At 42.3% G+C, this 57,671-nt stretch carries 49 protein-coding genes and 1 pseudogene (1 of these 50 running past the window's edge); 21 read left to right on the top strand and 29 right to left on the bottom strand.

Annotation, left to right across the window (positions count from 1 at the left end; all coding sequences use genetic code 11):
- From H8B19_RS12810 to H8B19_RS12785, 6 genes are all read left to right on the top strand, one after another.
- Positions 1-581: the 3' portion of a DUF4402 domain-containing protein gene (locus tag H8B19_RS12810; protein ID WP_186507289.1), read on the top strand. Its footprint begins 55 nt before the window's first position; 581 of the gene's 636 nt are visible here — the last part of the coding sequence; the start codon falls outside the window, past its left edge; its stop codon occupies positions 579-581.
- A gap of 56 nt (positions 582-637) precedes the next feature.
- Positions 638-1,309 carry a hypothetical protein gene (locus H8B19_RS12805; RefSeq protein WP_186507288.1) on the top strand — a complete coding sequence of 224 codons (672 nt, stop codon included), beginning with the start codon at positions 638-640 and terminating at the stop codon, positions 1,307-1,309.
- Positions 1,310-1,378: 69 nt separating this feature from the next.
- A complete protein-coding gene (locus H8B19_RS12800) occupies positions 1,379-2,143 on the top strand; it encodes a fimbrial biogenesis chaperone (RefSeq protein ID WP_186507287.1) in 765 nt (254 codons plus the stop codon).
- Positions 2,144-2,242: 99 nt separating this feature from the next.
- On the top strand, positions 2,243-5,818 hold the full coding sequence (locus tag H8B19_RS12795; RefSeq protein WP_186507286.1) for an SPOR domain-containing protein: 3,576 nt from the start codon (positions 2,243-2,245) through the stop codon (positions 5,816-5,818).
- Positions 5,819-5,825: 7 nt separating this feature from the next.
- On the top strand, positions 5,826-6,317 hold the full coding sequence (locus tag H8B19_RS12790) for a hypothetical protein (RefSeq protein WP_186507285.1): 492 nt from the start codon (positions 5,826-5,828) through the stop codon (positions 6,315-6,317).
- Between the two features lie 100 nt (positions 6,318-6,417).
- Complete coding sequence (locus H8B19_RS12785) at positions 6,418-7,584, top strand: hypothetical protein (protein ID WP_186507284.1); 1,167 nt, start codon at positions 6,418-6,420, stop codon at positions 7,582-7,584.
- Here the strand turns inward: H8B19_RS12785 and H8B19_RS12780 are convergent.
- Positions 7,568-8,176, bottom strand: coding sequence for a FlgO family outer membrane protein (locus H8B19_RS12780; protein WP_241737605.1), 609 nt, complete (start codon positions 8,174-8,176; stop codon positions 7,568-7,570). The two genes, H8B19_RS12785 and H8B19_RS12780, sit on opposite strands and share 17 nt — an antisense overlap.
- A 66-nt stretch (positions 8,177-8,242) precedes the next feature.
- Complete coding sequence (locus tag H8B19_RS12775; RefSeq protein WP_186507283.1) at positions 8,243-8,881, bottom strand: FlgO family outer membrane protein; 639 nt, start codon at positions 8,879-8,881, stop codon at positions 8,243-8,245.
- 201 nt (positions 8,882-9,082) lie between these two features.
- Between H8B19_RS12775 and truA the strand changes: the two genes are divergently transcribed.
- The 6 genes from truA to purF all read left to right on the top strand — a co-directional run bounded on the left by truA (position 9,083) and on the right by purF (position 14,855).
- On the top strand, positions 9,083-9,877 hold the full coding sequence (gene truA / locus H8B19_RS12770; RefSeq protein WP_186507282.1) for a tRNA pseudouridine(38-40) synthase TruA: 795 nt from the start codon (positions 9,083-9,085) through the stop codon (positions 9,875-9,877).
- Positions 9,878-10,000: 123 nt separating this feature from the next.
- A complete protein-coding gene (accD, locus tag H8B19_RS12765) occupies positions 10,001-10,852 on the top strand; it encodes an acetyl-CoA carboxylase, carboxyltransferase subunit beta (protein ID WP_186507281.1) in 852 nt (283 codons plus the stop codon).
- Positions 10,852-12,111: a bifunctional tetrahydrofolate synthase/dihydrofolate synthase gene (gene folC / locus H8B19_RS12760; protein ID WP_186507280.1), complete on the top strand. Its 1,260-nt coding sequence runs from the start codon at positions 10,852-10,854 to the stop codon at positions 12,109-12,111. Before accD ends, folC begins: the two co-directional genes overlap by 1 nt.
- A gap of 2 nt (positions 12,112-12,113) precedes the next feature.
- On the top strand, positions 12,114-12,713 hold the full coding sequence (locus H8B19_RS12755) for an SPOR domain-containing protein (protein ID WP_186507279.1): 600 nt from the start codon (positions 12,114-12,116) through the stop codon (positions 12,711-12,713).
- A 115-nt stretch (positions 12,714-12,828) separates the two neighbouring features.
- Positions 12,829-13,317, top strand: a complete 489-nt coding sequence (locus H8B19_RS12750) for a CvpA family protein (RefSeq protein WP_186507278.1) — start codon at positions 12,829-12,831, stop codon at positions 13,315-13,317.
- Between the two features lie 17 nt (positions 13,318-13,334).
- Positions 13,335-14,855 carry an amidophosphoribosyltransferase gene (gene purF / locus H8B19_RS12745; protein ID WP_186507277.1) on the top strand — a complete coding sequence of 507 codons (1,521 nt, stop codon included), beginning with the start codon at positions 13,335-13,337 and terminating at the stop codon, positions 14,853-14,855.
- A 68-nt stretch (positions 14,856-14,923) separates the two neighbouring features.
- On the opposite strand, the gene H8B19_RS12740 is transcribed toward purF, so the two are convergent.
- Complete coding sequence (locus tag H8B19_RS12740) at positions 14,924-15,520, bottom strand: Yip1 family protein (protein ID WP_186507276.1); 597 nt, start codon at positions 15,518-15,520, stop codon at positions 14,924-14,926.
- A 367-nt stretch (positions 15,521-15,887) separates the two neighbouring features.
- Here H8B19_RS12740 and miaE point away from each other — a divergent pair, with 367 nt between their 5' ends.
- On the top strand, positions 15,888-16,667 hold the full coding sequence (miaE, locus tag H8B19_RS12735; protein WP_186507275.1) for a tRNA isopentenyl-2-thiomethyl-A-37 hydroxylase MiaE: 780 nt from the start codon (positions 15,888-15,890) through the stop codon (positions 16,665-16,667).
- A 46-nt stretch (positions 16,668-16,713) separates the two neighbouring features.
- Here the strand turns inward: miaE and H8B19_RS12730 are convergent, their stop codons facing one another.
- The 4 genes from H8B19_RS12730 to H8B19_RS12715 form a co-directional block, all read right to left on the bottom strand.
- Positions 16,714-18,390: a hypothetical protein gene (locus tag H8B19_RS12730; RefSeq protein WP_186507274.1), complete on the bottom strand. Its 1,677-nt coding sequence runs from the start codon at positions 18,388-18,390 to the stop codon at positions 16,714-16,716.
- Between the two features lie 74 nt (positions 18,391-18,464).
- The gene (locus tag H8B19_RS12725) at positions 18,465-20,426 is read right to left on the bottom strand and encodes a PhoX family protein (protein WP_206683188.1); all 1,962 of its coding nucleotides are present in this window, start codon (positions 20,424-20,426) and stop codon (positions 18,465-18,467) included.
- Between the two features lie 240 nt (positions 20,427-20,666).
- Positions 20,667-21,401, bottom strand: coding sequence for a UDP-2,3-diacylglucosamine diphosphatase (gene lpxH, locus H8B19_RS12720; RefSeq protein WP_186507273.1), 735 nt, complete (start codon positions 21,399-21,401; stop codon positions 20,667-20,669).
- A 6-nt stretch (positions 21,402-21,407) separates the two neighbouring features.
- On the bottom strand, positions 21,408-21,902 hold the full coding sequence (locus tag H8B19_RS12715) for a peptidylprolyl isomerase (protein ID WP_186507272.1): 495 nt from the start codon (positions 21,900-21,902) through the stop codon (positions 21,408-21,410).
- A gap of 156 nt (positions 21,903-22,058) precedes the next feature.
- On the opposite strand from H8B19_RS12715, the gene cysS reads away from it, so the two are divergent.
- Entirely contained in the window at positions 22,059-23,441 is a 1,383-nt protein-coding gene (gene cysS, locus H8B19_RS12710; RefSeq protein WP_186507271.1) for a cysteine--tRNA ligase, read from the top strand.
- 69 nt (positions 23,442-23,510) lie between these two features.
- On the opposite strand, the gene H8B19_RS12705 is transcribed toward cysS, so the two are convergent.
- The 6 genes from H8B19_RS12705 to H8B19_RS12680 all read right to left on the bottom strand — a co-directional run bounded on the left by H8B19_RS12705 (position 23,511) and on the right by H8B19_RS12680 (position 30,287).
- A complete protein-coding gene (locus H8B19_RS12705) occupies positions 23,511-25,241 on the bottom strand; it encodes an SLC13 family permease (protein WP_186507270.1) in 1,731 nt (576 codons plus the stop codon).
- Positions 25,242-25,255: 14 nt separating this feature from the next.
- Complete coding sequence (gene cysN, locus H8B19_RS12700) at positions 25,256-26,665, bottom strand: sulfate adenylyltransferase subunit CysN (protein ID WP_186507269.1); 1,410 nt, start codon at positions 26,663-26,665, stop codon at positions 25,256-25,258.
- The gene (gene cysQ, locus H8B19_RS12695; RefSeq protein WP_186507268.1) at positions 26,665-27,432 is read right to left on the bottom strand and encodes a 3'(2'),5'-bisphosphate nucleotidase CysQ; all 768 of its coding nucleotides are present in this window, start codon (positions 27,430-27,432) and stop codon (positions 26,665-26,667) included. The genes cysN and cysQ overlap by 1 nt, the downstream gene beginning before the upstream one ends.
- Positions 27,432-28,025, bottom strand: a complete 594-nt coding sequence (cysC, locus tag H8B19_RS12690; RefSeq protein ID WP_186507267.1) for an adenylyl-sulfate kinase — start codon at positions 28,023-28,025, stop codon at positions 27,432-27,434. Before cysC ends, cysQ begins: the two co-directional genes overlap by 1 nt.
- A complete protein-coding gene (cysD, locus tag H8B19_RS12685) occupies positions 28,025-28,936 on the bottom strand; it encodes a sulfate adenylyltransferase subunit CysD (protein WP_186507266.1) in 912 nt (303 codons plus the stop codon). Before cysD ends, cysC begins: the two co-directional genes overlap by 1 nt.
- Before the next feature lie 130 nt (positions 28,937-29,066).
- Positions 29,067-30,287 carry an EAL and HDOD domain-containing protein gene (locus H8B19_RS12680; RefSeq protein ID WP_186507265.1) on the bottom strand — a complete coding sequence of 407 codons (1,221 nt, stop codon included), beginning with the start codon at positions 30,285-30,287 and terminating at the stop codon, positions 29,067-29,069.
- Positions 30,288-30,617: 330 nt separating this feature from the next.
- On the opposite strand from H8B19_RS12680, the gene H8B19_RS12675 reads away from it, so the two are divergent.
- Positions 30,618-31,067 (top strand): GNAT family N-acetyltransferase, encoded by a 450-nt coding sequence (locus H8B19_RS12675; RefSeq protein ID WP_186507264.1) that lies wholly within the window; start codon positions 30,618-30,620, stop codon positions 31,065-31,067.
- Between the two features lie 18 nt (positions 31,068-31,085).
- On the opposite strand, the gene H8B19_RS12670 is transcribed toward H8B19_RS12675, so the two are convergent.
- The 8 genes from H8B19_RS12670 to H8B19_RS12635 form a co-directional block, all read right to left on the bottom strand.
- Positions 31,086-31,793 carry a DUF3379 family protein gene (locus tag H8B19_RS12670; RefSeq protein ID WP_186507263.1) on the bottom strand — a complete coding sequence of 236 codons (708 nt, stop codon included), beginning with the start codon at positions 31,791-31,793 and terminating at the stop codon, positions 31,086-31,088.
- Complete coding sequence (locus H8B19_RS12665) at positions 31,786-32,301, bottom strand: sigma-70 family RNA polymerase sigma factor (RefSeq protein ID WP_194362722.1); 516 nt, start codon at positions 32,299-32,301, stop codon at positions 31,786-31,788. Before H8B19_RS12665 ends, H8B19_RS12670 begins: the two co-directional genes overlap by 8 nt.
- 124 nt (positions 32,302-32,425) lie before the next feature.
- The gene (locus H8B19_RS12660) at positions 32,426-34,162 is read right to left on the bottom strand and encodes a BatD family protein (RefSeq protein WP_241737604.1); all 1,737 of its coding nucleotides are present in this window, start codon (positions 34,160-34,162) and stop codon (positions 32,426-32,428) included.
- Entirely contained in the window at positions 34,162-35,967 is a 1,806-nt protein-coding gene (locus H8B19_RS12655; protein WP_186507261.1) for a vWA domain-containing protein, read from the bottom strand. The genes H8B19_RS12660 and H8B19_RS12655 overlap by 1 nt, the downstream gene beginning before the upstream one ends.
- Complete coding sequence (locus tag H8B19_RS12650) at positions 35,964-36,965, bottom strand: vWA domain-containing protein (protein ID WP_186507260.1); 1,002 nt, start codon at positions 36,963-36,965, stop codon at positions 35,964-35,966. Before H8B19_RS12650 ends, H8B19_RS12655 begins: the two co-directional genes overlap by 4 nt.
- On the bottom strand, positions 36,958-37,464 hold the full coding sequence (locus tag H8B19_RS12645) for a DUF4381 family protein (protein ID WP_186507259.1): 507 nt from the start codon (positions 37,462-37,464) through the stop codon (positions 36,958-36,960). Before H8B19_RS12645 ends, H8B19_RS12650 begins: the two co-directional genes overlap by 8 nt.
- Complete coding sequence (locus tag H8B19_RS12640) at positions 37,461-38,396, bottom strand: DUF58 domain-containing protein (protein ID WP_186507258.1); 936 nt, start codon at positions 38,394-38,396, stop codon at positions 37,461-37,463. Before H8B19_RS12640 ends, H8B19_RS12645 begins: the two co-directional genes overlap by 4 nt.
- Before the next feature lie 15 nt (positions 38,397-38,411).
- Positions 38,412-39,368 carry an AAA family ATPase gene (locus tag H8B19_RS12635; protein WP_186507257.1) on the bottom strand — a complete coding sequence of 319 codons (957 nt, stop codon included), beginning with the start codon at positions 39,366-39,368 and terminating at the stop codon, positions 38,412-38,414.
- A 209-nt stretch (positions 39,369-39,577) separates the two neighbouring features.
- On the opposite strand from H8B19_RS12635, the gene fadI reads away from it, so the two are divergent.
- The 3 genes from fadI to H8B19_RS12620 all read left to right on the top strand — a co-directional run bounded on the left by fadI (position 39,578) and on the right by H8B19_RS12620 (position 43,356).
- On the top strand, positions 39,578-40,903 hold the full coding sequence (fadI, locus tag H8B19_RS12630; RefSeq protein ID WP_186507256.1) for an acetyl-CoA C-acyltransferase FadI: 1,326 nt from the start codon (positions 39,578-39,580) through the stop codon (positions 40,901-40,903).
- Positions 40,904-40,914: 11 nt separating this feature from the next.
- The gene (fadJ, locus tag H8B19_RS12625; RefSeq protein ID WP_186507255.1) at positions 40,915-43,038 is read left to right on the top strand and encodes a fatty acid oxidation complex subunit alpha FadJ; all 2,124 of its coding nucleotides are present in this window, start codon (positions 40,915-40,917) and stop codon (positions 43,036-43,038) included.
- Positions 43,039-43,158: 120 nt separating this feature from the next.
- Positions 43,159-43,356, top strand: coding sequence for a hypothetical protein (locus H8B19_RS12620; RefSeq protein WP_186507254.1), 198 nt, complete (start codon positions 43,159-43,161; stop codon positions 43,354-43,356).
- Positions 43,357-43,420: 64 nt separating this feature from the next.
- On the opposite strand, the gene H8B19_RS12615 is transcribed toward H8B19_RS12620, so the two are convergent.
- From H8B19_RS12615 to H8B19_RS12605, 3 genes are all read right to left on the bottom strand, one after another.
- Entirely contained in the window at positions 43,421-43,627 is a 207-nt protein-coding gene (locus H8B19_RS12615) for a hypothetical protein (RefSeq protein ID WP_186507253.1), read from the bottom strand.
- A 216-nt stretch (positions 43,628-43,843) separates the two neighbouring features.
- The gene (locus H8B19_RS12610) at positions 43,844-48,331 is read right to left on the bottom strand and encodes an EAL domain-containing protein (RefSeq protein ID WP_338401526.1); all 4,488 of its coding nucleotides are present in this window, start codon (positions 48,329-48,331) and stop codon (positions 43,844-43,846) included.
- Between the two features lie 154 nt (positions 48,332-48,485).
- The gene (locus H8B19_RS12605) at positions 48,486-51,248 is read right to left on the bottom strand and encodes an insulinase family protein (protein ID WP_186507252.1); all 2,763 of its coding nucleotides are present in this window, start codon (positions 51,246-51,248) and stop codon (positions 48,486-48,488) included.
- A gap of 116 nt (positions 51,249-51,364) precedes the next feature.
- Here H8B19_RS12605 and sixA point away from each other — a divergent pair, with 116 nt between their 5' ends.
- Positions 51,365-51,835 (top strand): phosphohistidine phosphatase SixA, encoded by a 471-nt coding sequence (sixA, locus tag H8B19_RS12600; RefSeq protein WP_186507251.1) that lies wholly within the window; start codon positions 51,365-51,367, stop codon positions 51,833-51,835.
- Positions 51,836-51,894: 59 nt separating this feature from the next.
- The gene (locus H8B19_RS12595; RefSeq protein ID WP_186507250.1) at positions 51,895-52,074 is read left to right on the top strand and encodes a hypothetical protein; all 180 of its coding nucleotides are present in this window, start codon (positions 51,895-51,897) and stop codon (positions 52,072-52,074) included.
- Positions 52,075-52,087: 13 nt separating this feature from the next.
- Here H8B19_RS12595 and H8B19_RS12590 read toward each other — a convergent pair whose 3' ends face one another.
- Together H8B19_RS12590 and H8B19_RS12585 are read right to left on the bottom strand one after the other, a co-directional pair.
- Entirely contained in the window at positions 52,088-53,371 is a 1,284-nt protein-coding gene (locus tag H8B19_RS12590; protein ID WP_186507249.1) for an HlyC/CorC family transporter, read from the bottom strand.
- 85 nt (positions 53,372-53,456) lie between these two features.
- The gene (locus tag H8B19_RS12585) at positions 53,457-54,251 is read right to left on the bottom strand and encodes a cytochrome C assembly family protein (RefSeq protein ID WP_186507248.1); all 795 of its coding nucleotides are present in this window, start codon (positions 54,249-54,251) and stop codon (positions 53,457-53,459) included.
- A gap of 152 nt (positions 54,252-54,403) precedes the next feature.
- Here H8B19_RS12585 and ffh point away from each other — a divergent pair, with 152 nt between their 5' ends.
- The gene (gene ffh / locus H8B19_RS12580; RefSeq protein ID WP_186507247.1) at positions 54,404-55,789 is read left to right on the top strand and encodes a signal recognition particle protein; all 1,386 of its coding nucleotides are present in this window, start codon (positions 54,404-54,406) and stop codon (positions 55,787-55,789) included.
- 65 nt (positions 55,790-55,854) lie between these two features.
- Here ffh and H8B19_RS12575 read toward each other — a convergent pair whose 3' ends face one another.
- From H8B19_RS12575 to H8B19_RS12565, 3 genes and pseudogenes are all read right to left on the bottom strand, one after another.
- Positions 55,855-56,880 carry a hypothetical protein gene (locus H8B19_RS12575; RefSeq protein ID WP_186507246.1) on the bottom strand — a complete coding sequence of 342 codons (1,026 nt, stop codon included), beginning with the start codon at positions 56,878-56,880 and terminating at the stop codon, positions 55,855-55,857.
- A 226-nt stretch (positions 56,881-57,106) separates the two neighbouring features.
- Positions 57,107-57,529, bottom strand: a complete 423-nt coding sequence (locus H8B19_RS12570) for an alpha/beta hydrolase-fold protein (protein WP_186507245.1) — start codon at positions 57,527-57,529, stop codon at positions 57,107-57,109.
- A 46-nt stretch (positions 57,530-57,575) separates the two neighbouring features.
- Positions 57,576-57,671 (bottom strand): annotated as a pseudogene (locus H8B19_RS12565) (IS200/IS605 family transposase); the annotation flags it as partial.

Below are 57,671 nucleotides of genomic sequence, written 5' to 3'. Positions count from 1 at the left end.
CCAGCACAGGAGTGGTTAATGCTACATCCTATCCATTGCCGGTAACCATTACCGCTGTTAGTGATGTTTCTATTAGTGAAGATCAACCGCTTGATTTTGGTTCAATTATGTACACCGCAGCAGGTGGGACTTGTTCTATCGATGCTAACGCACCAGCTGATGCTGATGTATTGACAGATGGTCTAACTGTGGGTGGTACTTACGGTGATATTACCGGAACTGGGTGTATCAACTCGACTGGCGCAACAACTAAAGTAGGTAAATTTAGTTTAAATGGTATTGATGCTCAGACGGTATTAATCTCAATTACCGGTGTTGCAGCTGGGGGGGATTTTAGTTTTGTTCCAGCTGGCTGCTTGGCTAATTATGATGGTGGGGCGGCAAGTGATACTTGTACTACCTACAGTGGTGATATTACGAGTATTCCTAAACCGTTAGCTGCAACTGCTGATGTGGGTGGCTCAGCTCTTGTTGGCCAATTGGGTTTTACCGTGGGCGGTACTGTTACTATTGGGGCTACAGATCTTAATCCAAATACGGATTATTCTGCCAAGTTTACGGTGGATGTGATTTATCAGTAATTGATTTTGAATCACTGATAAACATATTGCGAATTACGAATAGAAGGAGCGTTGCAATGCAACCTACAAAACTAATTAAACTAATCCGTACCATCAGTATGGTAACACTGTTTGCCGGTATCAGCGGTAGCGCGATGGCGAACACTCAACAATATGACGTTAAGTTTAAAACCGTACCTGATGTTGGTCTGACACCGTTAACGGCGATTGACTTTGGTTCAGGTATGAAACTTAACTCTGGCTCAGTTTGTACTATGCAAGTCGCTAATGCTACAGGTGCTTTCTATCCAGGTAACAGCCGCCTTAAGATCGCATCAGGTGCAGCTGACGCTGAAGGTGCAACTTATGGAGAGCTGGCTGGTACTGGCTGCAGCTATACTACGCTAACTGGTACACCAGGTGTTTATCAGATTACAGGTGTACCTGGCTCTACCGTTAAAATTACATTGCAATCAGTTAGCGGAACCAGTTTTGATTTTGCTCCCGCTGGTTGTGCGAGTAACTATGATGGTTCATCTGATGGTGATTCATGTACTGCCTTGTTAACGGATACTCAGGCTTCTGTTGTGTTAGCCACCTCTGGTGATACTGTAGGTAACTCAGCAGGCTCAGGTACTATTACATCAGGCTCTTCCATCATTGTTGTAGGTGGTGATGTTACTTCAAACATCAACTTTACTACTAGTCAGTTATATACTGAGACCTATACAATCGATGTAACTTACTAAGTTGGCATGTATTTTGATTGAAGCCATAGTCTTTGTGAGAAGACTATGGCTTTATTAATTGAGGTGAACATGAATTTAGTAAAAAAGAAAATTTATATATTTATATCTATTGTATGTGCTGTTTTTAGCGCGTATTCCAATGCAATAGGAATGTCGGCATTTCGTATTTATCTTGATCAAGATAACCCTCAAACCGATTTCATAATCTATAACCACAACACTTTACCGCAGGAGTGTCAGTTAAAATTACGACACTACGCATTTGATGATGCCGGTAAAATGACAGAGTATAAGGGAGAAGAACCCTTAGCCAATAGCGCAGAAAGTTGGGTCAGGTTTTCGCCACGAAAATTCACCCTTACGCCGCAAAACAATCAAACTGTGAAATTTGTTATGCGTCGGAAAGCCCGTTCGGAAGCGGCAGAGTACCGTTCGTACGTATCTGTTGACTGTGGGGTTGAGATTAAATCAGACGATGATAGTAAAAAGGAAATGATATCAATTGCACCCAAGTTAGTGCATAACCTGCCAATCATTGTTCGCACTGGCAAACTTGAAGCCACCTTGAATATTTCCAATGTCAATATTAAAGACGGTAACGTTTATTTTCGTTTAAATCGCACTGGTAACCGATCTGTTTACGGTGACGTTCAATTAATTGAAAAATCAACTGGTGATGTAATCAGTGAACAAAAGACGTTGTCTTTGTATACAGAAACTTCTCATTCCGATTTTCACTTAAATCTTCGAAATAAAAATCCTGCCGACCTTATATTACGTTTCACTGAAAACAAAGCTTTTGGTGGTACGTTAATTGCAGAAAAAGACCTGTAATTCTACTTGTCAAATTAATGTAAGTTGGGAGTTCGCTTAGGTAAGCGAACTCTTCTTTTCAGCTTTTTCTGTTGTCAGGTAGTACGGCCGTAATTTTGGTTGAATAGAGTTAATGTTTTGAAGATATCTGCGTCGTTAAAAGTAGTCGCTATTACAGTGCTTTTATGCCAATTGTACTCATTTAATGCTAGAGCTACCGAACTGCGTAAAGTTACATTAAATGAAGACGATTATCTTATTCTGTCTGTACGGTTAAACGATAATAATACTGGGATCAGTGTTGACGCCTATCCAGCAAACAGTAAGTTATTGTTTGCTGTGTCACCGTTATTTGATGGATTAGGAATTCGATACAAATTAAATCGATCTCAGATAGAAATCTGGCGAGATGAAACGGCCTTTAATTATTCATTCAATTTTAGCGATATAAATTCGACTCTATACTGGAGTGAAAATTACGGTGAATATTTCATAGACAGTCAAATTGTTGAAGAAATATTTAACGCTAAGGTTATTTTTGATCCTTACACGCAAAGACTAGATATCAAAACTGCAGATGCAGTATTTCCAATTCAAATTTTGGATGAACAAGAACGAACAAGACGTGCAGAGCGGTTGAGTCAAAATAAGTCGAGTGGTCGAAATACAGTACCCACCATAACCATTCCGGATCAATACCGGCTTTATACTTTTCCTACAGGATACTTAAATGCAGCTGCTGATTTTGATAAAGAGGATAATCAGTACAATTTAACCTTGCAGCTCACCTCTGATTTTCTGTATCACTCGACTGAATTAACCATGTCGGATACCGGGAATGGCGAAACACAGGCTCGACTTGCTTTTTCTCGATACAAACAAACACCTGATGAGCCTGTATTAGGTTTCTTTGATCACTATACGTTTGGAGACGTGACATCCTCAACTTCGTCTTTGACGTCAAATAGTCAAAGTGGTGTCGGTGTTAATTTCGTTTCTCGTCCAGAATTTTTACGTACGCAAAATCAGTCTGTGACGTTTAAAGAAACCGCTCCCCCCGGATGGGAAGCTGAAGTGTTTTTGAATGGACGTTTTTTACAAAGCACAGTTGTACCAGATGATGGTTACTTGATTCTTAATGATTTAGAAACCCAATATGGTGCAAATAACTTTGAAATTAAGTTGTACGGTCCTTATGGTGAAGAACGTGTCATCACTAAATACTTAGATTTAACAAAAAATGCATTGGCTGAAGGTGAGACATCATCACAATTTTATGCGTTGAGCGGTGGACATCGCCTTATCAATGATCGTAGTAACGATAATTATAATATTACCGACTTTGGTGGAAATTTTGATTACGGCTTATCTGATTCCTGGCAGATTGGACTCCGTTATAGTAGCTCAGAAATTGGAGGCGAAACCAAGCAAAGTATCAGCCTAAAGAACGCGTTTGCATTTCCTGGACTATTACTTGAAAACGATATTTCTGTTGATAGTAACGGCGGCTATGCCCAATTATCAACGTTAAATGCGAATGGTTTTGGTCGTGATGTAATGGCATTCAGCTATTTAACAGCTAAGGATTTTAAGAGCAATAGAATAAATGCCGAGCGTGGTTCTATTCAGAATATAATGGCGAGTTACACGGGGCGTTTACCTTGGTTCGATTATAATTTTGCTTTTGAATCACAAGATAACGCTAACTATAAAAGTCGTTCGTATTCGAACCGTATTTCCAGCTATTTTTCTTCTGTGTCGATCAATAATGAATTGCGATATAACCAAAACTGGGATCATTTGAATGAAGATGATTTGTCTGAGTTTTGGACGGGGCGTTTAACTGTTGGTGGACGCCTAAGTGATAATATTCGTGTCAACGGTAATCTGGTGTACGATCCGGAGAAAATGTCGTTGAAAGAATCATCAACGGTAGGATTGACCTGGAAATTAACCGATCCCTGGGATCTTACACATTATATTACCGGGCGTTATTATTTTATTGGTGAGCAAAAACAATGGAGTATTAGTGAAAACTTAGCTAAAGAAACTCCTTCTGCTCTTTACACACTCTCAGCCAGTTATAACAGTGAAAGTAGTTGGTCGATTCAGGCTGGAGTGAGATTCTTTTTTAATTATGATTATTACAATAACAGAGCCATATTTAACAGCAGGTTGGGAAGTGCCAATGCCGTATTAAGCGCTCATACTTATTTGGATCGTCAATTAAATGGCATACCAGATCCTCTCGATTATGATTTGGAAGGTGTTTCGTTTACTGGAAACCCCTCGTGGCAAAATATAACCAGTGGTAAAACCGGTCGCGCTATATTGCCGGGCATCAGTACACGTGGAGTCTTCCAATTTGGAGCGAACTGGCAAAATGGTACACAAATTTATAATAATGACTATGTAGTTTATGCCCATCCGGGAGCTTATGTTGAAGCGAATATGCCTTTTTACATGTCTTCGGATTTTATCGGCTATGTATATCGCGATAGCAGTGACTCGCAAGTAGGCATTACCAATGTGCCAATATTTCTTAAAAATGCAGACGACGAAGTCGTCAAAGAAATTAAAACAGATTTGGATGGATATTTTGAACTAAATGAGCTTAAACCAGGCCAATACATTATTGAGATGTCGCCTGAGTATGTCAGTCAACAGGGGTATACATCCGACACCATTGGATATCGTATTAGTACTCCACGCTCAGGTGGGTTAATTGAATTAAGGCCATTAGTACTTGAACGTGTAGAAGAAAATGGACAATTGAAAGAGCAGGCAATAAGAGATTATAAATACACTGAAAACGACGTTGAGTCTCTCATTTGGAGTGAGGACGAACTACAAAGAAGAAATCTGTTTTTGTTACCAACTAAGTCTTTCCCTGATGCTCCTCATTCTTTGGGTAACGAGATGATGGATTCTGCAAAAACAACTCAAGAGCAAAGGAATTCTTTGCAATTAAAATCTGATGTTAAAGTTACATTTCCACACTTAAATAAAAATGCAAATGGATTAGCTGTGGCTGAAGTTCAAAGAGGTACTGCTACACAACGGCCAACGCAGAACCAAACTGTAATAGTTTCTGCAGTAAATCAAAATAATGCGTTACAGACACCAACCGTTGGAACTAATGACCTTGTTCAGATGAAGCAAGGTAACAAATATTCAATCCAGGTTGGCGCTTATTCTACCAAAGTAATGGCAGAGCAGATGTTAGCATCTTACCTTCAGAATAAGGGGAGCGAAGGCGATGTTGAAGCTGTTATGGGCAACAGTGGAACTCTATATAAAGTTTATATTGGTAAATTTAACACGCCAGAGGAAGCACGGTTATTTGCAGATGCAAACTGGCCACAACAAGATACTTTTGTTATTAAAAGAGAAAGTAAAAATGCAGTGCAGCTATCCTCAGATGATGTAAATACAATACCCAGTAAAGGTTGGGTTCTACAATTTATGGCAACTGCAACAATGGAATCATTGCGTTCTTCTTTAACCGATGTGACAGTAAATGAATTCTATATTGCTGAGAAAAATGTTGCAGGAACCCATTATTACTGTGTCATTAGTAAAGACTTTTTATCAAAAGCACTGGCGATGGAATATAAAAATAAAAACGGTTTAAACGCATGGCCGATAGAAACTAAACAGTTTCAGGACATCAGAAAGCTAAGTAATGGTGAGTGAGGAACGGATGAAAAAATATCTGTCATCAATTTTATTATTAGCCGGTCTGGCATTGCCGCAAGCTCATGCACAGGACGTATTTAGCGTAATTGATGATATAGATTTTGGTACTATTTTTTTCAAGCAAGGTATTTGTGATATGGATCCTGCAACAGGGGCTTTGACCAATGTTACGGGGATAAACACATGTGAAGAATCATCCAAAGGTACAGTTGGAAGTTATGTTATAACAACCTCGCCGAATGTTACTGTTACAGTTAAATTACTACAACGAAATAACGCTGGTGACGGGCTTATATTTGAACCAACCGGAAAAATGAGAAATATTTCTCAGGAAGTTGACGTACCAGCAGGTATTGACGTTCAAATATCAAGTGGGTCGACAGGAGTTGTAAGGTTATTTGTTGGGGGGCGGTTGCGTTTGGCACAAGATATGCTGCCTGCTAACAATTATACATTTTCTCAACCTGTTGGAATTGAATGGTCGATAACTCCTTAATTTCTATGCTTTTTAATACCAATTCAATTAAACATTCTTATAACAAATGAAATCATTCGTATCACGCCATTTGATTATTCTTGACCATTTTTGGGAACAGATGAAATTTGTAAAATATCATTTCTTCTTTTTAGTCAGCCCTATTTTGACTGTTTTCGTTGTTAGCGGCTGTTCCACCCAATTAAAGATTGCCGGAGAGCAGCATCATAATGCGGCAGAAAAATGGTACGCCTTGTCACAATACACTGCTAGCTGGATGCCAAAATACGGTTTTACAGTAACCGCGCAGCTGAGTTTCCGGACAGAAGGGAATGAAGTTTTGCCATACCTGTCCTCGATTACACTTTCCCGAAAAGCCGGTATCAGTAATATTGATTTGTTGATCCCAGAATTTGAAAATAAATTTATCTGCATAAAACAATGCATGCAATTAACTGAATTGCAACTAATGCAAGGTAGTTATGGTAATACTTTACTTAGTCAATACCTTAAGGCTTACGAGTTTGCACTGTTTGATTTCTATGCAGAGATGTTCTTATTGAATGATAAACTAGCGTTAATACAAACAATTAATGCTAGTAAGTTAAGCAACTATTTGAACTATTTATCAAATATTCATGAAGAATTTAAAACATTAAAATCGCTAACCGATTGGTTAGGTGAGCAAATAACACCTGCTAAATTCAAGGATTTTTTGAATGATCCCACACTAGAATATAAAGCCACGGTTAATGCATATTTCAAAGATCAAAACGTTAATTTATTAGCTTCGGAGCCTGACTCTGCATGGCAAATTGATGATCAACAGAGGTATTTGTCGGAAGATAAAATGGAAAAAGGTGAAGTGGAAAAGGATGCCATGGATCCAACACAATCGTGGATTGTGGGTGAATTAGTTCATTCGCCCGATCAGTATTGGCAAAGCGCAAATGATGTTCCGCAAGAGAGCATTAATTGGTTAAGCTTGAAAGAAGTTTACTTTGATACAAAAATTTGGGAAGAGGCAAAACAAGCCGGCGTTGTTGTTGGTGATACAGTATGTAGTTATCAGGATAATTATTTTGGTGTGGTGAGTGAAAGTAATGATCGTGAGATAAGTGTTTTTGTACAAGGACAAGGAAGAACAATACGCGATGGGCTAATAATTATGTTACCTCGGGGAGCGTTGTTTACCCCTGAAAGTACGCTGACATTTTTACCCATCGCTACGAAAATGAATTTTGCAATTGATGATATTGCAATTTGTACAATTAATTTAGGGCAATAGTTGCCGCTGGCTTTTGTTCTGGGGAAATTAAAATATTTTTACAAACTTGTTGTGGTAAAAGTATTTGCCCAGTACCCACTACCGCTTTAGATTCTATCCCTACAATTCTCGCATTCACTAAATAGCCATTTTGTTGTTTTACCATGGTGCCGCCCATCACATAACGGATAGGCATATCTCCACTGAGTTCAGTGTAGTCACGGCTGAAAATAAAATCGCCTTGCTCAGTCACGCGGATTGCCCCTGTGGTTTTAAAATCAATAACAGGGATACCAAGTTTGTGCATTTCGTGCATAACGCTTTCAGCTAACTGATTACCAAGAATGTTGGTTTTGGTGTAATCGCTATCGAGCAAAGTAAAACTTCCTACTGCTACCGGTGTTGTGTTGTTCACATATTGGAGGTTGCTCACCAAGTCTTGCATTAAAGCACGAACATAAAAATTAATGTCCTTCTCGCTTTGATTTTTTTGATGATGTTGTAGGGATGTTGACCCCATGATGGGGCGAAACTGCTGTTGGAAACCCACACTATTTTGAAGTGATTGGCTACCGGAAACATCAGGTCTTTTAACTTGCTGGCTATCTGGCATTAGGCTGCAAGCGCTACATATCATCGATAGGGTGGTAACAAAGAGAGTTCTTTTCATATTCAAATCCTAATAACTACCGCGACTTAGCCGGTTATTGGTTTGTTGTATTTTTCCTGCATGCCATATCGCGTCAGCCGGTATTAGATCAGTTGCTGCTGCAAGTATTTGTTTTGTGTCAGTATCTATAATTCTGGCATTGATCATCATACCATCCTGCTGCTGAGAGAATGTTCCTGTAAGGAAGTAACCAATATTTAACGATTCATCTAACTCTTCAACAGTGCGGGATAGCATACGATCCTGGTAATCTGACAGATGGATTTGCTGAGTCGTTTTTATCTCAACAACACGTAAACCAGCTTGTGTGGCAAAGGTTTGCAGACTTTCCTGCAATTGCTGTCCAAATGTGTCTGTTTGGGGCAGTAAATTGCCATCAAGATGATTAACCGGAATAAATGTGCCAACCGCTAGATTTTTTTTAGTATCCAATGAGTTTGCTGTAATCAATAACTGACGAATAAGCTGCTCACTATAGAAATGTAATGATTGAGCAGGTTGGTTTGTATTTTTGACTAACATGCTACTGCGGCCGGGACTGTATTTACTTAACATTAGGCCATGTTGTTCTTCACGTGTTAATTCGCAACCACTTAACATTTGAGTGCTTACAACGATGATGCAAAATAGGCTTTTATACTTGGGCATTTCAATTCCACAATTAAAAGTACGTTGGTCGTTACGTTTATAGACGTTCGCCAAACTTTCATCTCTGGCTGTGAAGTCAGCAAAAAATACGCCAGTTCTAAATTTGTTTGGTTTAATTGCCAATAGTTAAAGCAACAGTCGTTGCTCCCAGGTCTCTGTTTGCCTACAATATCGCCCTTTTTTGACAGTGAAGAGATGAATATGCGCGTTGCTTTAGGCATTGAATACGATGGAAGCCAATATCACGGTTGGCAAAGACAAAATGAAGCCATCGGGGTGCAGCAACGTTTGGAAGAAGCCTTATCTCAAATTGCCGATGAGCCTATTCAGGTTATTTGTGCTGGCCGCACCGATGCAGGCGTGCATGCGACCGGTCAAATCGTGCATTTCGAACACACTAAACCGCGGGTGGAGCGTGCCTGGACGTTAGGTGTTAACACTATTCTACCCGACGATATTGCCGTTAAATGGGCGGTGCCTGTAAGTGATGATTTTCATGCACGGTTTTCTGCGACGGCCCGTCGTTATCGTTACATTATTTGTAATCAGTCGATGCGCGGGGCAATTTTATCGCAGGGGGTGACTCATATTCATCATCCTTTAGATGAAAAAAGCATGCAGCTAGCAGCAAACTGTTTGTTAGGTACACATGATTTTACTGCATTTCGCGCAGTGCAGTGTCAGGCACATTCGCCGGTAAGAACCATTACCAACATTGAATTACAACGCTTTGGCGATTACTTGGTACTGGATGTTCAGGCCAATGCCTTTTTGCACCATATGGTGCGTAATATTGTGGGTTCACTCATTGTTATTGGTAAAGGCGAACAGCCGGTTGAGTGGATGCAGCAATTACTTGATGGTAAAGACCGGACTAAGTCTGGCGCGACTGCCAAACCCAATGGTTTGTATTTAGTACATGTGACGTATCCTGAGGAACATGCGTTGCCACATACGTTTCTCGGACCACTTTTTTTGCCATTAAAGGACTTCTAAGACCAGTTTTAATTGGCAGGCGTTTGTTGAAATGTGCTTTAATAGCCTCATTTTACGCTCGGGGCATATTTGATGCGCCGTTGTTACAACCAACTATCAGCGAATAAGCAGGAATAATAGTAAATGAGTTGGATTGAAAGAATTCTACCACGCACCCAATCTTCCACTAAAAGCAATGTGCCGGAGGGCGTGTGGGCAAAATGTACAGAATGTAAAGCCACTTTGTACAAAGTCGAACTGGAAAAACAATTAGAAGTTTGTCCTAAGTGTGATCACCATATGCGTATTAAGGCTCGTTCGCGTCTGGAACACTTTTTAGATCAGGGCGAGCGTAAGGAGCTAGGCGCCGAATTGGAGCCAAAGGACATCCTTAAATTTAAAGATTCCAAAAAATATAAAGATCGCATCAGTGCTGCGCAAAAAGCCAGTAACGAAAAAGATGCGATGGTGGTCATGCAGGGTAAACTGAAAGGTATGCCTATTGTAGCTGCCGCATTTGAGTTTACCTTTATGGGGGGCTCGATGGCCTCTGTGGTTGGTGCTCGATTTGTAAAAGCCGTTGAGGCCAGTCTTGAACATAATATGCCGTTTGTGTGTTTTTCCACCAGTGGTGGCGCGCGTATGCAGGAAGCTTTGCTTTCATTAATGCAAATGGCAAAAACCAGTGCGGCATTGGCTAAAATGAGTGAGAAAGGTTTACCTTTTATTAGTGTTCTGACTGATCCAACCATGGGCGGCGTGTCTGCTAGTTTAGCGATGTTGGGGGATGTGAATATTGCTGAACCTAAAGCCTTAATCGGTTTTGCCGGTCCTCGTGTTATTGAACAAACGGTGCGTGAAGTATTACCGGAAGGTTTTCAGCGCAGTGAGTTTTTATTAGAAAAAGGCGCTATCGATATGATTGTCGATCGTCGTCAAATGCGTGATAAAGTACACAGCATTCTTAGCAAGTTACATCATCAGCACATTCAATAATGCACAATTCTGCTTCGACCATGCCGGCTACCTTGCCGGCTTGGTTAGATTACCTTGAAAAACTTCATCCCAAAAATATTGAGTTAGGTTTAGATCGCGTTCGTAAAGTTTATCAGCGTATTTCACCTGATTTTGCTAACAGTAAAGTTGTTTTGGTTGGTGGCACTAATGGTAAAGGCACAACCTGTGCAATCGTCGAGCAGGCTTGTTTAGCCGCAGGGCAAAGCGTTGCCGTGTACAGTTCACCTCATTTAGTTGATTACCGTGAGCGTGTGCGGATTAACGGCAAAATGTTGGATGAGCGAAAACATATTGACGCGTTTTGCAAAATTGAACAGGTGAGGGGAGATATTGCTCTTACCTTTTTTGAGTTTGCAACCTTGGCGGCATTGGTGTTGATTGAAGCAGAGCAGGTAAATGTTGTATTACTCGAAGTAGGATTAGGCGGCCGCCTTGATGCGGTTAACATCGTAGAACCGGATTTATCGGTGATTACCACTATCGACCTCGATCATCAGGATTGGTTAGGCGATACCCGCGAAAAAATTGCCTTCGAAAAAGCCGGTATTTTACGGGCAGACAAACCCGCGATAATAGGTGAAACAGACCCGCCTCAGTCTTTGCTTGATGCCATTAATGAGCGCAAAGTCCATGCTTTATTCAAAGGAAAAGACTTTTCACTTGTGGTGAAAAACACTGGATTGGTCTGGCAAGGCAAACAGGAACAAATTGACTTACCTAACGCCAATATTCCGGCTGACAATGTGGCAAATGGATTGGCCGTTATTGAGTGGTTAGACTTGCCTTTAAATGCCCAGCAGCTTTATACACTGGTTGAAAATGTCACGTTAGCGGGGCGTTGTCAGATTATGCAACGTAACCCAGTGGTTATGCTTGATGTGGCGCATAATCCGCAGTCTTGTGGTTATTTAGCTAACAAAATCCTTGGCATCGAATTTGCGCATTTGCATTTAGTGGTGGCCATGTTAAATGACAAAGACAGCCTTAATAGTCTGAGCACGTTTTTACCATTAAATGCCAACTGGTACACCGCGAGTTTAGATGGGCCAAGAGGGGGGAAAGCGGAAGCGCTTAATAAAGTGCTGCATCAGCAAAAATCGGTGTTATCATTTCCGACAGTAAAACAAGCTTTTCAACAAGCGCTTGAAAATGCTAAAAAAGAGGATCTAATTGTGGTGTTTGGATCGTTTCATACGGTCTCAGAAGTCATGCAGTTAAATTCTAATCAAGGAGCGTAGGTTTGGCCTCGGCATTTCAAAACAGACTGGTCGGCACCATAGTGGTGGTTTCTTTAGCGGTAATTTTTTTGCCGGACATTCTTGATGGTGAAAAAGTCTCACATAAAGATAATTTCGTGCCTATTCCTCAACGCCCGGTGTCAAAACCCGTCAACAATACCGTTGCATTTCCACACCAGCAGGTGGCTCAGAATGTCACGCGTCAGGTGGAAGTGGTGAATGATCCTGTGCTTGATGATCCACAGGATGGCGATACTCAAGACACAGTTGAAGAAACTGTTAGTGAATCACCCACAGAACAAGCAAATGATCACGCCGAATTACAAGCGCTGGAAAAGCAAATTGCCACTGAGCCTGAAAATGCTGGCTGGGTAGTGCAACTCGGGGTGTTTCGCCACAGCCGCAACGTAAAGGAGCTGTTGGTTAAATTGCAAACCGCCGGTTATCGCGCTTTTAGTTTAAAAATTCAAACCAGCGCAGGGGAGTTAACTAAAGTGTTTGTTGGTCCGGATGTTGATAAAAGCAAGCTGGAAAATTCGATCCCTCACCTTAAAGAAGTCACTGGTTTAAAGGGGCGTGTGACGGAATTCGAGGTCAAATAGCCTGAAAATTATGAGCGTTGTGAAGTTAAGTGAATTGATTTGTCTTAACTTTAATGTGGCGCTCATCCAGCCCTTTTGTTAGAATTCGCGCGCATTTTCACAGCAACGTGTGGTTATGAACTGGATTGATTTCGCCATTTTAGGCGTCATTTTACTTTCTACCTTAATAAGTCTGGTGCGCGGCTTCGTCAAAGAGGCGATCTCTTTAGCTGTGTGGATCGGTGCCTTTTTTATTGCCAGCCAGTTTTACGCTGATCTGGCGGTTTACCTGACAAATTTTGATGATGCCATGATCCGAAATGGCATTGCTATCGCTATTCTTTTTGTGGTCACCCTTATTCTGGGGGGGCTTCTTAATTATATGATTGCACAGTTGGTGCAACATACCGGATTAACCGGAACAGATCGTTCTTTAGGGGCGGTTTTTGGTCTGTTGCGTGGCGCGTTAATAGTCAGCGCAATGTTATTTTTTATGGATGTATTCACGCCAGCATCGAATGCGGATTGGTGGCAGTCTTCGGTGCTTATTCCCGAATTCAAAGTCGTGGTTGAATGGTTCTTTACTTACCTTAAAAGTAACTCCAGTTTTCTAAATACGATCTGATTAAATAGGTAACAGACATGTGTGGTATTGTTGGTATTGTCGGTAAGACGCCGGTTGTGCAGGCCCTTTATGATGGCCTTATTGTGTTGCAGCATCGTGGCCAGGATGCCGCCGGCATTGTGACTATAGATAGAGGCATGTTTCACCTGCGTAAAGCAAATGGTTTAGTACGGGATGTGTTTCATACTCGCCATATGCAACGTTTAAGTGGTCAGTTTGGTATTGGTCATGTGCGTTATCCTACAGCGGGCACCTCTAGTTCAGCTGAAGCTCAGCCGTTTTATGTAAACTCGCCATTTGGAATTGCTTTTGCGCATAACGGGAATTTAACCAACGCCCACGAATTACAGGATGAAGTATTTAAAGTGGCGCGTCGTCACATTAATACCACGTCAGATTCCGAAATTTTACTCAACATCTTCGCCCATGAATTGCAACAATGTCCCAATATGCATTTGCGCCCGGAAGATGTTTTCGCTGCTGTTATCAATGTTCATCGTAAAATACGTGGTGCTTATGCCTGTGTTGCCGCCATTATCGGTGTGGGCATGGTGGCATTTCGCGACCCCTTTGGTATTCGTCCATTATCATTAGGCAAGCGCACTACGCCTGAAGGTGACGAGTATATGGTTGCCTCGGAAAGTGTCGCGCTTGATGCAGTAGGTTTTAAATTCATCCGTGATTTGGCGCCAGGCGAAGCCATTTTTGTCACAGAAGATGGGCAACTTTTCTCGCAGCAATGTGCGGATAATCCACTTAATTCACCCTGTATTTTTGAGTTTGTTTATTTTGCCCGCCCTGATTCCTTTATCGATAATATGTCGGTTTATGCAACCCGTGTGAACATGGGACGTAAGTTAGGACAAAAAATTGCCCGTGAATGGCAGGATATGGATATCGATGTGGTGGTGCCAATCCCGGAAACCTCCTGTGATGTGGCCTTGCAAATAGCTCAGGAGTTAAATATTCCTTACCGTCAGGGATTTGTTAAAAACCGCTATATCGGCCGAACTTTTATTATGCCGGGGCAGACCATGCGTAAGCAGTCGGTGCGCCGCAAGTTAAACGCGATCCCGTCAGAATTTAAAGGTAAAAATGTACTGTTAGTGGACGACTCGATTGTTCGTGGTACAACGTCAGAGCAAATCATTGATATGGCACGTGAATCGGGCGCTAAAAAAGTCTATTTTGCCTCAGCAGCGCCGGAAATCCGTTTCCCTAATGTGTATGGTATTGATATGCCAAGTGCCAATGAGTTGATTTCTCACGGACGTGAAGTGGATGAAATTTGTGAATTTATTAAAGCTGATGGCCTAATTTTTCAGGACTTAGCAGATTTAGTGGAAGCAGTAAGGGAAGAAAATCCTGAAATCAAACAATTTGATACTTCAGTATTTGATGGCAAATATATTACGGGTGATGTGAATCAGGGTTATCTGGAGCAATTAGATTTGTTACGTTCGGATATGTCAAAGCAAAAATCTGAAAGTGCTAATATCTCAAATCTTGAATTACATAATATCGATAGCGATAGCTAAATATTGAGTTCAAACAATTTTAAACATTAAAAAAGGCAGCCAGGCTGCCTTTTTATTTTTAAGAAAATTTAAGCCAGTACAGGCCCCATGCCCATACTCCAAAGAATAACGCTGGAGGCCATCATCACTACCAGCAGCACCAAACCGCAAGTCACCACTGAACTGGAGTAGATAAAGCCGCGCTCTTCGGGAATATGCATCATAATGGGAACGCCTGAATATAGCAGATACACCGAGTAAGTCAGACCAACCAGTCCTACCAGCATCACAAACCACAAGACAGGGTAGAAAGATGCAAAACCAACCATAAATAATGGTGTAGCGGTATAGGCTGCTAATTCCAGTGATTGGGTATAGGTAGGCGAAGAACCAAATGTTCTTGCCATCCAGTGGATTAAATAAGCCAGTGCGAGCGCCCCACCAATTAATCCGAAGTACATCGCTGTGCTGACAATCATTGCACTGCGCTCGGTTAATACAATTGGATCGCCCACGCCTATGCTCCAGCCAATATGAACCGCAGAATAATAACTGGTGAGACTGGGTATAAGAGCAATGATCATAATATGAGACAAACTGTACAACAGACTTTCATGACGTCTGTCTATCGTTTGCCATTCTTCTTTAGGATGGGTGTAGAGTCCAAAAATGTGATTTAAAATCATTTGGATTACCTCGCTGCTGTTGTGCCGTTTTATAGTTTTTTACATTTATTTAACACCAGTTTGTTTTAGCTTGGTTAAATCGTCAACAACTTTTTGGTTAAATAATCAACAAACTTAATAAGGTACTGACTGAGTTAGCATTTATCAGGCATTCAGCTGTACAACTTAGGTTTAAAATAAGTGTAGAAGAGCTTGTTAAATATCACCTGAGATTTAGTAAAAAATATTTATTTGATATTGACTGAATTAGGTCGTAATAAACTGGGTTTATCAGGTTTTATGGTAATATCTGCACCGAACCTGGCGCACTTTGACGTTTCACTACTTAGCGCCATTCCAGCTCGACAACCACTTCGCAGGAATTAACATGCTTAGCGCTTATCAGGACTTACTCGCTCCCATTAACCAGTTTTTACAATGTGAAACCCCCCAAGGGTGGTTGGATGAAGCCATAAAACCTCAAAACCTACCAGTTTTGTTATTAGATCACTTGGTTTGTGAGTTAAAGGCAGCGCAATCCGCCATGTTTTTGATCCGCAAATATGCAGTGGATAAAGACAGCGGCGACGCCTTGTTGCAATGGCTTAAACCGTTTGAGGATTTTACTTATCGTAAACAAGGTGACTGGCGAGCCTTAAATAAACATGAGAAGTTAAGCCGTTCAATGATGCCAAAATCGGGCAATCTTTACAGTCAGGATCTGATTGATAAAATGGTGTTACTGATCAAAGAAGAGTTACATCATTTTTATCAGGTACTGGAAATGATGCAATTGTTTGATGTGCCGTACGACACCATAAGCTCCAGTCGCTATGCCAAAGGGTTATTGACCCATGTTAAAACCCACGAACCTCAGGCGTTAGTCGATAAGTTAATTTGTGGAGCTTATATTGAAGCACGCTCCTGTGAACGTTTTGCCAAATTAGCTCCGTTTTTAGATAAGCGCCTGGGTGAATTTTATATTTCCTTGTTACGTTCAGAAGCGCGTCATTATCAGGACTATTTATCGCTCGCGCAGGAAATTGCTGGTGAGGATATTAGTGAACGTGTCGAGTATTTTGGTCAGGTCGAAGCTGATTTGATTTTATCAAGTGATAACGACTTTAAATTTCATAGTGGCGTGCCAGTTGATGCAATCGCAGCCTAATCCATTTTCAAGAAAAGGCTGCTGATTAATCGCTTACAGTATTGAGTTAAAATGCGCTTAGCGGTTCTTTAATACCGGTTTCCTGATTTAAGGTTACTTCTTTAAATACAACCTGGTCGGCCGGGCTGAGTAGTGGCGCTTTGCCTAGTTTAAAGCTCTGTTCTTCAACAATGGTTTTGTACACTTTGTTTAGATCAAGCGCACGTTGTTTAGTAGGTAACATAAGAACCGCTATATCCTGATGTAGTTTATTGAACATCTCTTCTCTGGGTTGTCCGTTTTCATTAAAGAACTTCGCTTTAACCTCATCGTTGGCTCGAAATTCGTCACCTGTAGGGTTATGTTTTAGGTAATAGCTATATTCATATTCGCCGTCACTTTCACGTTTAGGCTCAGGAACACCCTGCATGGGTTTTTGTTGCCAGTGATACCATCCACGCTGGAAACTTGAATGGGGAAGTTTGCGATAAAATGAAATATTGCTGTCTATCATCACGCCGGTACCACCGTGACAGCCGGTACAAGTAATTTGTTCTTCATAGGTTTGAGGACGAAGCTCACCCTGATAGTCTTCAATAAAGCCCTGGTAATTCCAGCCCTGAGCGACATTCACACCTTCTTCCGCGTTGCCTAAAACAGTCTTAGTGCGGTCCGGGAAATCATGACGTTCTTTAATTTCAGCATTGACGATAACCTCCCATTGGTAATAGGTCATCCAGCTGTGTTTTTTGGCATAACGCAGCTCTTTCATGCGTGGCGCCATTTTTACCTGACCATTATTATCAATGTCCAGATAACGCACGGAATGCAAAAATTCTGTACCCTCCGGGAAAAGTTTTGCCGCCATGTGTACGTTGCCATGCTGTTGTTCGACTTTGGCTTTACCCACGTAAGACATAAAACGTTTTTCCAGCGGCGCCCAGTCATATTTAACCTGTTTTGCTGTGCCAAGCACGCCGTTTTTGTCCAGATCCACACCTAAGATGTTTTCATCAATCGGATCAATTGCCACATCCTGTTCCATGATCATAGCTTCTACAATTGCCATGTTTATTTTATAGATGCTTAGATCAAACTGTCCCTGTTCATTTTGTTGAAACGCTGGCGCTAAACGGATGCTGACATCATCAGTGGAACCGTTGGTGGGCATAAAACTGCCGGGAAGGGGATAATAGGCGTAACTGCGCCATCCTGTGTAATCGCCATTGGGTGTACGGTCAAAGCCCTGGTTATCAAAGTTAAAATAACTGTCGGGCACATAGCCGTCCCAGCTGTTATTGTTGTTCGCATCAAAATACCTGATGTCGTCTTTTAAGCGTTTTTTCAGGCGAATATTGCCTTGTTCATCAAAATAATTGTCCTGCCTGACGTAGGTTAATATCTGCTCATCTGAAATATCTGCAATTAGCTTGCTGCGGTCTTTAAACAGATTTTTCCATGGGTTTTTTAATACACTGGTCGGAAAAACGTAATTCAGCTGCACATCAATATCATTCAGCATATTGGGCCGTTTGCTCATGGTATGACAGGCATAACATGGGTTAACTGTATGATTTTCTGATACTTCAGGTTTGGTATAACACTGTGCAGGAATATAAGGACTTGGATGGCTTAGAACATCGTTATAAATCACATCCATTGTTTTCGCAGAAACAGGTAACACCCATAGCAAGGTTGTTATGCCAAAATAACGCATGACGACTGATGGGAAATTAAAAAACATGGCAATCTCCAGATAGAACAAAAGGGGGCAATAGCCCCCTGAATTTTTAATTATTGTTTTTCACTGAATAGAGATTATTCAGCTTTGGCTGGGAATGGACCCACGTAACCAGTGTAAGCACGACCTTCACCGGTACCTGTGTCTTTATCACCATCAGATTCACCATAAGGGTGTTGAACCACGCTCATCAGGTATGCCCAACCATTGATGTTTGGATACCAGTAAGGTGATGTGGTTTCTGAACCGTAAGGTGTGGTCTGGATACGAGTCAGGCTGCCTGCGTCTAAATCATAGGTCCAGATCGCATCGTTTTGGTGGCCACTGCCGGTATCTTCACCGATAATTAACTGATTGTGACCTGCCATGTAGGTCACGTTATCAGGATTAGCGATACCATTGATATGACAAGAGTTGTTGCCTTCAAAGCCTGCGACTTGTGGGTCCTCGCCTGATACTGGGCGGCCCGCAACCAATGCCGTCATATCTTTAACAACAGAGCTTGAGTTAATCGCGTTACCGGCAGTATCGTTCACTGCATCTGTGGCTACGTTTAGTTCGTAAACCGTACCACATTTGTTTTCGGTTAGCTGGATATCGCCAGCACCATCAGTCATGCCTTTTGCAACTTCTGACATAGCCACGTAAACCTTGTTACGGTCTGGTGCAAAGGTAATACCTTCTTCCTTACGGAATTCAGTGGTTGCGCCCGTTAATGCGGCATAACGACGGGTTTCCATGCGGGATGCTGCTTTTTCCATACCGGAACGAAGCTCTAAACACTCAGTCTTACCGTTAGCACTGATAGTGGTACAGTTTTCGGTATCCACATCGAAAATATCAGCGAAACCTAAGGCTGCTTGTGTTGATGAACCATGTACATAATCGCTGATTTCAGAATCAGTTGCATGCCCAAGGTTTACCCAGGTCAGGTCAGCCGCACCGCCATTTTCGGCTGACGTTTGGTTCCACTTGGCTGAATACAATGTACCAGCACTTAGATCACCGGCAGTATCAGCAACGAACATGAAGAAACCGACGTTGGTACCATCATCTGACATGTAAACCGTTTTTGAATCAGGCATAACGTAAGATAATTCGAAGGCCAGGCGACCCATTGCATAATGCTTGTTCAGGTCGGTTGTGGCATCTTCGCTCACTTCTATTTCTATATTCCAGCCGTAGAAATATGGATTAGTATCACCTACCAGGCCCATGTATTCGTTCATACTTGACGCGCTAGCTGGGTTTGATGCGTCTGGCTCATATTCTTCAGAGGCTAAATGAGTGGTCCATGGAGTGACAGATGCGGCACAGTGTACCCAACCACCGTCAACACCTGACTGGTCAATTTGACTCATGTTTTTAACGCTTAATTCACCCGTAGTCTGATCCTGATTTAATTCCATCAGGAACATAGCGCCGGGGCGTGATTCCATTTGAGATACAGAGAACAGCTTATCGTCAATAGGTAATAACGAGGTATGCTCGTTAGCATCAGATACTTTACGCGCACCATCTTCGCCATACATTGGCTGACCATCTTTATCGACTAGCTGACCAAATACTACGTCGCCAAAACGGTCTCCAGAACGAGCCAGAATGTGGTAACCCACATCTAAGGCTTTTTCCTGTTCACCATCAACTACTTTAGCCTGACCTACCATAATCTGGCGTTTGTCATAGTTTGAAAGAGGTGCGGCAACTTCTTCGAATTTAATTTGAGCGGTAGAGGAAATCATTTGAGCATTGGCACTAGGAGCTGAACAAACGCTTGATTCACTTTGTACTTCTGCAGCGTCCAGTTCACCATTGGCGTTAGCATCAACACCTGCCTGTACTAATGTGGAGCCGTATGGGCAGGCTTCACTTGCTTCCTGAGTAACAACTTTAGTTAAAGCTGATGCGCCATCAGTACCATTAGTACCGTTTACACCATCTTTGCCATCATCGCCGTCGCCACATGCAGCAAGTAATACTACAGGCATAGTGATCAAAAGCGCGCGAATAGATTTAGCCAGTTTAGACTCAATCATCATTGTTATAGTCCTTGTGATTAGCATCATTATAGTCAGAGCAACAGGCTCTAGTTTTAGTATGAGATTGACGGGGTTTAAGCTTTTCAGATTGCTCTGAAAGAGTCGGAGTGCATTACCCTGATCAATACGCGCCGTAGCCTAACAAAGCACAAGTGACGTTTACTTGACACAAATATGAAACTTCTATGATGAAAATATGACCACTATTGTTCAGTGGTTTTTTTGGGGAGGTTAGTGATTTTAGTTTGCTTTAGGCAAGGGAGATGAATGTAGTTGCATACTGGTTGGGGTAACTTCCAGTACGCTATTTTGTTCAAACCAGTCTCCCAGCACTATGCGCCTGGCCGATTGATCATTTAAGCTAAATTGATGAACATTGGGACGATGAGTATGACCATGGATGAGAGTGTTCACCCCAGCTTGCTTCATTTGCTGAGTAACTTCGGATGGAGTGACATCCATAATATCACTGGATTTATATTGGTTAGCCTGCTGGCTTTTTTGTCTGGCGTTATCGCCAATTTTTCTGCGAATAAATAGTGGAAGAGATAATATTGCTGTTTTCCACCACCAACTGCGTGAACGTTGGCGAAATGCCTGGTAGTCGGTATCCAGGGTACACAAGCTATCTCCGTGCATAATCAAAACAGGAGTACCATATAAATCAATAACTTGTTGCTCTGGTAGTAACGTCACTCCCGTTTCGCGCGCGAAACGTTTGCCAACTAAAAAGTCACGGTTACCGTGGATAAAATAGACAGGAATATTCTGCTGATGCAATTGTTTAAAGGCTGATTTTACTTGTTGATTAAGTGGACTGTTATCATCATCGCCAATCCACACTTCAAACAAATCACCTAATACATAAAGTGCATCACATTGTATGGCTTGGGTTTGAACAAAATCCAAAAACGCCCGGGTTATATCCGGGCGTGATTCTGTTAAATGCAAATCGGCAATAAACAGGGTTTTCAATGTGAGTTAGTCTTCCAGTTCTACTTTTTGAATTACCACATCTTCAACTGGTACATCCTGATGGAAACCATGGCTGCCTGTTGATACTGCTTTGATTTTATCAACCACATCCATGCCGTCGGTAACTTCTGCAAACACGCAGTAACCCCAACCATCTGGTGTTTGACCACGGAAGTTAAGGAAGCTGTTGTCGGTTAAGTTGATAAAAAACTGACAAGTGGCTGAATGTGGATCATTAGTACGCGCCATAGCAACGGTACCACGGTTATTAGCAACACCATTGTCCGCTTCGTTTTCTACTGGATCTTTTGTTGGCTTTTGCTCCATTCCAGGCTCAAAACCACCGCCCTGGATCATAAAACCATTGATAACACGGTGAAATATCGTGTTGTCGTAAAAGCCTTCTTTGGCATAACCTAAAAAGTTTTCCACTGTTTTAGGGGCTTTATCCGTTAGCATAGATAAGGTGATAACACCGTAATTTGTATGTAGTTTAACCATCTTTAAATCCGCTAAGTGCAAAGTGCAGATTGTACCGCAATTTATGTGACTGATCAGTATTTTGAAGTGTGATTGACAGGTGCGGGCGTGTCGGTAGGGTGGTAGAATCGACAACCAATTTATTGTAAACCCTAATATACTCAAGGAAAAACACCAATGCTGCACATTTACAATACGATGTCCCGCCAAAAAGAAGTATTTAAGCCGCTCGCGGCTGGCAAAGTGGGCATGTACGTGTGTGGTATTACAGTGTATGACTTGTGTCATATGGGGCATGCCCGTACTTATTTAAGTTTTGACCTGATGGTGCGTTACCTGCGCCATGCTGGGTACGACGTTAAATACGTGCGTAACATCACAGATGTCGACGATAAAATCATTAATCGCGCCAATGATAACGGTGAAACCGTTGAGCAACTGACAGAACGTACGATTGCGATGATGCATGAAGACTTTGATGCTATTGGTTTATTGCCTGCAGATATTGAACCTCGCGTGACCACGCATATGGCTGAAATTATCGATATCATTGAACGTCTGATTGCTAAAAATCATGCCTATGTTGCGGCAAGTGGTGATGTGCTGTTTGACGTGAGTAGTGACCCTAAATACGGTTGTCTGGGACGTCAGGATCTCGAGCAGTTGCAAAGTGGCGCACGCGTTGAAGTGAGCGAAGATAAAAAATCGTCTCTCGATTTTGTGTTGTGGAAATCAGCCAAACCAGGCGAACCAAGTTGGGATTCGCCATGGGGTAAAGGTCGTCCGGGCTGGCACATCGAGTGTTCGGCAATGAACCACAAACATTTAGGTGCACATTTTGATATCCATGGCGGTGGGTCTGATTTAATTTTCCCGCACCATGAAAATGAAGTGGCTCAGTCGTGCTGCGCATACGATACACCTTATGTTAATTACTGGGTGCATACAGGCATGGTGCAGGTTAACGAAGAAAAAATGTCTAAGTCATTAGGCAACTTTTTTACCCTGCGGGATGTACTAAAACAGCATGATGCTGAAACGGTGCGTTATTTCCTGATGTCTGCACATTATCGCAGTCAGTTAAATTACAGTGAGGATAACCTGAAACAAGCGCAGTCGAGCTTGGAGCGATTGTATACGGCATTGCGTGGTATTGATGCGGTTGCGATTTCTGAGCCAACAGAAAGCGATTACCAAACCCGCTTTAATCAGGCAATGGATGATGATTTTAACAGTCCGGAAGCGATGTCAGTATTATTTGATTTGGCGCGCGAAATTAACATTGCCCGTGTCGAAAATATGTCAAAGGCACAGGAGTTAGCGGGAATATTGCGCTATTTAGGCGGTGTGATGGGTTTGTTGCAACAAGAGCCTGATGCGTTTTTTAAAGGACAGCATGACGATGACTTTGTCAGTCAGGTTGAAGCGCTTATCGCAAAACGTAACCAGGCACGTGCAGATAAAAACTGGCCTGAGGCAGACGCCGCACGTGACAAAATTGCAGCGTTAGGCGTTGTTCTGGAGGATGGCCCAGGCGGCACTAGCTGGAAAAAGATATAAAAATTTATTGAATTTAAAAAGGCCACGCAAGTGGCCTTTTTTACAGGTTTCTTATTCAGAAAATAAACATCATGCGAGATTGAACTGCCATTTAAGCAATAACAAAATCACCACTGAATAACAGATTGATACCGGAATACCAATTTGTAAGAAGTGTTTGAACTTATAGTTAGTTGCACTGAATACAAGCAGGTTAGTTTGATAGCCGAAAGGTGAGATAAAACTGGCACTCGCTGCAAATGCCACAGCCAGCGCAAAGGGTAGTACAGGTAAATTAAAACTCTGGCAAATTCCCCAGGCAAATGGAAATGCCAGTGCTGCTGCCGCATTATTGGTCACCATTTCTGTCAGCAATAAAGTGAAGAGATAAACAATGACCAGTACCCAGAATGGTGATAGTTGACTAAGTGATGGATAGACAGCATCTGTGATTAAGTTTATGACGCCACTTTGTTCCAGGGCTGTTGCTAAACTTAATGCACCCACTATGACGACAATTAAGTTAATCGGTAATGCACGTTTTAACTCATTTCCGTTGCAGATACCTGCAAAGGTAAGTAATCCCATTAATACCACCAGAGATACCGCTAAATTAACAGAGCTGAATGCAGCGATAGTGACAGCCAGCATAAATCCACCTAAGGTGAGATATTCTTGCGTTAATGACAGTTTTTGCTGGTAATTATGTTCGCTGACAATAAAAAAGTTTTTACTGATATTGTGACGACTTTCAAAATCAGGTCCGGTAGCAAGAACTAAAAAATCCCCGGCACGTAATTTTATCTCTCCTAATTTTCCTGAGACAGCCTCACCATCGCGGCGCACTGCGACAACGGCGGCATCAAAAAGTGCCCGAAAACCAACTTCTTTAAGTGTTTTCCCAATAACACGAGAACGATTGGAAATAACCACTTCGGTTAAGTTTTGGTTGAGCAATCCGCTGTGCTCGGCAAACAGTTTTAGTCCATCAATGTGTTGCAGGCTATCCACTTTTTGCATATTGCCGGTAAAGATTAGGCAATCGCCTTGTTCTATCACTAAATCAGGAGATACTGGGGTGATTAGGCGACCTTTACGAATGATCTCTGCTAAAAATAGCTCTGGTAAATTACGTAAATGGTTTTGCTCGACTGATTTACCTATGAGTTCAGAATCAGCCTCTACTTTAGTTTCAATGAAATAGTCTTTGTAGGTTTTTTCAGTTGTTTGTAAATCGGGTAAACGCGAGCTAAATATGAATAAAATTACTGCACTGGCTAATCCCGCAATCAGACCAAATAAGGTGAAGTCCCAAAAGTTAAATCCTGTATGACCATGTTCAATTAAAAAACTATCAACAATTAAATTAGTTGAGGTGCCAATCAGCGTAAGGGTACCGCCGAATATTGCGGCATAAGATAAAGGGATAAGCAAACGTGATGGTGCATGATGCTGATTTTGTTTTACCGGACCAATCAGTGTCGCTACAACAGCAGTATTGTTTAGTAATGCGGAGGCACTGTATGTCAGGCTAAATAGTCGCCAGAAACTGGTTTTATATCCTTTTACAACGAGGCGTCTTGCCAAGCGTTTGATCACCGACGTTTTATCCACGGCGGCGCTCACCATCAATAATAAAACGAGGGTAATCAATCCATTGTTGGTTAAATGATGGCTAACGTCGGCAAAACTAAGAGTGTTAGTCACGAGTAACAGGATTAACAGTCCGGAGAAAATAGCAGAAGGGCGCTTATTGCTAAAGATAAGCGCCGATAGCGTTACTAAAAACAGGCCGATTACCCACAACTGAGATAACGTCATGGTGGTATACTCTGCTACAGCTTACTGATGTCGAGAGCCTGCCAATGCGGGAAGTGTTTCCTCACAAGCTGATTAAATTCCAGTTCAAATTCACTGAATTGAGTATCGGTAGTTTTGTTTTCTCCAGCACTCATGATCATACCTGCGCCGACCGTACCATTGGTTAAGCGATCAATAACAATAAATGCGCCTGTATGGCGATTCTGTTTGTATGGATCACATGCAACGGCCTGATTGAGTTTAATATCACATACGGCGATTTCATTTAGCTGTAAGTGGGTGGCAGCTTTATGTTCAAGCGTATTAACATCAATTTGATAATTAATATCGCTGACAGAGCCGGTTAGAGATTTAGTGGCAAATTTAAACTCGTATTGTTTATTTGGGGTTAAATTGGCTTCAGCCATCCACACTAAATGAGTTTTAAACTGGTTGGCCAGCAGTGGCTGATTGTCTGGTTTAACAATCATGTCACCACGGGAAATATCAATTTCATCTTCCAATGTTAAGGTTACGGCAAATGGAGGTGTTGCTTGTTCCAGTGGGCCGTCAAAGGTATCAATCGATTTAATGCGTGAGCTTTTCCCCGATGGTAATGCGATAATTTCGTCACCCTGATTGATAGTACCTGATACCACCGTACCAGCAAAGCCACGATAATCTAAGTTCGGACGATTAACGTACTGAACCGGGAAACGAAAATCCTTAGTATTGATATCTTTATTAATTTCAACACTTTCCAGTAGTTGCATTAACGGTTTGCCCTGATACCAGGGGGTTTTATCACTGTGATTCACCACGTTGTCGCCTTCGAGAGCGGACATAGGCACAAAGTGAATATCTTTAAAATCTAACTGATCGGCGAAACGCATATAGTCAGATTTTATTTTTTCATAGGCATCATGGTCATAGTCGATAAGATCCATTTTATTAATGGCTACTACCACGTGTTTTATCCCCAATAACGACACCAGAAAAGAGTGGCGTTTAGTCTGGGTTTTCACACCACTGCGTGCGTCAATTAAGATAACCGCCAAATCACAGGTTGATGCGCCGGTTACCATATTACGGGTGTATTGCTCATGTCCCGGGGTATCCGCCACGATAAACTTACGTTTATCCGTTGAAAAATAACGATAGGCAACGTCAATGGTAATGCCTTGCTCACGCTCAGATTGCAGGCCATCAACTAATAAAGCTAAGTCGACTTTGTCACCTGTTGTGCCGACTTTTTTACTGTCTTTAGTGATTGCGGCTAATTGGTCTTCGAAGATCATCTTTGAATCGTGAAGTAAACGACCAATTAAGGTACTTTTACCGTCATCCACACTACCGCAGGTAATAAAACGCAGCAGATCTTTTTGTTCGTGTTGTTCCAAATAGCTCAGAATATCGGATTGAAGAAGTTGATTTTGATTGTTCATTAGTTACTGCTCACCACAAAATAGGGGTTTAATAAGGTTTCTTTGGTGTTGTAGAGTAGGGGCGTATTGTCCGGATATTGATTTACAGACCCGCCGGCAGCTTCGACCACTGCCTGTGCCGCTGCTGTGTCCCATTCTGATGTTGGACCAAGGCGTGGATAGATATGTGCCTTGCCTTCTGCCACCAAACACAGTTTGAGAGAGCTTCCCATGGCAACAAATTCGGTTTCACCCTCCAGCTTTGCCAGATATTGTTGTATTTCCTGACTTTGATGGGAACGACTGCCTACAACTTGCCAAATGTCGCCACTTTGATGAGCTTTGACTGTTATATTTTGTTTCTCAGTTTCTGATATTTTTATTGCGCCTGTTTGTACATCACCGACATAGGTAGTGTCTAAAGCTGGCGCATAAACAACGCCAAAAACCGGCTTTTGATTGCGAATAAGTGCAATGTTCACGGTGAATTCACCATTTTTTTTGATGAATTCTTTGGTGCCATCTAAGGGATCGACCAGCCAGTATTCCTGCCATTGTTGGCGAGTTTGCCAGTCAATACTGGCGGATTCTTCAGAAAGCACAGGTAAATCAGAAATCCTGGCCAGCCCCGTTACGATAATATTATGTGCCGCTAAATCGGCTTCCGTTAATGGACTACTATCTGCTTTGGTTTCAACATCAAAATCGCGCTGATAAATCTCCATAATGGCAGCACCTGCCTGATGCGCTATCTCAATAATTGCATCATGGTTGTTAAACGCTGCCATTATAGATATCCGTTTTGTTCTAAGTGTTGAATGACCTTGTCAGCCAACGATTCGGCGTCACCGCCATCAAAAGCCAAATGGATTTCTGCAGACTGTGGCGCTTCATAAGGTGAAGAAATACCGGTGAAGTCTTTAATGTCGCCATTTCTGGCTTTGACATATAAGCCTTTCGGGTCGCGTTTTTCGCACTCAGAAATTGGCGTATCAACAAAAACCTCGATAAATTCCCCTGCATCTAAAATGTTGCGTGCACTGTCTCTGTCTGTACGAAAAGGGGAAATAAAGGCAGTTAGTACAATCACACCTGCATCAACAAATAATTTCGCGACTTCCCCGATACGACGGATATTCTCCACTCTGTCTTTGTCGGAAAAAGTCAAATCACCACATAATCCGTGACGGATATTGTCGCCATCTAACAAATAAGTGTGTTTCTGACGCTTAACCAGTTTTTGTTCAACTATGTTGGCGATGGTCGATTTGCCAGAACCACTTAATCCAGTGAACCAAAGCACACATGGTTTTTGTTGGTTAACTTCTGCTCTGTTTTTTTTATCGACTTTGTACTGATGCCACACAATATTGTCAGCCATTAGAAATAACCTTCCATTTTTTTCTTTTCCATTGAACCCGCTTCGTCATGATCGATAACACGGCCCTGGCGCTCAGAGGTTTTGGTTAACAGCATTTCCTGAATAACATCTGGCAGGGTGTCCGCTGTCGATTCGACGGCTCCCGTTAGTGGATAGCAGCCCAAAGTACGGAAGCGCACAGATTTCATTTGCGGTGTTTCACCGTCTTTCAATGGCATTCTGTCGTCATCTACCATAATCAACACCCCGTCACGTTCAACAACCGGGCGTGGTTTCGCCAGATACAAGGAAGGAATATCGATATTTTCTAGGTAGATATATTGCCAGATGTCGAGTTCAGTCCAGTTAGACATCGGGAATACACGGATGCTTTCACCTTTGTTAATTTTGGAATTGTAGATGTTCCAAAGTTCGGGGCGTTGGTTTTTGGGATCCCAGCGGTGGTTTTCATCACGAAATGAATAAACCCGCTCTTTGGCTCGCGATTTTTCTTCGTCACGGCGGGCGCCACCAAAAGCAGCATCAAATTTATATTTGTCTAATGCTTGTTTGAGTGACTGCGTTTTCATAATGTCAGTGTGTTTCGCACTGCCATGCACAAACGGATTGATATTCATGTCCAATCCATCCTGATTTTTGTGCACCAGTAATTCAAAACCATATTTTTCCGCCATTTTATCGCGGAACTCAATCATTTCATGGAATTTCCAGGTGGTATCAACATGCAACAGTGGAAAGGGTATTTTACCGGGAGCAAACGCTTTACGTGCTAAGTGCAACAGTACAGATGAGTCTTTACCCACCGAATACAACATTACCGGGTTATCAAATTCTGCTGCAACTTCACGAAAAATGTGGATGCTTTCAGCTTCCAGTTGCTTTAGATGAGTAATATTTACAGGTTTGGTCATGAGGCGTTCCAGCGTTCCTTTATTCTCTGAAGTTATTAAAACTCATTTACTCCTTAAACTTTACCATGTCTTAGACTTGATGTGTTTAATTTAAAACTATATTAAAGTGCATATTTTTATATTAGTCAGATTAGCCATATTCTTGCCGCTCACCTGCCCAGATTAACGCTTCCTGATAGAGCTTACCCGCCAGATTTTTATCTATGCCTAGTTTCTCTTCAAGCGTTCCAACTTTTGACCAGTTGGCGCGTTCCAGTGCTATCAGTAACTCCAGGTATAGCCCCATTACGCCCTGATGAAACAATAGGGTATTTTTCATTTCGTCAGACAAAGGTAGTTTTTCAAGTAATTCTGTTAAATCGGCATCAAGCAAAGCGTCCAGCAATGACAGTAAACCAGCTAAAAAGGCTGATGATTCATTTTGTTTCTGGTTTTCGAGACGGGCTAACGACTCACAAAAACAAGCACGCACTAAAGACATATTGGTCAGTTCGGCTGGTTTTTCATCGCTAAATTGTGCTGCAAATAAAACAGAGACAAATCGTCTTAGCTCTTGTACACCTAAAACAACCAGGGCTTGTTTTATGGTAGAAATATCAGCCCGGCGTTTAAACAGAGGCGATTGAGCATAGCGAAGTAATTTAAATGATAAATTAACATCAGACTCAATCGTTTTATTGATACTTTCTATATCCGGCTCGTCATTAGTTAACTCAATCGTTAAATTTGCTAACGCGAGCTTGCCCGGATTTATCGCATGACTTTGCATCACTTCCGGTTTGCTAAAAAAATAGCCTTGAAAGTATGCAAAACCTAAATCGACGGCGGTATTAAATTCCTCATGTGTTTCTATTTTTTCTGCCAACAGTTTTATCCAGGGACAGGGCTTAATTGCTTGCAGGATTTCCTTTAACTGTTCGCTGCTGGTAGCTTGCCAGTCAATCTTAATGATGTCGGTGTAGGGATAAAAATGTTGCCACACTGGTTTATGTTCATAGTCATCCAGCGCAATGGTATAACCTTTCTCTTTAAGCTCTTTAATGGCGGCCAGTAGTGCTTTGCCTGGCTTTACAGTTTCCAGTACTTCCACTACCACCTGGTCATTAGGTAACAGCTGTGGGTACTGATTTATCAAAGATTCATGGGTAAAATTGATAAAAGCCAGCTTGTTTTGAACCAATGTATCCAGGCCTAAATTAAACTGTAACCCCTCGATCATACGCGATGTGGCTTGTTCGGGGTTAATACCAGCAGGAAATACGTTTTGCAGACTTTCCCTAAAAAGCAGCTCGTAGGCAAACAACTCTTTATTAATATCTAAAATTGGTTGTCTGGCAGCAAAAAACGACATGTAGGTCTTTTCCTTTTTATAATTTTAATAACGCAGTTGCCTTTCTTAACAGATGGATAGCAGTCCTTCATCCAAATAAGGGCTGTTATCACTAAATGATAAGGCTATACAGTAGTTAATCACTATTTAACTAAATAATGTATCGCTTTGCATACAAAAATTTTGTTATTCAATGTTTATGCATTATCTATCTTTTTTTAAAACTGGGTTAAGTCTAACCTGACTTTTCAGAATGATATTATTATTAACGTATAAGCCAACTCAATTTGTTGATATAGTGGTGATAAGTGTTTGCTGGTAAACGTTATTTTTTCTTTAAATAGGTGTTGTATGGCGGAGTTCAGATGGTTCAAGTTTTCATCAATCGATCAGTATCTGTTGCAGTCTATACTGCGCTTGCGTCAGCAAATTTTTATTATCGAACAACAAAGTATTTACCCGGACATCGATGGGTTGGATGAAGAAAGCTGGCACCTGTTGTTACAGACCAACAAAAAGCTCGTGGGTTATTTACGTGTTAGGGAGACCCGTGAAGAGTTAAGGATTGAGCGAGTGGTGCTGGATCCGGAACATCGGGGGAAAGGATTCGGTGAACAACTGATGCAACGGGCACTTAGAAAATGTGTTCAGATTGATCCTGTGGGTAAAAAGGCTGTTACTCTTGGCGCACAAACCAGCATCCAGCATTTTTATCAGCAGCTAAGCTTCGAGCCGGTAGGTAAACCATTTGATGATGGTGGGATAGAACATATTAAGATGGTATATCAGGGGAAAAAATAAATTCCCCTGACTTGAGGTTTAAGCTGAAAATACCAATTGTTTTTTAAGATTATCTTCCATTAGCTTCAATTCCTGCCCTTTTTCCCCCACTACAATAATGGCGGCGTTACCTATATCAAAACTACGCCCGTCAAAACGCTGATCAGCAAATTTCGGTTCCATGCTAAACTGCTCTTTTAATGGCACCACAAATACGGTCACTTTGCCGTTACCGCTATCCATCACCAGATGCAAGCTACGCACACGATCAAAGTCACAGAAGTTGGCAAAATACACTTTACCAATATCCTGATTTAGATGCCCACCCATGGCTGCTAATTTTATATTTACTTGCTGCAAATTGACATTTTCATCCATCTGCATAGGGACTTCTCCCTCATGATATCGATGTGCCAGTGCGTACTCTGAGATATCGATTGGCTGGTTATTAAAAATGGTGACATTAATACCAACCAAAAATGCAATCGAAGCGGCTAACGCAATATACCAGCGTTGTTTTATCTTTTGGCTACGATGCTCAGCCAGACTCTGTTTCAGTATCAGACGATGAGCCAGTCCTTCTGGCACTGCTACATCACTGACAGTTTGTTTGATGTTTTTATCCAGCTGTTTAACATCATGCCAAAATTGCTGTTTACTTTTGTCACTTTGAACAGCATCTTTCACCGATTGTAACTGACTGTCAGGATCGGCATAAATGGTACGGCGAAACTCTAAATCATCCATTTTTGCTACCTATCATTTCATTGGAATGTTCCAATGCCTCTTTCAATTGATTTCGGGCACGAAATAAACGTGTCATCACGGTGTTTTTATTTAAATCCAGCTGAGTGGCAATCTCTTCTCCACTTAGCCCAAATATTGCCTGCAAAATTAATGGTTCTCTGTATTCAGTGGCCAGTGCGCCAATATGCTTATGTAATTCACGATGTTGTAAACCCTGTTCATGGGATATCTGGATTTCATCGGCAACAGACACATCGTCAATATCGGTTAAATCAAACTGTTTACGTTCAAAGCGCCGGGCATTTTCGCGCCTTAATATCGTAATTAACCACGACTTAGCTGCCTTTTCATCTTGCAGGGAATCCAGAGATTTCCACGCACGCAAAAACGTTTCCTGAACAACATCTTCAGCAATGCTTTTATCTTTAATTAACCAGTATGCGTAGCGAAAAATATCTGCGTGCCAGGCATGAACCAGCGCTTCATAGCGTTTTTGTTTCGACATCATGTCTGATGTGACCTTGTCGGATTTATTTTTATTTCGCCAAATCACAGATAAATTTCACTTTTTATACATTGAATGGGAAAGGAGATGCGCCTTTGGAACAGGCCAAAGACGCATCTGATATTTTTTATTGTTCAGGATGTAATGGCGCAAGTCCACTTATTTGCTGAGTTTTTTGACGATTGTTTTTTTCCAGCTCCCGTATTTTGTTAATCAACGCCTGTTTATTCCAATCAGTGGCTTTTGTGGCATAACGCGTCGCAAGCATGGCGCTAATGTGCTGGTTTAGCTCGGTATCATTTATTTGTTGTTGGCTTTGCGCAAGAGATTGGTTTGGTTTTCCACAATAGCCAGCGAGCCAGGTTGTTAGCAATGGCAGTATGTCTGCAACTTCTTTTTTATTTATCGCCGTCACCAGAGCAGAAGTATTTGTTGCATCTGGCTTTACAGAATCTTTAGTTTGTTTGGATTGATTTAATTTTTTACGTAACTGTAACCACCAAAGCAGCAATGTAATTATCCATAAAATCAGCAAAATAGTACTACTAATACTCCAGTAACCTTGCTGAACAATAACCTTTGCAGGCGCAGAGTGTTCAGCCGCATCAGAGCCATTTCCACTAGCATCAGTGATGGGAAGCGGGGCAGGAGGTGTATTGGTTGATGGTGCTCCCGCAACAACATGAATGGTTCGCTGCGACAAATGCGCATATTCAGTTTTACCTGTGACCACATTAAACCAGGGCACACTGACTGCCGGTATTGTTATATCACCGGCTTTGCCTGGGATAATAGCAATCGATTCGGTGCGCTGAGCAATTAAATTACCGTCTTTTTGTACGGTCGCGGTTTCAGGTTGATCAGGATAAGTTTTAACTGAATCGGGATAATGGCTGTTAATAGCCGGTAGTTGTTCCTCTACTAAGCCAACCGCAGTCAGGCTTATCACCCGGGTGATGGGCTCACCCACTTTAAATTCACCGGTCTTTGGCGTCCATTCTTCGGTGAGTTGCACAAAATCACTGGGCAACCAGTGTTCCGTATAATTATCCGGTACCGGTAATACGTCTATATCAATCGATGGACCGACACGATTCACACTTTTTGTACGCTTAAAAAAGCCAAAGGACTGGCTGTTATTATTATCTACCACTTCACCATCGAATAGCGGGCCGGTAATGGTAAAGTGACCACTTTTTTGTGGAATAATCGCGAAAGTGCGCTCAATTACGCGATAGCGGCGCCCCCCGACGATTTCACTGTATTCTTTATCCTTACCAATCTGGCGAATATCGGCATCATCTACCTTGGGAGAGGCGAGTGACCCACGTTGTAAATCAGTCGCCAGATACAACTTGGCGGTGTAACGAATTTGGGTCTGTAAATAGGCCTTTTTTGTATCAACATCGGTTTCAATGTAGATATCGCGACCCTGGGCGTTGCTACTTTGAGAAACGGGTACCACCATAATATCGATAGGCTGGGTTTTGGCCGTACCCACGGTTAATTCCGGAATGGTATAACGCCCTTTTTTGCGCGGGATCAGGACCGTACTCCAGCGGGTTATACGTGTGGTATTAAAATTAACCATTTGGGTCTGACGGCTAACCGAGGTTCTGCCCACCACAAAGTCCTTCATTAAAATGGAAGGATCAAAGGCGCTAACATCAAGGTCGTCGTCTGCAGATACATCGAGAATAAACGACTCATCGACCATCACGGGATTTTTATCGACTGTCGCCGTCACTTCCAGTGCCAACGCCTGCGTACTCAGGAAAGCGCCAACAAGTAACAAAATAACTTTACTGATGGAAAAGGGTAGTTTCATAGTTTGTTTAGACTGTTTTTTTAATAAATGGAACATTACCAGCCCTCCTGTTTAGGAGCAGTGGCACTTCGGTGTTTACGTTTTTGATATTCCAGCTGCATTTTACGTTTAAGCAGATAAGACGGGTCATCCGGGACTTTGCGTAACAAGTTTTGCATCTTTAGCTGCTGCTCTTTGTCATGATCAGACTGCTGCGCCTGTTCAGCTTCGGCCTGCTGCATTTGTTGTTCCTGCTGCTTGGCATCATCTTTGGCCTGATCTTGTTTTTGCTGTTGATCCTGCTTTTCTTGTTGGTCTTTTTCCTGTCCTTCCTGACCGGATGATTGCTGATCGTTTTGCTTTTGCTGTTGTGTACCTTCACCTTTGCCGTTCTGAGCATCGTTGTTTTGTTGATTCTGCTCCTGCTGCTGATCTTGTTTTTGCTGTTGGTCTTGCTGATTTTGTTGATCCTGCTGCTGCTGTTGTTGCTGTTTAAGTTTTTCCAGCAGGGCTTTGTTTGCTTGAGCATCGGCAAAATCAGGCTGACGTTTTAACGCTTCGTCATAAGCTGCAATGGCTTCATCGTATTTTTGCATTTGCGCTGCGGCATTACCTAAGTTGTACCAGCCTTGTGCGTTATCGACTTTCGAAAACGCTTCCGCCGCAGCCTGATAATCGCCATTTTTGTAGTAGGCACTGCCTTTCCATAATGGATTTTCAAACTCTTCGGCAGCGTCAGAATATTGCTGTTTATCAAACAATGCCTGCCCACGTTGATTGGGTTTTTTCCACATGTCGTCCCACCAACTGGCATGCGCCTGTGGTGTATGCACGCTAAGTAAGCCAAATAAACAGAAACTCAGCAAAACCCCTTTACGAAATGCATAGGCTGCCAAAGGCAATACCAATATCAGCAACCAGGGGCCCATTTCACGCCATTGGTCACCTGATTTTGATCCGTCTTCTTTATTGGTATCGGTATCACGACTTACCAAATCCTGATTGGTCAGATATTCAATATCTTTGTCATCGGGTTGGATGTGAACAAATCGTCCACCAGATTGGTTAGCTAATGATTCTAACTGGCTGGCGTTCATTTTGGGGATGACAATAGCGCCACGGCTATCTTTGAGTAACTGGCCATCCTGTAATTTTACAGGTGCACCGTCCTGGGTGCCGACACCTAAAACCGATACACGATAAGGCATGTCATTAATAAGGTTTCCAAGCTCCTTAACCTGGTTATTATCGATGCCATCGGTGATCCAGAAAATTTCGCCTTTTTGATAACCCGCGTTTTGCAGCAGTTGCTCCGCCGCTTGTAAACCCGCATAGGGATCGCTACCTGCAACCGGCATAATTTCAGGTGCAAGACTTGGGATCAAGGCGGTGAGGTTTTGTCCGTCTGAGCTTAATGGGCTGATGGTAAATGCGTCACCCGCATAAGCGATGAGTCCGGTTTCACCTTCCGCTACCTTTTTAACTAAGTCGATGGCTTTAAACTTCGCTCGGGTAAGACGATCCGGACTTAAATCGGTGGCGCGCATCGATAAAGACATATCCAGTACGATTACTTTGCCAGTGTTTAGTTGATAAACAGGTTGTGGCAAACGCTCCCAGGTTGGGCCTGCCAATGCAGCGATTACCAGTAACCAAACTAATGCCAATAACCACCAAAGTGGGCGGCTTTTAGCTGCGGTTTGCTGGCTAATCAATCGTTGATATAAATGCCCGGCTAATACACCTTGCCAGCCAGAGCGTTGTTTATGTAAATAACTTAATGCTGCGATTACCAGTGGTATGGCAGTTAATGCCCACAGCCAATGTGGGCGAATAAAATGAAATAAACTCAGATCAATCATGATACTGCCTTAAATCTAAGTCGAAGTGCACTGAATAAAGGCACTAGAGCCCATATCAGCGATAATAAAAACGCCAAAGAAAGCGGATAGAAAAACAATGCCTGTAGCGGGCGCATTTGACGACTTTCACGTGCTATCGGCTCTAGCTCATCCAATATGGCATAGATATGCTCTAAATCTGATGCGTCACGGGCGCGGAAATAGCGTCCGCCAGTTTGCTCGGCAATATGCGTCAGCATTTTTTCATCCAGTTCCTGCGATGGATTAACCGTGCGTGTGCCAAAAAAGCTTTGTACCTGCATTTGATCGGCGCCAACACCTATGGTGTAAACCGTCACTTTGGCATTTTTAGCCAGCTCGGTGGCTTCTTTGGGGGAAATATTACCTGCGGTGTTTTGTCCGTCGGTCAGTAATACTAATACGCGATTAGAATCCTTTTTACTTTCAAAGCGCTTTACCGCTAAACCTATAGCATCACCAATAGCGGTTTGTTCACCTACTAATCCAATAACCGATTCTTCCAGTAATTTATTGACTGTATCGCGGTCATAGGTCAGTGGTGCCTGCAAATAGGCGGTATCGGCGAATAACAGTAATCCAAGACGATCTCCCACCCGGCGCTCAATAAAATCACTCAACACATATTTAATCATGGTTAAGCGATCGACATTACGCCCACCAATTTGCATATCATCGATTTTCATACTGCCGGATAAATCGACGGCCACCATAAGATCGCGCCCTTCAGCCGGTATGCTAAGAGGATCGCCCAACCATTGCGGACGAGCCGCGGCGCATACCAATAACAACCAGATGAGACCGGCAAAAAGCACTCTGCTGCGACTCACCCCTTTTTGCTCGCTCTGGCTTGTCATATTAGTGTTAATTGTCGGTACTTTGAGCGCGGCAGATTGAGCTTGCGCTTTAGCGGGTAATAAGCGCATCAATAAGGGTAACGGCAGTGCTAACAACAACCAGGGCCAGTAAAACTCAAACATCTTTTTCCTCCTGCGCAATTATTGCCACACGTTTGGATGAAGGAGGAATAGCCGCATCTATCCATTGTCTGGCCAGCGATTTGGCATCCTGATTTGACAGGCCTGAAGCGTCAGGTCGGTAGAGATTATCTATCACTTTTTGATAGCCAGTTTTAAAGTGTTGTTGTTTGGCCGTAGGTAATAACTGAGTTAACAGGGTTAACCATTGCTGCTGATGCAACGATGCGCTTTGTGCTCGTGGTAAATAACTAAGCGTAAGCCTTTTAAGTAAGGTATTTATCTCGCTTTGATAATGCTCGCTATTGCTATCCAGCTGATTAAGCTGGGCAAGTGCCTGTCTTTTAGCCAGCCGTTTTCGATAAGCAATTTGTATGCTTCGAATTATCCAAACCAACAGTACAATGACCAATATCGCACTTAACCACCATCCCCAGGCGGGCGGCCAGTCACTGATTTGTGCTGGCAGGTGAATATCTTTTAAATCCTTAAGTGGACTCACTGGCTTTTCCCTCCCACTTGTTGCTCAAGAGGCAGTGCAGAGGAAATGGGTTTTACCTGACAGCGCGACTGTTTAAGAGTGTGGATCAGCTTTTCATAATGTTGCTGATGCTGCTGCTGATACTGTAACTCCGTTTCACGTTCACCTAAGGTGATGGTTTGTTGTGCCTTACCATCTGTCATTGCCACCTGTTGCGGCACAGCCACTTTAGGTAAAGCATGTTCAAACGGATCGGTAATAGGGTGGGCGATAACCTCGCAATGACGCGTCATGCGGCTTATATGCTGGCGCGCGGTTTCATCCAGATGCAAGAAGTCACTCAGGATAAAAATCACACTACCGGGATGTGCCAGACGACGCACCCGTGCACAGGCTTCGGCAAATGAAAACTGCTGAGTGGGGTTATCCGTTTGATGGAATTCAATCATGCCATGCAAAAATGATAATACTGCTTTACGTCGTGTATAGGGTTTGTATTCACGATGTTGTTGCTGATTAAACACCAAACCACCTATACGATCACCACGTTTTTGCGCAGACCATGCAATCAGTGATGCCAGATGCGCAACCTGCACCGACTTAAACATATACTGAGTGCCGAAGTACATACTGGCTGACAGATCGGCCAGTATAAAAACCGGACGCTCTTTTTCTTCGCGGTAAATTTTGGTGTGGGTTTTTCCGGTACGAGCGGTTACCCGCCAGTCGATAGCGCGAATATCATCACCTTGCTGGTAATGGCGGGCTTCGTCAAATTCCATGCCGCGACCTTTGGTTTTTGCCAGATAACTCCCGGCTAACTTAGCTTGTATGGTACGTCGCGGCGATAAATCGAGCAGATTCGGTTTATTCTGATAATGCAGAAGCTCTTTTATACCCAGCTCATAGCCGTTGGCATGGCGTTCGCTCAGCCATTGGTTGACTAAATTCATTTGGCTGGCTCTCCGTTATGGCACGGCTACCAGTTGCAGTATTTTGTCGAGGATCTGATTGGCATCCACCCCTTCGGCTTCCGCTTCATAACTTAACAAAATACGGTGACGTAATACGTTATGAAATACCGCCTGAATATCATCCGGGCCTACAAAATCACGACCGGCTAACCAGGCATGGGCGCGTGCACAGCGATCAAGTGCAATGGTGGCACGCGGACTGGCACCAAATTCAATCCAGTTAGCAAGTTGTGCATCGTATTTAGCCGGTTCGCGGGTGGCTATAATGAGCTCCACCAGATATTGTTCCAACGATTCTGCTAAATGAATTTCCAGCACTTGTTTGCGCGCAGCAAACAAATCCTGCTGAGTTAATTCCGCAGGTTTAGCAACTTTTACTGCCAGTTCTTCGTTGCGGGTCAAACGTAAAATTTCAAGTTCGGTCTGTGCACCCGGATAGCTGATTTCCAAATGCATTAAAAAGCGGTCTAACTGCGCTTCAGGCAGGGGATAAGTTCCTTCCTGCTCAATCGGGTTTTGGGTTGCCATAACTAAAAACAGCTCAGGCAACGGATAGGTTTTATTGCCAACCGTGATTTGGCGTTCTGCCATCGCTTCCAGCAATGCTGACTGCACTTTGGCTGGCGCACGGTTGATTTCATCGGCCAGTACCAGGTTGTGGAATAAAGGACCGGACTGAAATACAAAGCTGCCATCTTCAGGACGGTAGATATCAGTACCGGTTAAATCGGCCGGTAATAAATCCGGGGTAAATTGAACCCGGTGGAAATCCCCTTCAAGACCCTGTGCCAGCGCGTTTACTGCACGGGTTTTCGCTAAGCCAGGAGGGCCTTCCACCAACAAATGGCCATTGGCCAGTAATGCGATAAGAATATTTTTTGTCAGCGCCTGCTGACCGATAACCTGTGAATCAAGATAACCTTGTAATTGTCTGAATTGTTCTGCTGCCATGATGAAAACCAGATATCCTTTATTATTCGTAAGTTAGTTCGGATGTAATGACACGTTATCGCATATAAGGTTCATTACAAAAAAAACAATGTTACAGAATTTAAAAATTTGCAGCTGTAAGAAAGGCGTTAAAGTGATGCAATATTGGATTTTTTGTTAACAAACTGTACAATCGCCAAAATACAGGTCAGACCACTTAAGGATTCTTTATGCCTCGTACTAAAACTTCGGCCAGTGCAGGCCTTACTACTAAAGGCGGTGAGCGCATTGCTATCGTAGCAGGATTGCGTACACCTTTCGCCAAAATGGCAACTTATTTTCATGGTGTCCCTGCCGTTGATTTGGGCAAGATGGTCGTCAATGAAATGATGGTGCGCCATAACCTCGATCCAAAACTGGTTGAACAATTAGTTTATGGTCAGGTGGTACAAATGCCAGAAGCACCTAATATTGCGCGTGAAATTGTATTAGGTACCGGCATGAATGTGCATACCGATGCGTATAGTGTATCCCGTGCCTGTGCCACCAGTTTTCAGGCAACAGTGAATGTAGCGCAGGCCATGATGGCCGGTGATATCGAAGTGGGCATTGCCGGCGGTGCAGATTCTACTTCTGTTTCACCGATTGGTGTTTCCAAAAAATTAGCCCGGGCGTTAGTTGATTTACAGAAAACCAAAACCCTGGGTCAGAAATGGCAGGTACTTAAAAAGCTGGGCTTAAAAGATTTGTTACCGGTACCGCCCGCGGTTGCTGAATATTCCACCGGATTGTCGATGGGGCAAACCGCAGAACAAATGGCGAAAACTCATAACATTAACCGTGAAGATCAGGATGCCCTGGCGCATCGTTCTCATAGTAATGCGGCTGCCAGCTGGAATGAAGGTAAATTGGACGATGAAGTGATGACCGCCTATGCAGAACCTTTTAAAGGTGCACTGGAAAAAGATAACAATGTGCGTTTTGATTCCAAACTTGAAGGGTATGCCAAATTACGTCCGGTATTTGATAAAAAATACGGTTCAGTTACCGCAGCTAATGCCACGCCATTAACCGACGGCGCATCAGCCGTGTTGATGATGACTGAATCGAAAGCCAAAGCTTTGGGTTATACGCCTTTGGGTTACATTAAAAGTTATGCGTTTGCTGCCATTGATGTGTGGGAAGACATGCTAATGGGACCATCGTATGCAACACCTGTCGCACTGGATAAAGCCGGTATGCAATTATCCGATTTAACCCTGATTGAAATGCATGAAGCTTTTGCCGCACAAACCCTGGCCAACATTAAAATGTTCGCCAGTGATACCTTTGCTAAAGAAAAACTAAATCGCAGCAAAGCTACCGGTGAAATCGATATGGATAAATTTAATGTGATGGGCAGCTCGATTGCATACGGTCATCCTTTTGCCGCAACCGGCACCCGTATGATCACCCAGATGTTAAACGAACTGAATCGTCGTGGTGGTGGAACCGGACTGGTAACTGCTTGTGCAGCTGGTGGCCTGGGCGCCGCCATGATAGTTGAAACCGAATAAGGATTGATGTGATGAGCGAACAAACACAAAGTGCATTTAGTCTTGAAATTCGGGACGATAATATAGCGATTATCACTATGGATGTGCCTGGGGAGTCGATGAACACCCTGAAAGCCGAATTTGGTGATGAAATCAGCGCAATTTTAGATCAGATTGAAAGTAATAAGTCACTTAAAGGTGTGGTACTTAAAAGCGGCAAAAGCAGTTCTTTTGTCGCTGGCGCGGACATTAGCATGTTGGCAGCCTGTACGACCGCAGATGAAGCTGAAGCACTGTCACGCGGTGGTCAGCAAGTGATGCAACGTATCGAAAATTCTCGTATTCCGTTTGTGGCGGCGATTCATGGACCGGCATTAGGCGGTGGTCTTGAACTGGCACTTTGCTGTCATTACCGAGTGTGTAGTGACAGCGATAAAACAGTGATGGGATTACCGGAAGTGCAGTTGGGTTTGTTGCCTGGTAGTGGCGGTACTCAACGTTTACCTGCGCTAATCGGTGTGCAACAAGCCATGACCATGATGTTAACCGGCAAACAGTTACGTGCTAAACAAGCGAAAAAATGTGGTCTGGTTGATGACGCTGTGCCCTTGTCTGTATTAGAAAAAGTGGCAGTCATTTTTGCGCAAAAAGGTAAACCATCGCCACGTAAACCTAATTTGAGCCTGGTCAATAAGTTACTGGAAACTACGCCTCCGGGCCGTAATATTCTTTTCTCACAAGCCAGAAAGCAAACCTTAAGTAAAACCCGTGGTAATTATCCGGCACCTGAAAAAATCATCGATGTGATTGAAGCTGGTGTAACGGATAAACGTCGTGGTTATGCGCTGGAAGCCAAGTATTTTGGTGAACTGGTGATGACACCGGAATCCAAACAATTACGTCAGATCTTTTTTGCCACTACTGAGATGAAAAAAGAAACTGGGGTAGAAGGGGTTGAGCCTGCGTCAGTGAAAAAAGTAGGGGTGTTAGGTGGCGGGTTGATGGGTGGCGGCATCGCCTTTGTTACCGGTAAAGCCAAACTACCTGTACGTATCAAGGATATTCGTGCAGAAGGCATTGCTAACGCAATGAAATACAGCTTCGATATTTTAAATCAACGGGTGAAGCGCCGTATTATCAGCCGTACTCAAATGCAAAAACAATTGTCTTTGCTAACAGGCGGTACTGATTATCAGGGCTTTGCGGATACCGATATTGTAGTAGAAGCGGTTTTTGAAGATTTAGGTTTGAAGCAGCAAATGGTGGCGGATGTTGAAGCTAACTGCGCCGAACATACCATTTTTGCATCTAACACATCTTCTATCCCAATTGCACAAATTGCCGAAAAAGCGGCCCGACCTGAGCAGGTAATTGGCCTGCATTATTTCTCACCAGTGGATAAAATGCCGTTGGTGGAAGTGATCGCGCATGACAAAACGTCAGATAAAACCATCAGCACCACAGTGGCGTTTGCGAAATCTCAGGGCAAAACCCCCATTGTGGTAAAAGATGGCGCAGGTTTTTATGTGAACCGAATTCTTGCGCCTTATATGAATGAAGCGGCTTGTTTGTTGTTAGCCGGTGAACCTATTGAGCATATTGATAAAGCCTTGCTCAATTTTGGATTTCCAGTTGGCCCTATGAAGTTGCTGGACGAAGTTGGGATTGATGTAGGTGCGAAAATTAGCCCGATTCTGGTGGCAGATTTAGGTGAGCGTTTTACTGCACCAGATGCGTTCGACAAATTATTGACGGATGATCGCAAGGGCAAAAAGAATAAACATGGACTATATCTGTATTCTGGTAAAAAGCCGGGTAAAGAAGTGGATGATTCGGTTTATCAGTTACTCGGCGTTCAGCCTAATCAGACTTTAAGTCATGATCAAATTGCAGAACGTACTGTATTGTTAATGCTAAATGAAGCGGCAATGTGTCTGGATGAAGGCGTGATTCGTAATGCGCGTGATGGCGATATTGGCACCATCTTTGGCATTGGATTCCCCCCATTCTTAGGTGGCCCATTCCGTTATATGGATGCCTTAGGTATTGATCATGTAGTGAAACGCTTGCAGCACTATCAGCAGATTGCGGGGGATAAATTCACGCCGGCGCAGATCCTGTTGACTATGCAGGAATCTAAAGAAACATTCTATTAACAACTAGTCAAATATTCACCACAAATGCCGGATTTTTATCCGGCATTTTTTTACCTGTTATGGATGGAGTTTGCCAGTTAAAGCACTTAAAATTGCCGACTCTTACAGGAGTCCAAACTTATGTTGTTGATACTGATTTCAGTATTAGTAAGTGCTTTATACTATTATGTTCAGGCCTTTAAATATGGCTTATCAGCCAGGAAGTGGGCTATCGCGGGTTTGTTAGGTGGTCCGATGTTATTTCCTATCTTCAATGCGAAGAAGCGCATGGCCCTGCGCAGAGCATCAGGCTTTCGTTCTACCTATTTTCAGGCATAAAAAAAGAGAGTTACCTCTCTTTTTTTTATTTCGTGTCGCCATTTTCTGGCGATTTTTATTCTTATTAAGTGCGGATTGAACCACGAGGCTTTAGTGCTGTGCGAATAGAGCCACGAGGTTTTAACGCTGTACGAATTGAGCCACGAGGTTTTAATGCCTCAGCGGTTGCAACGGTGGCGTTTTTATCTTGCTGCTCTTTTACACCGTCCTGAGCTTGTTCTGCTGCAGGAGTCGTGCTTAATACTAAAGCAATTGCATAAGCTTTTAACATCTTAGTTTCCTCAATTTATTAGTGTTATGTCTGAATTTTGACGTAAGCCAAATTCGTGCTATGCGATGCTTAAAGCATGCCAATAATGAAATTGATTTTAACTAATTGATATATAAGGATTATTTTAGGGGTTTCTTTTGGTTGGCATGACGCTTTAAAGAGAGGGCAGAAATAAAAAAGCCTCTTAAATAAGAGGCTTGTCATTATGATAAAGAGTTAAATCTGGTGTTTAATTAACTTTTTCATTTTATGACTTTCTGAAAGCAGGGTACTAAATCTGTCTTTGTTTAAAGGACGGCTGTATAAATAACCCTGAATCATTTCACACTGGTAACGCCGCAAGATGGCGAGTTGTTTCTCATCTTCCACCCCTTCAGCGACAACATTTAGGCCAAGGTTATGTGCGATGGTAATAATCGCTGAAGTCATATGACGGTCTATTTCACTGGTGACAATGTCATCAATAAAGGCTTTATCTATTTTTAATGTATTCAGCGGGAACTTCTTCAAATAAGCCAGTGACGAATAACCGGTACCAAAGTCATCCAGTGCCAGATGGATCCCCATTTCACGAAGGCGTTGCATAAGCTTCAGTGCTTGCTCCGGATTTTGCATCAGAGTGCCTTCGGTAATTTCCAGCTCCAGATGTCGGGCAGACAATCCGGTTTTTTTTAATACCGCCTCTATACGTTCATCTAAATCCACTAATTCGAATTGACGTGCAGACAGGTTAATCGCAACCCGGCCGTTAAACATACCTTTATCGACCCAGTACTTAGTGTCAGTGCATGCTTTGACCAGTACACGCTCACCAATCTCGATAATCTGTCCGGTATCTTCAGCTAACGGAATAAATTGATTGGGACTAATTACCCCTTTTTCCGGATGCTCAAAGCGCACCAGAGCCTCCATGCTGACTAATTCGCCAGATGCAACATTGACCTTTGGTTGATAAAACACGCTAAACAGGTCTTCTTTTAAGCCGTGACGGATTAATGTTTCAATTTGCAGCTGGCGCACCGCGTTTTGATTCATTTCACCGCTAAAGAACTGATATTTGTTACCGCCGGCATTTTTGGCGAAGTACATGGCGGTGTCCGAGTTTTTCAGCAATTCCTGAGGTGTGGCGCCATCATTGGGGAAAAAGGCAATACCAATACTGCATCCAAGTACAAATTCCTGACGATTCAGCGTAAATGGACGGGACATTTCACTAAGAATTTTTTGCGCAAGGCGTGTCACACGATGAATGTCAGTCTCGTTTTCAATTAAGATACTAAATTCATCACCACCTAAGCGGTAACAGGTTTCAGATGGGCCAACGAGTTGTTGTAAACGTACAGCAATGTGCTTAATTAACTTGTCGCCGGTCTGGTGGCCAAGAGAATCGTTAATTTTCTTGAAGTTATCCATGTCGAGGCAAATCAACACGTGATCAATATTTTTGCGAACCAGATTTTTAAGCGTGGCCTGGAAGAATGAACGGTTTGGAAGCTCGGTTAAAGTGTCCGAGTTGGCTAACTTTAACAGTTCTTTTTCTGTCTGCTTACGGGCAGTAATGTCAGAAAATACACCAACAAAATGTGATATTTGATTGTCTTCGTCATATATCGCATCAATATTGAGTTCGATTTCGTAGCGTTCACCGTTGGTTCTTACTGACTCGACTTCCCCCAGCCAGTTATGCTTTTGGAAAAGCGATTGTTTTATTTGCGTTGTAAATGCGGGTGGATATTGATGGAAGGTTAGGGTACTTGCCAGTGCCTGAGCTTTTGTTTCGCCGGTAATATTGCAGTAGGCCTGATTAACCGAAATAAAATTAAAGTTCTTGTCGGTAATAAATACACCGTCTGAAATAGTTTCGACCGAACGTTTAAACAAGTGTAATTGTTCTTCAGCTTGTTTCAGATGGCTGATATTTTTAAACGTTCCGGCCATGCGCAATGGCTGTAAATCATTCCAGGCAACGACTTTTCCACGGTCAAGCAACCATATCCAGTTATCATTTTTATCTTTAACCCGATAGGTGACTTCGTAGTATTCAGAATGTTTACGCAAATGTGCTTTGATTGCTTTTTGAACACGCGCAATGTCATTTTTATGGATATTACTTTGTGTCTTATCATTAATTAAGAAACGTTGGTTATCCATCGGGAAGTCCAGTGTCCCCCAGGTATTCGAACGAACAATTTCATTTTTGCCAATATCCCAGTCCCAGAGCTCATCACCGCTGCTCCATAATGTCATTTTCAGGCGTTCTTCACTTTCCTTTAAGCGGATTTGTGCGGTACGTTTTATGTGGTACTGGCGTAGCCAGTAAATAAATAACAGAAAAGAAAAAACCGCATACGCAATCAGCGCATAACGATTTAACCAGACCGGCGCTGCGATTTGAATTTCCAGCTCACGGCTGTCAGACCATAATCCATTGGGTTCTCTGGCCTGTACCCGTAATTTGTACGAACCAAAATCAAGATTGGTAAAGGTTGCCTGACGAATTTTATTGTCAGCCGTTAACCATTGATCTGATAAGCCAAGCATTTGATAGCGATATTCCATCAGGCTTGGATTTATTGCATTAATTACGGCGAATTTTAATGAAAAAGGGGAGTCCGTATTATTTAATTTAAGTAAAGATGTCTGGGCAACGGGTTTTTTGCTGCGCGCAATTAATTTGTTGTAAGACGCCGGTTTATTGAACAATAAAAAGTCTGTAAAAATTGGGGCAGGTGACTTTTCCGGTGCTTTCTTTACATCTAGCTCGGGGTAAACAACCCATATTCCCCGGGTTCCGCCTAATAACACCATATTATTGGACGTGGCTAATAACGCACCTTCATTAATATCATTTTTGTTTAATAATTCTTTAGGAACGTGATAATCCACCTGGCCTGTTTTTAGTGATATGCGACTAACTGTTTGCCGGGTTGATATCCATATTGCATCTCCCTGACGCTCCATCGACATAATATAATCACCGTTAAGCAACTGTTCCAATTTATGCTGACGTTCTTGCTTAAAGGTTTTTTTATCTAATTTGAGAATCTCGTTTTGGGTTGTGGAAAGCCAGAAGTAGTTTTCCCCTTCAACCAGGGTATTAAACTGGGGAGAATCAGTTTGCAATACTATACGATTCAGTAAGCCCGTTTCTATGTTTAACTGAAATAGTCCAAGATCGGTACTTAACCACAGGTTATTGGTTGAATCGAGCAATAGTGGGGAAACGGTTTTAATACTGCTATCGTTGATTGGGTAGTTTTCACTATTAAAATTACTGGTATCAATACTAGTAACTACGCCATCCGAGCTGCCAAGCCAGATTCTGCCATTAAATAAATGAATATTTGCTATCAGGGAGTTGGCGTAAAGGTTTTTTAGCGGAATTAGTTTTTTATTTTTATATTGATAAACCCAAATACCCTTGTCTGTTGCTAACCATATATGATCATGCTTATCGACGGCTATGTCCCAAATATTGCCACCAAAGTTTTGTAAATAATGTTCAAAAACCCCATCTTTAGAATTGAAAAGATCAATCCCCCCATTTTGGGTAGCGACCCATATATCTCCTTTATCAGATTCTGCAAAACCCCATACAACATCGCTAGATAGTGATATATCAATATCTTTGATCGCCCGATAGTGGCGAATCGCTGCCGAACGTGGATTATATTTATGCAGACCTCCACCAAACGTACTGACCCAAATCGATTGGTTGTGATCTTTAAATATTTTCAAAATATGTGGGTTTTGAAGTGACACTAATTTTTGTAAGGAATGATCAATCGAAAAACTCGTATTTTGTTTGGTGTTGATTATCGTCAAACCATTTTCTGTACCGAGCCAAACATCATTATCAGGTCCAACTTCTATTGTTCGCACCACATCATATATTAATGAGGGCGTCGTATTGACGTTGAAGCTTTTTTCAATAGCAAAATTATTATCGACGACATAAACGCCCGCCTCAGTTGCGAGCCAATATTCATCATTGATCTTCTTTAAATCGAAAAGATATGAAGTATTAATTTTTAAATGCCAGGGATTTTCATCATTTGAAAGGCTGTAAAGTTTTAAACTCTGCTTATCAAGGACAAAAATTCCGTGTCCCCGGCTACCAAACCATACTTTGTCTTGTTCAGCAAACGCAACGTACATTCCAGGAGGAAGTTCTTCCCCTGTGTATTCAATTTGGTCAATTTTATGGTTTGAGATGTCGGTTCTGTACAATCCATTAGGGTCTGCAATTAGCATTGAGTTCAAATTGTCTGGTGCCAGAGCGGTATTTCCACCTGCATTTAATGGGCTGTTATTTTTATTGAAAGCTCTAAAATTATCTTTGTTTTCGTTGTATTGGTAAACGCCATTATTGGTAACAACCCACAAGTTTTGCTGATCATCTATGTTTAGATGAATAATGATTTTATCTGGGATACCGTTGGGGTTTTGTGGTGTTGATAAGTAAGATTTAAATTCATATCCATCATACCTGACCAAACCACCTTCAGTGGCAAGCCATAAAAAATGATTTTTATCTTCGACAATATCTACAATGATATTTTGAGCAAGACCTTCGCTATTGCCGAGGGTATAGTTTTCGAATTGAATATCAGAAATATTTGCATGCGCCAGGAAAGCGGCAAAGAGGATAAATATGGATATGCATGCACGGGCACACGATTTAAGTATTATTTTTATGCGCACAAAACACCTGTAGACAAATCGTTTTGTCTTTTTCTATTGGCGCTGCATCCGTTGGTAGCACCAAACACTAATTAGCGCAACCAATCTACCGTAAAAATCTTATTATAAAAAGCCCCGAGTTTAATAAACCGGGTTAATTGATTAATAAAGCCTCTTAAGGAATAAAATGCGCGCTATTTTTGAAGGCTCGGATGTCATTAATTGACTGGTAGACCGGATGGTGCAACGGGCTATGGCGACCTTTGCAATATAATATCACTTCGCCAAAATCCATGCGTTGATCCATATTCTGACAAAAGGCGGCCAGTTGCTCCCGTGTCATTTTTTTTACTATGCTTTGTAAGCGTTTAGGTTGGTCAAAGTTCCAGTCCTGTTGCGCAATCGATAGCCAGAACCGCTGACTGCGCATGGATAAATTTTGATCTTTATCTGATAGTTGTTTGATCATCGCTTGCTTTAAGGCTTCCCAACGTTCCAGAGGGTATTCTTCCAGTTGTTGCGCAATACGGTGGATAAAATCGTTAATAGCATCCACCATTTCATTGGGGCTGGCGGTGGGGGATTGGATATAAAACGCAATTCCGGGATGTTGGTTTACTGGAAAATAACCTGTTCCAAGCAAATAACCCAGCTGTTTTTGTGTTCGCATTTCATTAAAAAAAGGACCCGCCAGAAGTTGTTCTGCCAACATGGTCATCGCAATATCTTCAACGGCTTCTGAGGGGGATTGAAAATACATAACTACCGTTGCGTCCTGACTGGAGTCTTCAAGCTCAATAATATTGCCAGTCGTTAAGCGTAAATCAACAATGTCACGGTTGATTGATGTTGTTAAGCTGGCATTTTCCCCCAGTGTGCATTGAATATATTGTTTAAGGTCTTGCGCCTGATTTTCCCGCCAGTTTCCATGCATAAAAGCTTGCAGATGAAATTCATTTAGTAGCTGTTGTTTTGCTTCCATTGTCGCTTTTAATGTCGCGAACTGTTGTTGTTCCGCAATATCAATTACACCATGGGTATTACGCTGTAAAAGTACACTTAATCGGTTAAATAACCGGTTTATGGGTTTATTCATTAAACTGTTTTGGGCGGAAACGCATTGTTTGTATTTGGTTTGCTCAAACCTTTTTACATCCAATTTACAGCTGATAATCGATTCAATTAACGCTTTTACCAGATCAATCTGCTTATCAGAAAAGCCACTGGTGTGCAGGGTGAAACCGCCCTGATGTGGGTAAAGGTGAAAGTAGAGTCCAGCAGCCTCAGCCTGATAGTATTGTTCATTTAATTGTTCCAGTAATGTCGCCAGCCACAATCGCTTTAATGCTGTTTGCTCAACACCTAACTGACTATATGGGCAGTCAAAAGAAAGATAAATATCGCCTTTTGGCATGTTAAATTCGTGATCCTGAGCAAACCAGAAAAGCAATCCTGGCTGACTATTAAGTCGTTGCGGTGTTTTGTAGTGGTGGTCTTTACTCACTATGGATGTGTTTGAGCAAAGATAGGGATTGACTTTGGGCAGCACCAGGCCGTCTATGGGGATAGGGGATGACCACTGTTTAATTAGTTTTGCGGATAAAGGCTCTATTTTATATGGCGTATTGTACCACTTAGCGATCTGATTGGTTTCAAGGTTTTGAGCGATAACTTTGAGTCGTAAATTTTGAGGTACCAGCTCTCCCAGCACTTGCTGAAAGCGCCTTTCATCTTTTAGCTGTAGCAATGCGTCACCGGACAGAATGTATTTTTCGTCAAAGTGTTGTAACTGTCCTGCGAGGTGATTGGCGTAATCCAGACTTTTGGGGATTTCAATAAAATCGAATGATAACTGAAGTAACTGTTGATATTGGGCAAATTGCCAGTCTGGTAAACCCTGTTTTCGAATTAACTGGATATGCCAGAAAATTGCATTACATATGGCATCAATTGCATTTAGTCCCTCATCGGTAAGCTGAAGGTTGATATTGAAATCGCAAAAATTACTTCCAGTAATGCCTGGTCCTGCAGACATGCTGGTGGCCCAATTTTGTTCTTTTAAATAGCACAATAAACTACCGCGGCCTTCCTCGCCCAATATATGTCCAATAATTTGCAACGGTTTGCTTTTAAAATCCTGTTTTTGAGGTACCGTCGCAAAGGTCAGAATTAATCGCTTGGCATCTTTTTTGGGGTTGATATGTAATTTAACAGCAAGGTTGTTCTGAGCATACAACGCTGGCAATGTTCTGCTGACAGTGGTGCCTTGAGCTAATGATGAAAAATACTGTTTCGCCAGTTGCATTTGTTGCGCAACAGAGTGATTTGATATTAGGCATAAGGTTGCATTCGAGCCGGTAAAGAAACTTTGGTGATGATTAATTAGCGCATTTTTTAGTTCTGTTATTTTATCAACAGGCAGTGTTTGTTGGTTACCTACAGAAAACTGGCTAAAAGGGTGCTGTTGATTGCAGGTTTCTTTATGCACCTGGTACAAACGACGTAAGTCATCTCCCTGCTTAGAGAGAAATTCAGCGTCAATGGTAGTTATTTCTTTTTTGATCGCATCTGAGGTGAAACTCGGGCTTTTTAGCATTGCGCTAAATTGTTGTAATGCTTCATCAAAATAGTCATTGGCCACATCAAAATAAAAATGACTGTATTCTGTACCCGTGTAAGCGTTAGTATGCCCACCGTGTTGTTCGATAAATTGTGATAGATGATTGGCTTCAGGAAACGCATCAGATCCCTGAAAAATCATGTGTTCCAGTAGATGCGCTAACCCTTGGTATTGTGGAGGGTCAGCAAAATGTCCGGCGTTAACTGATACTGCAGCTGCACTTTTTTTACACTTTGTGTCCTGAACTACTAGTACCTTCAGGTTGTTTTCGAGTATAAAATAGTGATAGCTGCGGTGATCGTATAAACTTTTTATCAATTGGCACCCGGTAAGATTCTTGTTTAATACAAGCGTAACGTATGAATAACGTTAGCGAAGTTTTATCCAAATTACGATAATAATTAATCTCGAAGTTTGCAGAGTTTTGGATTGAGATGAATTTGTACATTATGCGTCACGGTGACGCCGAGCAATCAAACGGTCAGGATAGCCTGCGAGCGCTAACCGTAAAAGGCGTTGATGAAGCAGCAGAAGCAGGTGAATGGCTAAAAAGTCAGGGAGCTTCAATAGATTTAGCGATGGTCAGTCCATTTTTGCGTGCTCAACAAACCTTTGAACACGTTCAGCAGCATAATCAACCAATAGAACACATCACCTATAACGAGCTTATTCCTGAAGGTAGCGCCGATGAAGTTCAGGCACTATTAGATGGTATTTTACTGGATAATTCATTAGATAATGTGTTGATTGTCAGCCATATGCCATTGGTATGTTATCTGGTGGACAAACTTACTCAACAACACGGACCGCTGTTTGCCACCGCGTCAATAATTCATATCGAATATGATCAGCAAACCCATATTGGTGTGCTGCGCTTTTGTTATCACGTGCCTGCAAAAATTTAATAAAAAGCTTTCACATTTTTTTCGCATTGTCCGATAACTTTCTTTAGAAAGGAGAGGATATGTCGAATAAAAGCCTGCCAGCCTACTTGCAGCAAGTGCTGGAAAACCATGTAGCACAATCAGAGCTTACTTATGATGATGAGCTTAGGGATTTGTTTGAGCGCTTAGGGAAACTTAACCAAACGGTAGAAAAACTAAAAGCCACAATTCAGGCTAAAAAGCAGCAGCCCCATCACTGAGGCACGTTGCAGATTATTCGCTGGCGGAAGGTGGTACATAGCGCTCTGGCATAATACGCACCGTTTTCACCATATTGTCACTAATGTCCAGAATTTCAATCGGGTAACCCGCTAATCTAAAACCAATGTTGGATTGCGGTATTTCTTCCAGAAACTCAATAATTAATCCATTTAAGGTTTTTGGACCTTCGGTGGGGAATTGCCAGTCCATTTCTTTATTAAGGTCACGGATGTTAGCTGATCCATCGAGGAGAATAGAGCCATCAGGTTGAATGTGAACATCTTTGCTGTGAGCCGGTTGCATGGTGGTGGTGAAATCACCGACAATTTCTTCAAGTATATCTTCCAGCGTCACCAAACCCTGAATATCTCCGTATTCATCTACAACCAGACCAATACGCTCCTTGGCGTTCTGGAATTTGACCATCAGGGTATTTAATGGCGTGGATTCAGGGGTGAAGTAGATTTCTCTTACAGCACGTAACAAGTTAGCTTTGGAAAACTCATCTTTTGCAAGCAGGCGCAGCGCGTCACGCACATGAATAAAGCCGACAGCATCATCAATTGTATCGCGGTAAAGTAATACACGAGTGTGTTGAGAGTGGGTTAACTGCTTTTGGATATCCTTCCAGTCATTATTGATATCGATAGATACAATTTCGTTGCGCGGGATCATAATGTCTTCGGCAGTCACTTTTTCCAGCTCGAAGATACTTTTAAGCATTTCGCGGTGTTGTTTGGGGATCATAACACCTGCTTCATGCACCACAGTTCGTAACTCTTCCTTACTTAAGTTATGTCCATCGTTATCGACAGGGCTAATACGGAAAATGGCTAACATACTGTTTGTAATACCATTTACGATATAAACCACAGGATAAAGTACAAATAGTAACGGCAATAAAATCAACGAACTAGGGAAGGAAATCTTCTCTGGATACAGCGCCGCCAATGTTTTGGGCGTTACCTCGGCAAACACCAGAATCACTAACGTTAGCGCAAATGTCGCTATCACAATGCCAGTATCGCCATATAGGCGCATGCCTATTATGGTAGCGATAGAAGATGCTGCGATATTAACAAGATTATTGCCAATCAGAATTAAACCGATCAATCTGTCCGGACGTTTTAGTAGCTCATTAACCCGTTTTGCGCCCGAATGCTCCTGTTTGACCAAATGCTTCAAACGATAGCGGTTTATCGTCATCATGCCGGTTTCAGAACTAGAGAAAAATGCAGAAATAAAGATCAGAATGGCCAGAATCATTAACAGGCCGCTGGTGGATATTTCGTCCAACTAAAATGTCCTATACAGTTTAAATCCAATTGGTCCCGTTGTTACACGACGTAAAATAAGACCAACGCGTAGAGCCGCATTATAGCTAAAAGCGACCTAAAATCACTTCTTTAACAAAGCGACTGCCAAAATAGGCCAGTGTCAATAACATGGCACCAGCAATTGTTGATGCCACAACCGGTTTGCCACGCCAGCCAAATTTGTGGTGACCAATTAGCACTGTGACATACAACACCCACGCGATGCAGGATAATACCGTCTTATGTATCTGACTTTTTAGCATGTTATCTAAAAAGAAAAAGCCGCTAATTAGAGACAATGACAACATAATGGTACCAATCAGCAATAATTTAAATAACACCGATTCGACACGCATCAGTGGCGGCAAGGAGGAATGCAATAAGGATGCCTGACGGTGTTTTAAACGATAATTAATGTAACTGAGTTGCAAAGCATATAAAAAAGCAATCACCAGACAGCCATATGCCAGTAGTGCAATCGTGATATGACTAATTAACGCAGGCTCCATTTGAACATACATGACATGATGTGTTGGCAATAGCCATTGGATCAAAATAACCATGGCACTAAAACCGTAAACCATTGGTAATAATAATGCACTGGCCAGTGAGAAAGAGGCAAACGTCATGCTACAGGTAATTAACCAGGCGATAAGTGATGCAACATTGGTAATGCTCATATCCTGTCCCGGCTCGGTAAGGATACGCTGATTGAGTAGAAAGGCGTGAGCCACTAAAGCGACAATGGCAAAAATACCGGCGAGTTTATGCTGTGGGCCTTGCTGATGAAATAGTCGGGTTGAAATTGACGCTGTCGCCGCCAAATACATGACAATAATGAAAATATAGAGCCAGGACATCCAAAAAAACCTTATTTATAAAGTGCCTGCGTTTATACCTTGAGGCAGGCAGGGAACGCAAGGGTTGTAAGACTGTTTGTCTTTGTATGTTCTTTAATTGGTTCAAGTTAGGTATAATCTGCCGCAAAATCTCAGGACTTACAAAGTTTATTATGTTTGAAAATCTTTCTGAACGTCTCGGTCAAACGTTAAAAAATATCAGCGGCAAAGGTCGCCTGACCGAAGATAATATCAAAGATACTTTGCGTGAAGTGCGCATGGCGCTGTTAGAGGCCGATGTGGCCTTGCCCGTTGTGCGTGAATTTATTGCCAATGTTAAAGAACGCGCAGTGGGTGTTGAGGTAAGTAAAAACCTTAACCCTGGTCAGGTATTTATCAAGATTGTTCAGTCTGAACTTGAAGCGGTAATGGGTTCAGCCAATGAAACTCTTAACCTGGCCGCTCAGCCGCCTGCCGTTGTGCTTATGGCTGGGTTACAAGGTGCCGGTAAAACCACCTCAGTGGGTAAGTTGGCCAAACTATTAAAAGATCGTCAAAAGAAAAAAGTGATGGTGGTCAGTGCTGACGTATACCGTCCTGCCGCGATTAAGCAATTGGAAACCCTGGCCAATGATGTTGGTGTGGAGTTTTTCCCATCCAGTGCAGATCAAAAACCTATCGATATTGTAAATGGCGCGATTGAGAGCGCGAAAAAACAATTTGCCGATGTACTGTTGGTGGATACAGCAGGTCGTTTGCATGTTGATGGCGAAATGATGCAGGAAATTCAGGCGCTGCACAAAGCAGTGAATCCGGTAGAAACCCTGTTTGTGGTCGATGCCATGACGGGGCAGGATGCTGCGAATACAGCCAAAGCCTTTAACGAATCTTTGCCATTAACCGGTGTTATCCTGACTAAAGCCGATGGTGATGCACGCGGTGGTGCAGCGTTATCTGTGCGACATATTACGGGCAAGCCGATTAAATTTATCGGTATGGGCGAAAAAATTGATGCCCTTGAGCCATTCCATCCTGACCGTATTGCCTCCCGTATTCTTGGCATGGGCGATGTGCTTAGTTTAATCGAAGAAGTTGAGCGTAAAGTCGATAAGGACAAAGCGCAAAAACTGGCAAGTAAAGTTCAAAAAGGCAAAGGTTTCGATTTACAGGATTTCAAAGAGCAGCTCGAGCAAATGCGCAACATGGGTGGCATGATGTCAATGCTGGATAAATTACCGGGCATGGGCAATATGACTGATCAGATAAAGGACAAAGCTAACGACAAGTCGTTTAATCAGATGGAGGCCATTATTAATTCAATGACTCCGGCTGAGCGTGAACGCCCCGATATTATCAAAGGCTCACGTAAACGTCGTATTGCCGCAGGTTCGGGCACCCAAATTCAGGATGTTAACCGTTTACTTAAACAATTTACCCAAATGCAGAAAATGATGAAAAAAATGACCGGTGGCGGTATGGGTAAAATGATGAAAAAAATGAAAGGCATGATGCCTCCCGGTGGTATGGGAGGACCGGGGGGATTTTTCCCGAAACGTTAGTCTGTTAGTCATAAAAAAGCCAGCATTAAGCTGGCTTTTTTATGACTAACTCAGATTGAGTTTAGTTAGATAGACAGATTAATCGCATCGCAATAAAGTTGTTTATGACCGGAGTCTTGCTCGAATGCGTAAAGCGCGCATTTTTCGGTTAAACCGACAAAATTGTCTGCCTGAGTGAAATTAAGGGAACTACCATCACGCCAGTTTATTACGCTATTTCCACTCACAACGAAATCACCAACGCGATAAAACTCGCCAAAATTGACTACATTTTTATACGACTTAAACGATGGGCTGCCGGAAAGTGCAGCCTGATCTGAGTAATATAATCTTTGCTCTTTTAGGCTCTGTTTATCAAACACCTGCAAAAAAGAGCCGTTTAATCTATTTCCTTGATTGCCGAGTCTTACAACTGATATGGATGAAACACCAAACAATATATTGTTATCTGTCACATCCAGTGAAACACGATTGACATTAATCGAGTCATAGCCAAAGATTAACCTTCCATAATAAACAAAAGATGAAGTGGGTGGTCTGACTTTGTAATCAAAAAACGACTTAATTAATTGTGCGTTACCATTATTGTTTGCTACGACCAAATAGATTTTACCATAGCGTCCCTCAACGATGCCGTTACCGCTATCACCTGCTTTAATGGCTGCATATATTTTACCATTATCAACTTCAATATCCGCGACACGGCTATGGTATAACTGTTCTGGTGGAATGATAGCGGCGGGAATATTAATCTGAAATTGTTGATCGCCCTTTAGATAAATTACCTGATTGCCAGATAAAAAAGCGTCACCCGATAATTGGTTTTGCACGTCCTGTAATTGCACATTTTCTAATGTGAAGGTGTGGCTGCCATTTGCATCGTAAGTATCGATAGCATCATCAGTTAGTGAGCTATGTTGCCTGACGATTTGATTGGCGGAAATCAGTAAATCGCGACCATTAATGCAGTCATCACAATCAATGCCTAATGGTGTAATGTTTGGTTGTAATTGATTTGCCAAGTCTGGTGTAACACTCTTACAAGCGCTAAGCACAATCAAGCTGGTAACCATAAGCAATGGATAACGCATAATTTTCTCCCTGAAATATTGATGCTTTGTATAAAAAGTGGTCAGAGTCAGTCTCGTGAAAATATAAGCAGTTGTCAAATATAGAAAATATTTAACGCCAAACCAGTCGTTTATCTATTGGATGAGCTTTAACCTGCGGTTCACTGAATAATCCAACTATGCCCCGCATAAATCCCTGCGGAAATGCACCTTCATGATTCATATCTGTCATAACATCCACGGCAATTTACAGATTGGGGCGTTGTTGTTTCACCAGCATGTTAGTCAGCACATAAATATCGGTTACCATTCCCATACGTTCTTCGTCATCACCTACAGCAAAATAAATCCTTGTCGAACGAGAATAAGCCATAGCCGCAGATGATGTTGCAAGTTGATTGATGGCGCGTTGATGCCTTGGGTATGTCCAGTCGTCCCACCACAATGAAGGGCTAATAATCAGGTATTGTTGAAATAAATCAGACTGTGTTAGTGCAATATAAGTTGCTGCCAATCCACTCATCGATTTTCCAATCAGGGTGCGGCTGGAATCCTTGATATCATAGTGGTTTTCAACAAAAGGAATGATTTGATTCTTTAGAATCCTGCTAAAAGCAGGTGCTCCACCGGAATGCTGCCAGTCTTTGGGGCGGTTATGTAAAGAATCCACCTTCTGAAGAAGGTGGCTTTGTGTTAACCCCCTAAAAGGGGGCCTTCTAGTCCAGAGCAAGCTCAGCTTGCTCTTGCCTCTCCATTTTTTCCTGATGCCTAACATAACGACGAATTATTTCTTCGTTGATTCCTACTGAATC

The organism is Neptunicella marina (assembly GCF_014270035.1).
GTDB lineage: Bacteria > Pseudomonadota > Gammaproteobacteria > Enterobacterales > Alteromonadaceae > Neptunicella > Neptunicella marina.
Note: the sequence above shows the minus strand (reverse complement) of the source record. Positions and strands in the feature narration are given on the sequence as shown.

What these genes read in the sequence shown, in the direction of transcription:
- H8B19_RS12775 (WP_186507283.1), bottom strand. Translation starts at nt 8,881, where the DNA reads ATGCCCAAGTATAAAAGCCTATTTTGCATCATCGTTGTAAGCACTCAA.
- H8B19_RS12655 (WP_186507261.1), bottom strand. Translation starts at nt 35,967, where the DNA reads ATGATTGATCTGAGTTTATTTCATTTTATTCGCCCACATTGGCTGTGG.
- H8B19_RS12785 (WP_186507284.1), top strand. Translation starts at nt 6,418, where the DNA reads ATGAAATTTGTAAAATATCATTTCTTCTTTTTAGTCAGCCCTATTTTG.
- H8B19_RS12670 (WP_186507263.1), bottom strand. Translation starts at nt 31,793, where the DNA reads ATGGATGATTTAGAGTTTCGCCGTACCATTTATGCCGATCCTGACAGT.
- H8B19_RS12750 (WP_186507278.1), top strand. Translation starts at nt 12,829, where the DNA reads ATGAACTGGATTGATTTCGCCATTTTAGGCGTCATTTTACTTTCTACC.
- H8B19_RS12805 (WP_186507288.1), top strand. Translation starts at nt 638, where the DNA reads ATGCAACCTACAAAACTAATTAAACTAATCCGTACCATCAGTATGGTA.
- H8B19_RS12715 (WP_186507272.1), bottom strand. Translation starts at nt 21,902, where the DNA reads ATGGTTAAACTACATACAAATTACGGTGTTATCACCTTATCTATGCTA.
- H8B19_RS12740 (WP_186507276.1), bottom strand. Translation starts at nt 15,520, where the DNA reads ATGATTTTAAATCACATTTTTGGACTCTACACCCATCCTAAAGAAGAA.
- H8B19_RS12640 (WP_186507258.1), bottom strand. Translation starts at nt 38,396, where the DNA reads ATGAATTTAGTCAACCAATGGCTGAGCGAACGCCATGCCAACGGCTAT.
- H8B19_RS12575 (WP_186507246.1), bottom strand. Translation starts at nt 56,880, where the DNA reads ATGCGTTATCCATTGCTTATGGTTACCAGCTTGATTGTGCTTAGCGCT.
- H8B19_RS12725 (WP_206683188.1), bottom strand. Translation starts at nt 20,426, where the DNA reads ATGATGATTGAGTCTAAACTGGCTAAATCTATTCGCGCGCTTTTGATC.
- fadI (WP_186507256.1), top strand. Translation starts at nt 39,578, where the DNA reads ATGCCTCGTACTAAAACTTCGGCCAGTGCAGGCCTTACTACTAAAGGC.
- H8B19_RS12635 (WP_186507257.1), bottom strand. Translation starts at nt 39,368, where the DNA reads ATGGCAGCAGAACAATTCAGACAATTACAAGGTTATCTTGATTCACAG.
- H8B19_RS12800 (WP_186507287.1), top strand. Translation starts at nt 1,379, where the DNA reads ATGAATTTAGTAAAAAAGAAAATTTATATATTTATATCTATTGTATGT.
- H8B19_RS12790 (WP_186507285.1), top strand. Translation starts at nt 5,826, where the DNA reads ATGAAAAAATATCTGTCATCAATTTTATTATTAGCCGGTCTGGCATTG.
- H8B19_RS12665 (WP_194362722.1), bottom strand. Translation starts at nt 32,301, where the DNA reads ATGATGTCGAAACAAAAACGCTATGAAGCGCTGGTTCATGCCTGGCAC.
- miaE (WP_186507275.1), top strand. Translation starts at nt 15,888, where the DNA reads ATGCTTAGCGCTTATCAGGACTTACTCGCTCCCATTAACCAGTTTTTA.
- H8B19_RS12585 (WP_186507248.1), bottom strand. Translation starts at nt 54,251, where the DNA reads ATGTCCTGGCTCTATATTTTCATTATTGTCATGTATTTGGCGGCGACA.
- H8B19_RS12675 (WP_186507264.1), top strand. Translation starts at nt 30,618, where the DNA reads ATGGCGGAGTTCAGATGGTTCAAGTTTTCATCAATCGATCAGTATCTG.
- H8B19_RS12660 (WP_241737604.1), bottom strand. Translation starts at nt 34,162, where the DNA reads ATGTTCCATTTATTAAAAAAACAGTCTAAACAAACTATGAAACTACCC.
- cysN (WP_186507269.1), bottom strand. Translation starts at nt 26,665, where the DNA reads ATGAACAATCAAAATCAACTTCTTCAATCCGATATTCTGAGCTATTTG.
- cysD (WP_186507266.1), bottom strand. Translation starts at nt 28,936, where the DNA reads ATGACCAAACCTGTAAATATTACTCATCTAAAGCAACTGGAAGCTGAA.
- fadJ (WP_186507255.1), top strand. Translation starts at nt 40,915, where the DNA reads ATGAGCGAACAAACACAAAGTGCATTTAGTCTTGAAATTCGGGACGAT.
- H8B19_RS12615 (WP_186507253.1), bottom strand. Translation starts at nt 43,627, where the DNA reads ATGTTAAAAGCTTATGCAATTGCTTTAGTATTAAGCACGACTCCTGCA.
- cysQ (WP_186507268.1), bottom strand. Translation starts at nt 27,432, where the DNA reads ATGGCAGCGTTTAACAACCATGATGCAATTATTGAGATAGCGCATCAG.
- accD (WP_186507281.1), top strand. Translation starts at nt 10,001, where the DNA reads ATGAGTTGGATTGAAAGAATTCTACCACGCACCCAATCTTCCACTAAA.
- purF (WP_186507277.1), top strand. Translation starts at nt 13,335, where the DNA reads ATGTGTGGTATTGTTGGTATTGTCGGTAAGACGCCGGTTGTGCAGGCC.
- sixA (WP_186507251.1), top strand. Translation starts at nt 51,365, where the DNA reads ATGAATTTGTACATTATGCGTCACGGTGACGCCGAGCAATCAAACGGT.
- H8B19_RS12705 (WP_186507270.1), bottom strand. Translation starts at nt 25,241, where the DNA reads ATGACGTTATCTCAGTTGTGGGTAATCGGCCTGTTTTTAGTAACGCTA.
- folC (WP_186507280.1), top strand. Translation starts at nt 10,852, where the DNA reads ATGCACAATTCTGCTTCGACCATGCCGGCTACCTTGCCGGCTTGGTTA.
- H8B19_RS12780 (WP_241737605.1), bottom strand. Translation starts at nt 8,176, where the DNA reads ATGCCAGATAGCCAGCAAGTTAAAAGACCTGATGTTTCCGGTAGCCAA.
- H8B19_RS12620 (WP_186507254.1), top strand. Translation starts at nt 43,159, where the DNA reads ATGTTGTTGATACTGATTTCAGTATTAGTAAGTGCTTTATACTATTAT.
- truA (WP_186507282.1), top strand. Translation starts at nt 9,083, where the DNA reads ATGCGCGTTGCTTTAGGCATTGAATACGATGGAAGCCAATATCACGGT.
- cysS (WP_186507271.1), top strand. Translation starts at nt 22,059, where the DNA reads ATGCTGCACATTTACAATACGATGTCCCGCCAAAAAGAAGTATTTAAG.
- H8B19_RS12650 (WP_186507260.1), bottom strand. Translation starts at nt 36,965, where the DNA reads ATGTTTGAGTTTTACTGGCCCTGGTTGTTGTTAGCACTGCCGTTACCC.
- H8B19_RS12730 (WP_186507274.1), bottom strand. Translation starts at nt 18,390, where the DNA reads ATGTTTTTTAATTTCCCATCAGTCGTCATGCGTTATTTTGGCATAACA.
- cysC (WP_186507267.1), bottom strand. Translation starts at nt 28,025, where the DNA reads ATGGCTGACAATATTGTGTGGCATCAGTACAAAGTCGATAAAAAAAAC.
- H8B19_RS12595 (WP_186507250.1), top strand. Translation starts at nt 51,895, where the DNA reads ATGTCGAATAAAAGCCTGCCAGCCTACTTGCAGCAAGTGCTGGAAAAC.
- ffh (WP_186507247.1), top strand. Translation starts at nt 54,404, where the DNA reads ATGTTTGAAAATCTTTCTGAACGTCTCGGTCAAACGTTAAAAAATATC.
- H8B19_RS12680 (WP_186507265.1), bottom strand. Translation starts at nt 30,287, where the DNA reads ATGTCGTTTTTTGCTGCCAGACAACCAATTTTAGATATTAATAAAGAG.